A 57,671-nucleotide genomic window follows, 5' to 3' on the forward strand; every position below is an offset into this window, starting at 1 on the left:
GAAGGTGTGCGATTGAATAGCAATAAACTTCATGGATGATTCTCCTGTGCCCGGCTTTACACCGGTTAACTGTTATTTTTAATGGAATAATATTATATTACATATTGAGAGAAATCGACCTATAAGAGAGTTAACTATGGTAAATACAGCCCCCCTCACCCGTTTCCGCCAAGCTACTGCCCGCGTTGGTTATACCGCTGCGCTGCTCCTCAACGCCGTCGCCCTGTTATTGGGAGCATCGGTTGCCCAAGCCAAACAAGTGGATGTGCACGACCCCGTGATGGCACGCGAAGGCGACACCTGGTATTTGTTCAGCACCGGCCCCGGCATCACTATTTACAGCTCCAAAGACAAAGTGAACTGGACTTTCTCTGACCGCGCCTTTGCCGACCAACCCACTTGGGCCAAATCGGTGTCGCCAAGCTTTGACGGTCACCTCTGGGCGCCCGATGTGATCGAACATAACAACCAGTTTTATTTGTATTACTCGGTATCCGCCTTTGGCAAAAATACCTCAGCAATTGGTGTGACAGTTAATAAAACGCTGGATCCCAAATCGCCCGACTACCGTTGGGAAGATAAAGGCATAGTGATTGAATCGGTGCCCAACCGCGACAACTGGAACGCAATCGACCCCGCAGTAATTTTTGATGAACAAGGCCAAGCCTGGATGAGTTTTGGCTCTTTCTGGAGCGGTTTAAAAATTTTTAGATTAAACAGCGACCTCACCCGCCCTGCCGAACCACAAGAGTGGCACAGCATAGCGCGCCGTGATCAGGTTCCTACCGGCACCGACGTTAACGCCGGCCCCGGTGAAATTGAAGCGCCATTTATTCTGCGCAAAGGTGACTACTACTATTTATTCGTAAGCTGGGGCCTCTGCTGTAAACGCGGTGAATCCACTTATCACCTCGCCGTAGGCCGCTCCAAAAATGTCACCGGCCCCTACCTTGACCGCGCTGGCCGCGACATGAACCAAGGCGGCGGCAGCTTGTTACTACTCGGCAATAAAAACTGGGTCGGCCTCGGCCACAACAGCGCCTATTCATGGGACGGTAAAGATTATTTGGTGCTACACGCCTATGAAACCGCGGATAAATATTTGCAGAAATTAAAAATCATGAATATCAGCTGGGACAAAGAAGGCTGGCCTATGGTTGACCCAAAAGAGTTGGATACATACCAAAGTAAACGAGTTAAATAAGAAAAAAGTAAGCTTGTGTGGTGTGGCGCGTTAAACCTTTTGTGCGAGTTTAACTAAATAGCTCATAACTTTTTGATTGGAATTCCGCGGGGTTATTAGTTTTAACTCTTTGTTTAACACTCCTGAAAGGTCTAGGCTTTAACGAGGATATAGCTGTGGCGGGTAGATAGTTGTTTACCCGCCACAACCTTGATAAAGGAACAGGATCAATTAGGAGAAGCGCCATGAAACACGACAACATCAACCACGCCAAGTGGCTGCGTGAAGAACAGGGTGAAACTGCACGTGAGTTGGCTGAAGTGATGCGCCTGGCGCAGGAAATGGGGCGCCGTCTGTGCAATGAAACCCACGGCGAAATGTACGATGAGGTGCGGCTGTTAATGTCACTGCTACACCAAACTCGCGCCCAAGCCGATTTAATTGATGCGCAATTAAACTCTGCCGATCCCATCGCCGATTTATTGCAGCGCCGCCAATCGCGCCAGTAATTTTCAGGTCAAAAATTTCGATACCCGCAAACGCGGGTATCTATTGAAAATAGTTAACCTGGAAAATACAACCACATTACCTGATACGCCCTAAGCACAAGCGGCTTGCTAAAATCCATGACCAAGGGTTTGTGATCAATCAGGTTAATCACCTCACGCGCGGGCAATAAATTGTGCAATATGTCTGCATTTATCTCGCGCTCAGCCGCACTGAAATTACATATCGCTAATAACCGCTCACCATTATCCGCTTGCCGTAAATAAGCAAAACAATGGTCATTACCGGTACGCAAAATATGGGTACTGGCGTTGCCAAATACCGCATGTTTTTTACGCGCCGCAATCATTTTGCGCAAACCCACATTAACGGTGTATTGCGGTGTGCCGGGTTTGTGCGCGAGTGCAAGCGCTGGTTCATCAATACGCGGACGATTCACCCAGCGTGCGTCGTGCAATTTGTGAGGGTCAGACTGGAAACTGTAATCATTAAGCATGGCCAATTCATCGCCCGCGTACAGCAGCGGTACGCCGCCGATACTTAAAATGACACTGTTCAATAACAAGATGCGTTTAATTGCCAGCTCAATTAATGCCGGGGAATTGCGTTCCAATGCCTGTTGCAGCCCAGCGAGTGATGCCAGTGAACCGCACACACGACAATCACCGTTTTCCGGATTTTCTTGAAAACCCAAGCCCACCGCAAACGAATTTTCAAAACGACCCGTGTAAAACTGATTCAAAAACAGCCGGTGATTGTAACCATTAATGCCCAAATGCGCCGCATCGCCATCGTCAAACGTCCAGCCGATATCGTCGTGGCAGCGCACATAATTGACCCAACTGCAGTGTGGATTTATTTCAAAGCGGTGACTTAAACTTTGGGTGATTAACCGCGTTTTTTGCGTGGCTAAACTATTCCACAATAGCGCCATTAGCAGCGGGTTGTAGGAGAGCTGGCATTCCGTGGGCGCGATATATTTCACCACCTCATCCGGGTGCACAATCGCTTCAGATTTAAATACCACCGCCGGTGCGACAATTTGCAAACAGCAGTTAAAGGCTTTGATTAGCGCATGGGCCTTGGGACGATTCTCACACACTGTACCCATGTCTTTCCAAATAAACGCCAAAGCATCCAGCCGCAGGGAATCGCAGCCGAGGTTGGCGAGGAATAACATTTCATCCACAATCGCGCGGAACACGGCAGGATTGCCGTAATTTAAATCCCACTGAAAATTGTTAAAAGTCGTCCACACCCATTTATCAATATCCGGCAAATAACTGAAACTGCCACGGCGCACACTGGGGAAAATTTCGCGCAGGGTCGCATCGTATTGATCGGGAATACGCCGATCATCAAACATTAAATAATAATCCTGAAATTCAGCATCGCCAGCGCGCGCCGCTTTGGCCCAGGCATGATCATCCGCCGTGTGATTAAACACAAAATCCAATACCAGGCTGATGCCTTCGTCGCTTAAGGCATCCGCAAATCGTTGCAGATCTTTGGTAGTGCCCAAGGCAGGATTCACACAGCGATAATCGGATACCGCATAGCCACCATCGCTATCACCTTCCGGCGATTTATACAGCGGCATTAAATGCAAATAGGTCAGCCCTAACTCGGTGAAATAGGGGATTTTTGCCAGCAGTCCGTTTAAATCACCGGCCATTAAATCCACGTAACAGGCCATGCCCAGCATCTGTTCCGATTTATGCCAAAGCGGATCAGCAAGGCGCTGTTTATCTTTCTTTTTCAGGCGCGCTTTGCGCTGGGCAAAATTACTGGCGAGGGTTTGCACCAATTGCTGCAGGTGATAGTGCAAGTCGTAGTGTTTGTCATACACCTGCAACAACAATTCAAACAAAGTGGGAAAATGTTGCTCAAGGCGGGATAAAAATACTTTGTGATCAGTTTTAGTGAGCGACGATAAATCGATAGCACCAAGAACACGGGTTAAACATTTTTTGCTTTCGCTTGCTGGATTTATTTCTTTAACAGGATTCATAGTGTCTTCCCGACTATAAATTTATACATTAGCGACCACTGGGTTTTACACCAACTGGCAGGATATGAATAAAAAGAGTATAGACAGGACAGCAGCGATTGCTGCCGAAAACAGCGGGAGATTCGCCACAAATAAAAACGCCAGCGCAGGTTTATCCGGCTGGCGTTTTTAAGAAACTAAAATTTATAACTTCTTAATTAACACTGAAAAAGTTAATCGACCAATTATGCGCGGCGGCGCAACACACCTACGCCCAAAACCCCCATTAGCAGCAATACCAAGCCCGATGCCTCAGGCACACTGGCAGGGCGATGGATTTCTACGGTGAAATCATCCATACCCCAACTAACTCCCCAGTCAGCCAGACTGTTGTAAATCATCAGCTGATCTATACCCGCCCAATCCAATTGAATCCAACTTGCGCTCTCGGGCGTGATTACAAAAGTGTCCAAGGTGCTGTACACCAACACACCATCCAACCAACCTTCAAACGCGAGTTCCTGTTCAAATAAATAAGACCCAAACCAGGCGCCGATAAAATCAAAACTGCCCGCGCCTGCCAAATCGATAGACGACCAGGCACCAAATGCATTAAACGCAACATTAGTACCGGAGACGACCGCCGTATCCAAACCGGTGCCGGGGTAATCACTGCCGCTCAGGGCGCCGATTACATTCCAATTAAAGCCGCCGTAACCATCACCAATTTGCGCGAAGGATTCATCGCCCAGATCATCAAAATCAATTACCGCTGCGCTGGCAAATTGCGCCGCAAACATTAACAACACACTTCCAATAAATACTTTCATTTTTTCACTCACTTTTTATAACAAGAATGTTTATGGATACCCGCGTGCGCGGGTATGACTGAAATATTTTCAGCAAAAACCTAGAATGCCAGGCTTTGAATTTGGCTTTCAGTTAATGCCGTTTCATAAATACGCAGCTCATCCATCGCGCCTTTGTAGGGCACATCCCACCAGTTCACACCAAGTGAAAAAATGCCATTGGTGGTGGTAAAAATATTCGGGAAGTTGGTGCCGCTGAATCTTTTCACGCCATTTACATACACATTGAGTGCGCCGTTATTCACCGTGAACGCCAAGTGCGACCACTGGCCTGCGGGAATATTCATACCCAAACCAGCGTCGTACCACGCGGTGCCTGACCAGAGCATGGTATTGCCATTAACCCAGCCATGCCCCATTGGCAATAAACTCACCCAGGAATCGGTAGTGCGTGCGGCAAAAAAGCTGGTGGTAAACGCATTCAGTTCCACGGGGTTCAACCAGAGCGAAACGGTGTAATTGTTGGAGCTGATAATACCGTTGGGCAAACGCACGCCGGTATTGCCGTCAAACACCGCTGCTGCGCCCTGCACACCACTGGTGTAACTCAGGTTACCGCCGAGCCAATCGATACGCGCACCACTTACATTACCTGCCGCCAATACACCGGTGGCATCATTCAAATTATTATCAAACGCATAGTGTGCAATCAGGCCGCCAATCGATTTCTCACGCACCACTACCACAAAATTTTTCGTCGCCGTGGTAGTGCCTTTTTTGATGCTCGCGGTGAGTGTCACCATGGCATCACCCGCACCATTTTCCGGGCGAGTCACCACACCCGTGGTGCTAACTGCTGACGGGTTCGATGATGTCCAGGTAATAGTGGCATTGCGTGCGCCGCTGGTTGGCAGGGTGAGGTTGCTGGTGATGGCCGAAGTATCACCGAGGTTTAATTCCGCTTTAATGGCATTCACGATTTGCAAATCAGTGCGTTTTAATAATTTACTGCCGTAAATCGCCACGCCTTGATTGGATAACGCGGAGAAAGTCAGGGTGTAAGTTTTTGCCGTTTCATCCCACTGGTTCACCACCACACCTTTGTAAGTAGGTGCACCGGCCAGATTAATTTCCACCTGATTATTACCCACCAATAACCAACTACCGGTTGCCGCGCCAGTGACTGTGCCATTGCTATTCAAGCTGATATGTTGGGATTTTTTAATGGTCGCGGAAATATCTTTACCGTGATTCACCAACAAATAATCGCCCACCACAAAATCGCGACGTACGGTGCCCAGCGTTTCATTGGCGTAGCGATAAGGCGCAACTACCGGCCATGCATCGGCATTCATAAACATCTGATGCACACGAATTTCATGCGCTTCGCCGCGCTCGGGGAAACGGCTGTGGAAAATTAAAAAATATTTTCCGCTCGCGGCATCGTAGTACGCCGAGTTGTGACCGGGCGATACATAACCCGTGCCTATGCCGGTGCCCACTTCGCCGAGTTTGCGCTCAAACAAAAAGTTGCCCATCAGTTTCACACCAAAGGGCGCGATGCTTGCGTCATCAAAAATAGGCAGCGCGGGATTCGCTTTCACGCTCGCCATATTGTTGCCCTGCGCATCGTAATAAGGGCCGTCCGGCGCAGTCGCACGCGCAACACGCATGTTGTAACCACCCACCGCATCCAAACCGCCGAAGGAGCTGAACATATAGTAATAATTGGTTTGCGGACTGTAGAGCACATACACGCCTTCAATACGGCTGTGATTACCGCCCATCAAGTGTTTACCGTAACCCTGATTGGGCAGCGGCTTACCGGTTTGCGGATCAAGTTTGAGAATAAAAATCCCGCCGGAATAAGAGCCGTAAATCATCCACAAATTATTCTGCGCATCAAAAAAAGTATGCGGGTCGACCGCATTAGGGTGTTTGCGTGCGTCGTAAATGGTGCCGTCTTCACTGGGCAACCCCCACATGCCGGACTTGAGGAAAATCCCCTTGTCCACATAAGGCCCCTCCACCGAATCAGCCACCGCGACCCCCATCGCCGAACGCGGCGCATCGCCCCGGCAGGCGTTGTAGTACATATAAAATTTGCCATCGGCGAGCCGAACAACATCCGCTGCCCATAAGGTATTCGTCTCCGCCCAACTGAAGGTCTCTGCCAGCTCGGTCACTACATTGGTAAACAGCGGGTTTTGTGGACTAACGCCATCGGCGATGGAAGTCCACTGCAACAAATCCGGCGACTTGGCCGCTGCCAAATGGGAGCCAAACACGTAGTAATTGTTATCCACGCGGATAACCGAAGGGTCGTGCACCGAAGCATTAAGAAAGGTGGGCGCGCTCACCGGCGCCAACTGCGCCTGCGCACTCATACTGGTCACTAAACCGCCCAGCGCTAAGGCCGAAGCCAACAAAGCCGCCAAACGTCGGGATTGGGGTTGGGTTATGAACTTCATCGATTCTCTCCAGAAGTAGCAATAATTATGATTATTTCGCCTTAATGTCTGACAATTAAAAAACTAACAGGTACAGAAACTCACCCAGCGATAAGCTCGCCAAGAAAAACTGCAGATAATCTGTACAAAAACAGGAGTTTTTAGCTGAAACGATATAAAAGCGTTATTTTTATAGCCGGATTAGTGTGTCACGCGCCAAAACATATCTCAATCATAATTTATTATTATCTTATAATTTGTAGTTGTTAGTATCAGGGGTTTTTAGAGCGTTGTGGAAATCAGGATGCATACCCGGTTACGAAGGGGAAGCCAAGCAGAAGCAGGGTTACGGTATTAACTTTTAGCCGCAACGCTTGTTAGCGGATTACTATTCAGGTTTATTTGTTCCTAACAATTCAAACTCATTTAAAAAACCCGCTATAAACTTTTGAGTTTTCACATTTAAAGCACCAACAACTTGTTGCCCGTTAGCCTCTTCGGCCTGGATAATTACCACATTAGCTCTCATGCCAGTCTCACCATCCAAGTGAATAGCATATTGGGGGATTTCAATGTCTATTGGCGTTCCGATATTTATTCCATTTGATTTCAGAAGGAATACCGCAGCACCGCTGTTAATGTCTGACTCTACAGCGTGTCTTTTAGATACATATTTAATGGCTGACAAGTCAGGCCAAGCTACTTTTAATTGGCCTAGAACAACCTCGGAAAAAAATAGTGTTAATAGCAAGATAGAAGTTTTCATAAATTTATAGTGATTTCTGTGATGGTGATGGCGATGGTTTTTAAGTGATCCTTTACAGCACAATAAAAATAGCTAATGGCGAAACAGCCAATTAAAAAATGTATTAAAAATAAAAAAATATTTCATGGATTTTCTTCTGTAAACCTATTAAACGGCCAAACGGTAAATAGTTTTTTTGATTGACGAATTTTCAAAAAACCACAAAAAGTCTAATGATATCGCGTGCTTTACTTTCTTTGATATTCCTTGGAGAGAAAATCACCAGAAACCGTAATCAAAGTTAGCAGGCACACACAGTTAACGCGCCATTTTTATCATGTCCGTCTGCAACGGAAAATTCAGCGCGCAGCCTTCCACAAATTTTTTCACTTCGCATTCGCGATATAAATCTCCCTTGCCCTGCCCCGGTTGATTAGCGGCGAGTGGTGGAAAGGCGCCGTAACCGGCGAGTAGGCAATGCCAGGAGGCAGTGTTGAAAGCGGGTTTGATTTTCCGCTGTGCCAGCTCTGCCGCCAAATCACCGCAGCGATACCAGACATCCAGAATTTGCAGTAGCGATTCGGGGAGTTGTTTGTTGTCGCGGTTCGCGCGCCAGTAATCGCTGCCGAGCGAATTATTTACGCCACGGGTATTTAATTTGTAGTGCGCAATTATGTAATCGCGCACACCGTCAAAATGATTGGCGACGGTGCGATTAAAATTATCGCGCCCATTACTCGTAAAATTGTGTTCATCCAGCGCGTCCATTAAGGCTTCTATGGTGAGCTGCACCAGATGCAATGCCGTGGCTTCCAGCGGTTCAATAAAACCTTGCGATAATCCGAGCCCCACACAATTGTGCGACCAGTGTTGCGCTAATTGCCCGACGCGCATGGTTAAATGGCGACACTCCTGCGCACTTTCACTCATGCCGATGTGCGCGCGAAATTCTGCTTCGGCTTGATCGCGGCTGATAAATTGGCTGCTATACACATAGCCATTACCGGTGCGATGGGTAAGCGGAATTTGCCAACACCAACCTGCGCTTAACGCAGTGGAGCGCGTTTCTACCGGAGGTTTTTCCAGTGCAGCTGTGGGCATTACCACCGCACTGTCATTAAATAATTGCTGTTGATATGAATGAAATTGCACCGCCAATGCCTGTTGCATTAACAGCGACGCAAAACCAGTGCAGTCGATAAAAAAATCACCCGCGATAAAATCACCGGCATCGGTTTGCAGGGCGGTAATTTCACCGCGATCATTGCGCAACACCTCGGCCAATTTCGCTTGGTAATGAATCACTCCCCGCGCCGTAGCTACACCGGCCAAATAGCGGCCCAGCAACTGCGAATCAAAGTGATAACCGTATTCCATTTGAAAGGGAAAATTAGCCGACGCGATGGGCACCTTGCCCTGCCGAGCCAATTCACCATTGATAAAAAACTTTTCCGGGTCGGTGACTACATCCAACCCCAAACGGCGGGTGCGGCAGTTGGTAAAAAATGCGCGCTCATTAAATACGTCAGGCTGGGAATAAAAGGGATGTGAATATTCCTGCATGCTCGACGCGGGGCTCCAGCCCACAAAACGAATATTGGTTTTGTAAGTGGCGTGGCACGCGGGCATCCATTCCTGTTCGGGTAAATCCAACTGTTTAAAAAAACGTTTTAACGAGGGCGTTGAACCTTCACCTACACCAATAATAGGAATCTCAGGGGATTCCATCAGTGTGATTTGCACTTGTTCGCGCGGCCAGCGTTTGGCAAATAAATTGGCAGCCATCCACCCGGCGGTACCGCCGCCTAAAATAACGATGCGCAACAGTTTATCCACGGTTTATACCTGCGCGTGTTACGCCAGCGTATTGATGCAAAAATTCATCGTGGCTGGGCAATTGTGTGAGTGGCTGGCGTTTCGCGCTGGCGATACGCGCAAGCATGGACTGCAATTGTTCCGCGCCGGGAATATCCGCCGTGGGATGATAATCGCGCGGCATAATGCCCTGCCCCATCATCACTTGCAGCCAGGAAGAATCCAGAAAAATATCACCGGGATCATTCATGACTGCGCCGGTTTCTTGGAACAGCGCAATTTTATGCGCAAGGCGTTCAGGTATCCGCATATTGCGCAGGTAGCGCCAAAACTCGCTATCGTCGCGCTCATTCAAGTGATAGTGAAGAATAATAAAATCGCGCACGGTTTCGTATTCGTGTTTGGAGTCCCGATTGTATTCATCCACTTGCGTTTGGCTGATGCCAGCATTGGGAAAATGTTTTAACAACCGCACAATCGCCGATTGAATTAAATGAATACTGGTAGATTCCAGCGGCTCCAAAAATCCACTCGACAAGCCCACTGCAATCACATTTTTGTTCCATTGTTGTAAAGTGCGGCCGGTTTTAAATTTGATCGGTTTAGGTTCGGCGAGCGCAGTTGAATCCAAATTACTTAATAAAATAGTGGTCGCTTCATCGTCACTTAAATGGTGTGAGCTATAGACCAAACCATTGCCATTGCGATGGGTAAGCGGAATGCGCCACTGCCAACCAGCTTTGTGTGCAATGGAGCGCGTATAGGGCAAGGTTTTTTCAAAGCGTTCCGAGGGCACTGCCAGCGCGCGATTGCAAGGCAGCCAGTGACTCCAATCTTCATAACCGGTTTGTAATGCACCTTGAATTAGCAGGCCACGCATTCCGCTGCAGTCGATAAATAAATCGCCTTGAATTTCACTGCCATTTTCCATAAGCAGCGTTTCTACAAAACCGCTATCTGTATTTAACCGCACCTCACGGATTTTTCCTTCGGTGCGCACAACACCCGCCTGCTCGCTGATTTTGCGCAAATAGCGGCCGTAAAGTGCGGAGTCAAAATGGTAAGCGTAAGGCACTTGATAGAGCGGATCTTTGCCGTCGAATTTGCCGAATACACCGGCCTCGCAGCAGAGATAATTTAAATCGTAATCCCAAATTGATGTGTTCAAGCCTTGTTTTTGTGCGCGCAGCCAATAGTGTTGAAAGGCGCTAAAACCGATGGTAGTGCCGGGGGCGCCAAAGGTGTGGTAGTAGCTATCGCCCTGCTGTTTCCAGTTATCAAAACGGATGGCCATTTTGATGGTGGCTTTGGTCTCGCGCAAAAATTCCGGTTCATGTAAACCGAGCACAGAATTAAAGGTTTGGATGGGCGGAATAGTCGCTTCACCCACACCGATGATGCCGATCTCTTCCGATTCCACCAGTTGAATCTCTACCCGCTGCTGCAACACTTTTTTTAATAGCGCTGCCGTCATCCAGCCAGCGGTACCGCCACCGGCAATCACAATTTTTTTAATGATGTTGTTCATTCAGATTCCGTATTGCTGCCTATTATTTTTGTTGCACTGTTACGTAGATACACGCATTCGCGGCCATGACGATAGGTATATTTATCAACATACCTACAGGTTACTTATGTTTCTAACAATAGTTGGTATTTCAGCGCGAGCCTAATTATTCAGCCCGCGCCATAAAAAAACCTCACAGATTGCGCTGTGAGGTTTTCCAAAACAACTTGCTCGTACCTACAACAATAAACTTAGAACGAGTAGTTCACGTTCACCATGTAGGTTGGGCCAAACTCGCGGCGAGCAGTCACTATACCTTGATCACCTACATCTTCCTCATCCTCGTCGGTCAGGTTGGTACCTTGTAACGAGATACGCAAGCCGTCCAGCGCGGTGAAGTTGGACTCGGAGAAGTCGTAACTGATTTGGGCGTCGATCAACTGCACACCATTGCGATTGGCGTTTTCAATTTTGTTACTACCACCGCGTTGATAGGTTGCAAAATCACTACGATCGGTACCCGCCACACGCACTTCAAAACCGTTCATGGAGTAGTAAACGGTCAGCGAGTGAACCTCATCCGATTGACCGGGAATGGCAGAGCCATCATCCAGTTTGGCATCGATAAACGCGCTGGATGCTGCAAAACCGAAACCGTCCAATGCATCGCTCAACAGGTTCAGCGGTACGTTAGCCGTCAGCTCCCAACCGTCCACATTACCTTTCAAGCCATCTTCAAACGATGATGAGTAACCTTGGAACTGTGCAGGTGCCACTACAGTACCGGCAGTCAGGAATACATCGTTCGGGCCGTAGGTACCATCGGTTTGTACAGTTTTGTTGTGGAACGCCGGGATGTAGTAGTTGGCGCCGTCATTGGTCGCATCGTTAGTGAAATCGATAACGGTTTGGCCTTCACGGGTCCAGTTAACCAGGTCTTTGTAGAAATAGGTTACGGATACATAACCGTCTTCCGCAAAGTATTTTTCATAAGCCAGATCCAGGTTGTTGGATTCCAACGGACGCAGTGTAGGCGCGCCCTGGAACTTGGACCATGGCGTTTCCGCTTCGTAATCCTCGGACAAGAGGATGTCGATGTTTTGGTCGTATTTCACGAAACCGGAGGCTTTCATTTGGTCGATACGCGCGCGGCTGATGGTTTTGGATGCACCAAAACGCACAAACTGCGACTCGGCTACTTCAGCGCTGACGTTCAAGCTAGGCAGCACTTTGGTGTAGCTAGCGCCACCTTCAGCCACGATGGGATCAACGCGGAACTCTTCATTCACCAAGCCGATGAAACCGGTCGATGCCTGGTCGGTATCCACGACTTGTAAACCGGCGTTACCAAATACGTTGATGCCACTGACATCGGTATTGAAATCACCTTGAACATAGAAAGTAGTGACTTCTTCAGTGACTACATAGGTATCGCCCAAGCGATCCGGCTCCAGCGTTGCCGCTGAGGTTTGGTAGTAATAGCCATCTTTGTAGGGCGCATAACCGTCATAGGCGACAACCATGCCCAAACCAGCCCAGGTCAAGTCAGCCAGACCGTAGCGGTATTTCTCGGGGATCACTTCATCCACTACACCGGTGCCATTGCCATAGGGGTATGTGGGTGAGGTGGCAAAGAAGCCGTCGTTCACTTTGGATTTTTCGCGATCGCTGTAGTAAGCGCCCACCGTTACGCCGGTGAGGAAGCTGGTATCCAACTCTGCAGCCACTTCGAATTTGATGGTGGTTAAGCTCTCATCAAATACGCCGGAGTTGAGGAAGCCGTCCTGTGCGTTTTCGTAAGTGTAAACACCACCGCCCGCCGCTTTTTCCACATTGGATTCAAACACGTCGGCCTCAGCCGCCAAAGAACCACCCCAACCTTGTGGGCCGGTCAGTTTGATGGCGTCGAAATCGCTGAAATCCATACCGGAAATGCCGGTAAAGAACACGCCACCCTGGCTCATTTCAAAGGTGCGTGAACCTAATTGCGCATTGGTCAATGAACCTGAACGGCCCAGACCGGCATAACTTTCACCGCGGGTATCGGTTTTGCTGGATTCGCTGTCAGCCACATCCAAATGAACAGACCAAACATCGTTCAGTTTGTATTTGAGGTTTAAGCCCACGGTTTGCAGTTCACCGAGGATCTCTTTAGGGTCGGTACGCAATACCGGGTTGGCGTTAACCTGAGTGCCAGTTGCATCAAAAGCGCCTGAACCTGCAGTGAGAGAGCCCACGGAGAAGGGTTCGATAAAGCCGCGAATCACACCGTAATCGCTGTAGTCGATATCCAATGCATCGATGACTATATCCAGATCATCGTTGGGGCGGTATTGGAAAATCGCCGACACAGTGTCGCGCTCCAACACGGAAGAGATCGCCATGATGTCCAAACCGCTCGGCACAAAACGACCGGTGTCTTCATCTTCGTTGTAACCCCAAACGCCGTATTTGCGTTGGTTGGTAGGCGATTCGGTAGAGGCGTAGGCCATGGCCAAACCGATGGTGTCATCGGCAAAGCGTTGTGAGAAACCAATAGCGTAACGGTTGCCATCGTCGTCGAACTCGGGGTTATCTGAACCCTGCGACGCCATTTCGTAAGAACCGTTAAAAGTCACGGTGGGGGATACATCCAGTGGGCGCGCAGTGCGCAGATCCACGGTGCCACCAATACCGGTGGTGGTTAATTTGGCTTCGGATGATTTGTAAATCACCGCGCCAGACATAATTTCAGAAGGGTACAAGTCGTACTCGGCACCGCGGTTGTCACCAATACCCAGCAGCTCACGGCCATTCAGGGTGGTGCCCACGAAGTCTTCTTTAAAACCGCGCACAGAGATACCGCTTACACGGCCGCCTTTACGCTCACCGGCCAAACCTGGCAGACGTGCCAGCGATTCGGCAATGGATGAGTCGGGCAATTTACCAATATCTTCCGCCGCCAGGGCTTCAGAAATGGAGGTGTTTTCCATTTTCATCGACTGGGCGCGCATCAAGCTCGCACGGATACCGGTCACCATCACCTCTTCTACGTTTGAGGCGTCCTGACTGGTAGTGTCTTGTGCGAATACCAAGCCGGAACCACTGGTCGCTGCCGCGACAGCCAGTGACAAAATGGCAGGCTTGAATAGTGTGTTGTGTTTCATGTCTCTCTCCCGATGTGTTTTTATGTGCCGCAAAAATTCTTTGCAACCGGTTGTAATGTAGAACAACTGAGGCCGAAAGCAAAAAAAGTTCCGCGAATATTTAGCATTGCTACGGAAGGTTACAATTTGACCATCAATTAGCGAAAAACCAGTGCTACCCAAAGAAACAACCGGTTGCATTAAGCGACAAAAACAACAGTGGTTACATTAGTTAGCATTTGAGAGTAATTATTGAACAGCAGTTGAGCGCTATTTTGGGTGCAACAATGACTGCTTTAGGGAAGAAAACGGGTGGAAATAGGAGTTTGCGGGCAGGTGCTGCCGTTGCGAGCGCGGAGATCACTGGCGGGGATTGTTATCGCAAACCAGAACACTCGCTTATGCGAGTGTGCCGGTTGCCTTTGTTGGAGAGTATCTAGCGGAGGCTGCTATTACGCAGCACTATGTCGGTGGGTAAGTAGGCAGATTCAACCAGATCGCCATCAATCATTTTCAGCAGTTTTTCTACCAACCAACGGCCGCCGAGTTCACGATCCTGATACACCGTGGTGATGGAGGGTGTGTAGTAGCGCGCCAGGGAGATATCGTCGTACCCCACCACGGCCACGTCGCCCGGTACTGCCACGCCGTGTTCATTGAGTGCATTAATCGCCGCCATGGCGATGGCATCACTCAGGCAGAACAGCCCATCAAACTCATGGCCGCTCGACAACAGGCGCAAAGCGGCTTGGCGATGGCTGTCTCGGGCGCTGTCCAGAATAATTTCCAGCGCCGGTTCAGGTGCAATATTGGCCTCTGCCAATACCGCGCGATAGCCCTCGTAACGGAGCAATCCCTCCGGTGTACCCCAATCGCCAATAATTGCAATGCGTTTGCAGCCGCGCGCCAACAGGTGCTGGGTTGCCAATTCACCACCGCGCCGGTTGTCACCACCGACGGTGCAATAGCGCTGATCCGGCAACTTGGCGCCCCAGGCCACCATAGGGGTATGACCATCGGCAATACGATTCAAATCCTCGTGGCAATCGGCCTGCCCCACCACAATTAAACCGTCACAGTTGATGCGGCGCAAACCATCATCACCGCTGGCAACTGCATGCAGGCTTAGCCCCGAGAACAACATCTCGTGCCCCTGTTCGATCAAATTGAAAGAAATTGCACCGAGCAACTCCAGAAAGAAAGGGTCAGTAATTTGCCAGCTAGCGCTCTCCGCGGAGGGAATCACAACCCCGATGGTGAGCGACTCTTTCAAGCGAAAATTGCGCGCCTGGGTATTCAGCCGGTAGTTGTGCTCTTTGGCCAACGCCTGAATTTTTTCCCGTGTTTCCAGATTCACCAGTTCGCTGTTTTGCAACGCACGCGACACAGTGGATTTAGATACCCCCGCCATACGGGCAAGGTCGGTCATTTTCAGGGCGGATTTTTTGACGCCGGGTTCTGCTATTGCCATAACACACCAATTACCAGTCACGAATTAATGAAGCAATTTCAAAGGGATAAAACGCAGATCTCAATTGGCATCATAATTTGTTTTATTGACAATAACCATACAACCGGTTGCAAGCTGGCCTGCAACCGACACGGATTGACTTGCCACAATTTAATAACATTGGTTTAATTAGTAAATTAAAAATAGCGTCTAGTATAAAAACAACTCTTATCAACTATCCCCCGGCCGCGAGGATGCCCCATGCACAAGTGTTCTTTATTCGTCTTTTTAGCGGGCACCATTGCCTTGCTGGCAGGTTTGAGCCATGCCGAAACAGTTGTCAGCACACCTCATTACTCTCTCAGCTCACCGGATCAACAGATCCAATTACAAGTGGAAGTGAAACCGGAGGGGGTGTTTTACGCCGTGTCTTATGCCGGCAGGCCGGTGGTGAATCGCTCCCGCCTCGGGCTAAAAATCAAAGGCCAACAAGCCTTGGGCGAGCAGATGGTGCTGCGCAAACAGAGCGAGCGCGAATACAACCAGGATTGGCAACAACCCTGGGGCGAACAACAAACCATCAACGAACACTACCGTGAATTACGGCTGGAGTTGATTGAAACCAGCGCCAGCCCACGGCAATTAACCCTGGTACTGCGCGCCTTTAACGACGGCATTGGCCTGCGCTACGAAATTCCCGCCCAAGCGAAGCTGAAAGAATTTGTGATTGAGGATGAACTCACCGAGTTTGTACTGGCGGAAAATAGCCATGCATGGTGGCTACCCGCCTATCGCAACTGGGGGCCGGAATACCAATATTTAAAATCAGCGCTCAGCTCGGTAGATGTCGCCTTCACTCCCATCACCCTGGAAGCGCGCCACTATGCGCTGGCTATTCACGAGGCGGCGCTGGTGAACTACGCCAGCATGACCCTGCGCATGGTGAGCGATAACACCAAAACCCTGAAAGTGGATCTGGTGCCCTGGCCCAATGGCGACAAGGTGCGCACCGCAGCGCCCATGCAATCCCCTTGGCGCACGATTCAAATCGCGCCCAAAGCCATCGACCTGCTCAACTCCTACTTAACCTTAAACCTGAATGAACCGCCCAAACCTGAAACACTCAAGAGCGACAACAGCTACATCAAACCAGGCACCTATATCAAACCGGGAAAATATATGGGCATTTGGTGGGAGATGCACATCGGCGAAAAAGACTGGAGCCCCGGCCCCAAACAGGGTGCAACTACTGCGCGCGCCAAGGAATATATCGACTTTGCGGCCCAGCACGACATTAGCGGCGTGCTGATTGAAGGTTGGAACAAAGGCTGGGAGGGTGAATGGTGGAAGCGCACGCCGACCTTTATTTTTGATGAGCCTGTCGTCGGCCTGGATTTGGAAGAAGTTACCCGTTACGCCCGCGAAAAAGGTGTGGACATTATCGGCCACCACGAGACCGCCGCCGGTGTGACTTACTACGAACAACAGATGGATGCCGCCTTTGGCTACTATGAAAAACTCGGCATCCACAGCGTGAAAATGGGCTACGTGGGCACCCGTATTGATGGCGACCAATGGCACCACGGCCAATACATGGTCAACCACTTCCAGCGGGTGGTGGATACCGCAGCGCGCCATAAAGTGATGGTTAATGCCCACGAAACCGTGACCGATACCGGCCTGCGCCGCACCTATCCCAACCTGATGACCCGCGAATGTGTACGCGGTATGGAGTACAACGGCGGCAGCCCTGACACTGGCAATATGCCCGACCACACCACCATCATCCCGTTCACGCGCGGCCTATCCGGCCCGATTGATTTCACCCCCGGCATATTCAACTTCGATTACAAAAAACATCGCCCCCACAACCGCGTCCCGTCCACCCTCGCCAACCAACTAGCGCTCTACGTGGTGCTCTACAGCCCACTGCAAATGGTGGCCGATTTACCCGAGAACTACGCCGGCCACCCCGCCTTCCAGTTTATCGATGACGTACCCACCGATTGGAAACAGAGCCGCGCATTACAAGGTGAAGTGGGAGAGTATTTGGTAGTCGCCCGCCAAGATAAACAGAGCCCCGACTGGTATCTAGGCGCCATCACCAATCAGGACGCACGCCAACTTGAAGTAAAACTGGACTTCCTCGACCCCAAAGTGCGCTATGAAGCCCAGATATACCGCGACGCCAAAGACGCCGACTGGGAAACCAACCCTGAAGCCTATGAAATCAAACGGATAAAGGTGACTGCAAAAAGCACCTTGGAGCTGGATTTAAAACCGGGTGGGGGAACGGCGATTCGGTTTAAGCGGCGTTAGGCCGAGTAAACCGAATGACACTTGTAGGGTGACACTGCCAAGGGTCTTACTGGAATGACCCACTGGTGCCACGATCAAGTTTCAGATTGATATTTTCTATTTTTAGACCTTGGCACTTCCGGTTGAAGCGGTTAATTAAATCATTCACTTGAAACAGCGATATAAGTGCAGCGTGCAATGGCAGTAGATAACCTTTTTTATTGAGAGCCATGAGCAAGTCGTCTGCGAGCGAGTTAAGTTTTTCTTCCGCCACGGTGCAGAGGCCATTAATGATTTCAACTGCGCCGCCCTCGAAGTGAAGCTCGATTACGATAGGGGAAATTAGGCCGAGCCTATCAATTTCTTGCAAAAATTGACGAGTGAGGGCTTCATTTTTAATCTCCGCCTCAAGGGTCGCTTTAATTTTGGATAAATAAAGCGATTCCGTTTTGTTAGCTTCGTATAGGGGTTCGCCAGATTCCGTTTGTAGAGCGAGACTATTAAGGTCTGCGGCAAGCGCATAACCTTTTTCAGCGTTTGCTGATGGCACCAGTGAAAAGGGATAGATTTTCATTTCAACGGGTGTATAAGTTGCGCGCCATTTCTGATTTTCTATAAAAAGGTTTTCACCTGCGCGAAAGCTGGTTAGCGCAGTAAGCGATAACGTACCTGTTTGCGCGCTGCGCACAAAAAACACTGGAAAACTGCTCACTGCCTTGTCAATTTCCGTTACCCGCACCCCCATTAAATGTTGTGCCTGAGCAAAAAGGATGGGGGCTGCGCAAGATAGTTTTAAATCGCCATGAATGTTCGGATCAAGCTCCACCAATTGCGTCATTATTTATTACCTGGCACTTAATGTTGGGACAGCCACTTCGCAATATATTCGCGATGCGGCGGTAGGTTTTGTAACAACTGCGTTGTTAATTGTTGAGTTCGCCTCAGTATGCTTTCCACTTCATTTTTTCGCTGATAAAGATACTCCTGCTTTTCAAACTCAGGTTTGAATCCCATACCGTAGATTACATACTGATAGCTGGCAGCCGGAAAAAGTTCATAGGCACTTTTAAAATCCTCTACCCTAGGGCCACGGCAATGCCAAATAGCTAAATCATCTTTAAGCGAGTCGGGAATTGTTTCAGGGTTGGTGTGATCCTTCCAATATTGCTCCTGCCTTTTTGTCAACATGTAATGTAATTTAAGAAAATCAATAATTCGCTGCCAGCGATAATGCATTTGCTCGTTAAACCGTTTAGCTATCACTCGGGTAGCCGCACTATCGGGTATAAGATTATCGGCTATGTAACGCGCGGATAATTCCACGAGCATAATGGCTGTTGCTTCAAGTGGTTCAACAAATCCCGCCGCCATGCCTACAGCAACACAATTATTTTTCCAAAATTCAGCACGATAACCTGAATTAAATTCAATTTTTCGAGGAGTTAAAGTATTCATAGCGTCACCAATATAGCGGCGCAGATTTGACTCAGCCTCATCATCGGACAAATAGCGACTTGAATAAACATGACCGACACCACGGCGGGATGTTAAACCTATATCCCAAATCCACCCGGCATTTTGCGCTGTCGCAATAGTATGCGAGGCAAGCGGCGCGGCGTCACTGGGGTACGGCACTTGTACTGCCAAAGCCCTATCGTTAAATAACACTGCACTGACATCAACCATAGGTACATTGAGCGCCTTTCCAAGCAAAATTGAATGCATTCCACTGCAGTCTATATAAAGCTCGCCCGATATCTCACCCTGGTTTTCCAGAGTTAAACCCATAATCTCGCCATTTGGAGAAACAGCAACACGCTTCACGTCATCAACAATGTGCGTCACGCCAAAATCATTGATGCATTTTTCTTTCAGAAGCACACCGAAAGCGGCGGCATCAAGGTGGTAGCCATAATTACAGGAACCTTGGTACTCCTGCTCCGCCAACGTGCGCGGCGCCAGTCCTGCCTCACAAACATCTTGCTGGAAGTTGGTCAGCGTAGCGAAGTTAGTAATATCAGAAAGATAGGGAGCGAGATCAATGCGACCGTAACCGGTAGGAACAGTAAATGGGTGATAGTAGTAATCATTATTTCCATTTACCCAGTTTACAAATTTTCCGCCCTGTTTAAAGGCAGCGTTGCAGCGTTTAAATACATCACACTCTTTTAAGCCGATGCTACTAAGAGTGTTTCTCATGGTTGGCCAAGTACCTTCACCGACACCGATGGTAGGTACATTTTCGGATTCGATAAGAACAAGCTCAGGGGCCCCAGGCAAGTGGCCATTGTGTTGTGCTGCAATAATTGCAGCAGTTAACCAACCTGCGGTCCCTCCGCCTACAATAATTATTTTCATAATATTAGCGGCCCTGTAAATGCGCGATAAACGCGCGTTAATTATTGTGTGGACTGATAGTCTGCTTTTTTAACCTGCTTAACATTTTTAAGTGAACTCCTGCGTGCATTAACTACACGCAGGAGCCCAAGTAACCCTGAATAATAATGCGCCAGAGTCGGTACTAATCACATCCGATTTTAGAACTTGGCTCTAACGCCAAGTGCATAGCGTGAACCATTATCTTCCACGGAGAAGACTTGATTTCTGGAGCGTCCATATTGATACAGCTCCTCTTCAGTGACGTTAATTGCTTCTACAAACACAGTGACATTGTCATTAAGATCATAACTTGCACTCAAATCAAGCTGCCCATAACTTCCACCATTGACTGGTTCGCCATTGCCATTATCGACATAACGCAAGAAGGGTTCACGGTTGTTAAATGCAGCACGAGCTTGCCAGTTATCAGCCTCGTAGAACACTACCAGGTTTTGAGAATCGCCTAGCCCTTCCAGTGCAAATGTTGTTGCTGTATCGCCACCCAAGCTTGCATTACTATCAACCACAGTCGCGTTCACGATAAAACCAAAACCGCTGTCGAATGTATGAGTGACACCAAATTCAAACCCCGTTACATCCGCAACTTCACCATTTTGCGGTCTGGAAACAAGATACTGCTCAGTTGAACCTGAAAGTTCTGCAGATGTCTCCGTTCCATCGCAAGTAGCACAAATGTTATTGGGTGTATTGAGGCGGTTCGCCATGGTGATAGTTTCAAGGCCAGAGAGATTTACGATGAAGTCCTCAATCTCCTTGCTGAAAAATGCAACGCTAAGCGCGCTGGACTCGCCGTAATACCACTCATAGGAAACATCCCAGTTAGCGGATTTGAATGGTTTGAGCGCTGGGTTGCCACCCGATGCAAACAATGCCTGATTTCTTGGTACAGAATAACTTGTGGCGGGAGAAAGCTCGCTCATAGTAGGTCTGGTAATAGAATCATATTTGGCAAAACGCAGCACCATGTCTTCAGTCAGTTCCATTTTGACGTTTAGGCTTGGAAGAAGATTGGCGTAACTACCGCCATCACTCAGCGCAGTAGGCTCACTGAATACATGATCAAAAAATGTCGGATCAGCGGTTGGTACTATATCCAGAACATTTGACTGAATTGCAGCAACAGTGATGTCAGTTTTCGAATAACGTGCACCGAAGTTTGCGTAAACAGGCATATCAGCAATTTCGGCCTCGAAATCGAAATTAACATAGACGCTAGAGACATCTTCATTGATGGTGTAACGATCATCGCGCAAATTAGCGGTGGTCGCAGTTAAATTTCCATTTTCATCGTAGAACTCGGATCGAATATCTTCAATTGATCTGCCCAAGGTATTTGCAGCAGTAGCCATACCCTCTTCAGAAACCATCCAATCGATATAGGCGTCACCATCGTATGTCCAATATTCTTTAGGAGCACCCGCAAAAAAATTATCGGCAGTGAATGACTCTAATAAGGCTTCAGGCACTGGAATATTGTAGCCACAATAAATATTGCATAAGGCTCCATTGGTTTTTTGGAAATATTCTTTCTCACGCTCTTGGCGATAAACGCCATAACTGAGTTTTTGGAATACACCTGCATCTGCCTCATAGACAAAATCAACTTTGTATTCATTGATTGCATCTTTGTTGGTTGCGCCATTGATCTCCGAGTAGTGCGCTTTTGCTTCTGATGCAGGGAGATTATTTCCACCCACCAAACGCTCAAACTGAACAACAGGTACACTCGTCGTGGAATCAAAAGAATTGCTATCTTTGATTCCCATTACATTGAAGCGGTTTTTACCAGCGCGATCGTTTTCCGCTGTTGACCGGGAAATATCAAAGGATGACTGTAATTTTTCAGTGATTTGCCACTCGATATTTAAACCAGTTTGAATATTGGTGACATCGCGACTGGCTGTTGTACTACTTACCAGATCAACAAACGGATCACCCACACCATCAGTAAATATCCCTGTTTGTTGCTCGAAGAAAAGCGCAGTGCGAGTCGTTGGATCTACCGTTGCTTGTGAAATACGCGAAGGCTCGAACCAAGCAGATAAATCAGTTACCAGTGAATCTACCTCAAACTTCGACATAGATCCGTCAAGGGTAATGGCAAGGTCTTCGCTTGGCGCAAATTGGAAAACCAGATTAGCATTGTCTCGGGTGCGACTTTGGGCATCCACTACCTGAGCCCAGTTGCGGGGGATGCTGACATTGCTGGCTATCACTTCATCCGCATTTTTCAAATCCAATCCCGGACGCCAGGTCGCCGTTCTAACGCTATTGATATTGACATCGCGCTCTTCGTGACTGAACGCGGCGAGAACACCAAAAGTATCATCCATGAATGTTTGGCTGATCATGCCGGTAAAACCAGGCGATGTTTTTTCAGAAAGGGTTTCATAGGTTCCCTTAATAGAACCCAGAAGTTGTAAACCGGGGTTATCCAATGGCTTGGCAGTAGAGATATTGATCGTGGCGCCAATACCGCCATCTTGCATGGTGGCGTTGGTGCTTTTGTACACGTCAGCACCACTGATTAAATCGGTAGAGAGCACATCAAAATTAAATTCACGGCCACCACTGTCATTGGCAACTTGGCGACCATTTACGAGGACATTGTTAAATTGGGGACCAAGACCGCGAACGGTTACAGCCTGCCCTTCACCGCCACTGCGATCAATCGATACACCAGTGATACGCTGCAACGATTCGGCAACGTTTAAATCGGGAAACTTACCCGCATCCTCCGCCGAAATAGAATCAACAACCGTATTTGCCTCCCGCTTGATATCCAGGGAGCGCGTCAAACTGGCACGAATACCTGTGACAGTAATCTCCTCCATTGCGCCAGGTGAATTTTCCTGCGCAACCACTACTTGCGCAGTGCTGGCAACTACAGCCGATGCCGCAATTACGCTACGTACGGCAAAAGCAACTTTATTGAATGTAAACATGTGTTTTTCCTCGAATATTATCATTAGTTATATACCCGCCAATAAACCAAGACACACTCGCCAATTGAACTGATTTTTATGCCGAGAACACTGTGCTGAATTATTGTTGGGTGGCCGCTGGACACCCCCGGACAAACGCAATCCGGAACCGACAAACATAATTAAATCACACTGAATTAATTAATCAATAATTATATATATAATATTTATAGTAATTAAGAGAGTTAACTTGGCATTAATTTTTATATGAAGTGCGCAGCTAATTATTGCTCTACCGCGCACTGAGTGAACCACCACAGATAGGCTCCAGACCCCATGAAATAAGGGATCTGGGTTGTGGAAAATATTATTTCAGGGGCGTCAACCGTGCAGTCCAACCACCGGCAGGAGCCAGTTTGATGGTGAAGCGGTCACTGCGACTAACCTGACGCTCACTACGCTGGTAGTCCTCAGCCCAAAAATCGGCATTGATACCATCGGCAAAACTCTCCATAGCAAAGCTTCCGGCCGGTAGGAATGACAGATCCACGGTAAGTTCATGGGCAAATTCATCCCCCATGGCACCGATAAACCAATTGCTACCACTACGGCGTGCTACCACCAGGTAATCGCCTACTGCTGCGTGTAACACGCGGGTTTCATCCCACACCGCTGGCACCTTGGCAATAAACCCTGCTGACTCAGCCTCTTTGCGATAGTTGGACGGCGTGTCTGCCATCATTTGCATCGGGCTTTCAAAAACGCTGAACATCGCCATTTGATGCACACGTGTCGTCTGACTCATGGGGCGAGTGAAACGAATGCTGAAATCCTGATGATCCGGCGCCTTGCCATCAAACTTCACATTTTTAAACGCTGCCGGGCCAATACCGTTTGACATAGCACCGGGGGTGTAATCCATAGCGCCCGCCACCATACGAATAAAAGGCAGGGTCACATTGTGTTCGGGAGTGCTTTCATAGCTCCATTTATTCCACTCCAGACCTTTTACGCCCTCGCGGGTGATGGCATTGGGAAAGGTGCGCTGCAAACCGGCAGGTTTATAGGCTCCGTGTAAGTTGACCAGCAATTTGCGTTTTGCCGCCTCCTCGGTGACTTTCCAATAATAGTTGACCATGCCCTGATCATCGCGCTGCATAAAGTCGACCTTGATACCGGCCACACCCAGCTTTTCAAAGCGATCAAAAGCCGCCTCAAATTGCAGATCGAGAGTTTTCCAAATTACCCAGAGCACGATTTTGACGTTCTTTTGTTTGCCATAAGCCACCAGTTCCTCGATATTCATATTCGGCGCGGTGGACAGCAAATCGCCCAGGTTGTACCAACCCTCATCAAGGATCACGTACTCCAAACCGTATTCGGCGGCAAAATCGATATAGTGCTTGTAAGTTTGGGTATTCACACCCGCCTTAAAATCCACACCAAATAGATTGTTAGTGTTGTACCAATCCCATGCGACCTTACCGGGCTTGATCCAACTGGTATCGGCAATACGGCTAGGCTCAGCAAGTTGGTAAACCAATTGGTTGGTCAGTAACTCTGCATCATTTTTAGCTACCGCTAAAATCCGCCAGGGAAAAGCACGCTCGCCCTTGGTGATGGCCAAGTATTTGGCACGGGCTTTCACCGGCTCATTACGGTCTGAATTGGGTTCCATTTCTACCTTGGTGGGGAAGCGCGCAAAGGTGCCTGCAAGTGCATTTTTACCCGTGCCCTTTAACCACAAACCAGGGTAGTCCTGCAGGTCGGATTCAGTAATCAATATCTTGGCGTTGGCCGTTGCCACCAATGCGGGCAAGCTGCTCAGGGTATCGCGCTTGAATTGCACCAAGGGTTTTTGAATATAACTGCGCTCGTTATGGGAATAAAAACCCTCCTCCACCGGCAGCCAAGCGCTGTCGCCCTGACTGAAGTTGTACTCCACCAGTTCGTCGTCCACCTGCACCTGGCCGGGAATCCGAGTTACAAAACGGTAGGCAATACCGTTGTTATAAGCGCGGAATACGATTGATACCGGCTGCGCCAGCTCAATTGTCATTTCATTAAAGTGATCGCGAATCTCCTTGGATTTAGTCGGTAAAGTCGGAGCAATAACCTCATCGACACTACGGCGAGAAACCTTCGCCAGCTGGGGCTTATCCAGCAATTTCTTTACCTCGGCCACTTCCAGCGACAAACGCGAGGGCAACAACAGCAACTTATCCCCTTGGGTCAGGGTGTAACTAATATGCTTATCAATGCTTACCTCAGCGACCAATTGACCGTTGGGTGATGCCAGTATCAGCGATTCTTTGGCAGTCGCGTGAAGCGCTCCTCCACAACCCAGTACCAGCCCGACCAACAACCATAGTGACGCAGTACCCCACGACACGATCTTGTGAACGTTTTTCATAGTGACATTTCCTCGTAAAACCACCGACCACAACAGGCTGCACCCGGGGTGAATTTATGATTATCGTTATAGCAACTAACCAAAAAACAACGGTTAAAAAAGAGCCGGTGAATAATTCACCGGCCCATACAAAGTCGCATTCGCGACAGGAGATGAACGTGAAACCGAGCAGCTTAAAAATCAAACAATACGGCACACCCGCTTTATTAAAGCACTTTGTTTTAATAAGTCAATAGTATTATTTGTATTATATATTTGCTTGGCGTTGTGTTGGTGCCAAACCAAACCAGCACCCCAGGTTTGTGGGGAGGGCATAGTTTTCACCTTGCAACAGCCAAAGCCAGCTACCGGTTTAGTTACCCCGCGACCACTTTTTTATCGCTGGACAGAAGCTCGCAGGACTCAGTGACACTGTTCCTAAGACTACGAAGGGTGGGGTTAAAGATAAGGATTAACGATTGGGATTTAACGATTGGGGAGTGCAATGATGGATTTCACTTCACAAATCTGAAAAGCAGTGACAACAGAAAATAAAACCACAAACAATTCGAACTATTATTTTTATGGATACCCGCGTGCGCGGGTATGACAAAAGTATATTTTTAGAAGTTCACTCGCTAAAAAGCTATTCCCGCAACAACCTCACCCCATAAATACCACCCGCAATTGAACCCGGTGTCGCGACAAATTTCAGGGTGTATTTATCTTTGGCTTTTTTTACTAATTCCGCAGGTATCGCATAATCAACGGTGAAAAACTCCTGCGTATTGCCGGTGGATTCGACCTTGGCAATCACCACATCGTTCAACTGAATTTCAAATTTTCTGCCGGAATCAATTCCTGCGTAGGTAATGCGCAAAGTTTTGGCTTCCTGTTTTTTATCATTTAATTCATAACTGAACCACGCGCGAGTGTGGCGCCAGTGACGATTATTATATAAACCCGCTTCCGCTTGTTCGCCTTTATAAAAATGGTCTGACTCTGGCTGTTGTTCACCAGGGGCAACCTGATCGATAGTTTTGGCTTGCAACTCCAAGCGCGCTTTTTCCTCAGCAGCAGCTTTGGCGCGAGACGTTTCTAAATCCTCCGCGGTGCTATAGGGCAAGTACAATGCGTAACGCGATTCATGCACACGAAAAAACGGGACTAATTCGATCTGCTGAAGATTCTGGCCATTGATTAAACCGCTGGCGTTAAAGGTTAGCGGCTTACCGGCGACGGGTTTTAATTGCTGGATAAACTCATCGCTATTACCCAACAAAAATGGCGCCGCTTCCAGCGGGCATACCTGACCGGAGGCGATATGCCCCATGCGTGAATCATCCGCAAAATAGCTGATTTTTTCGGTCACAAATGGCTGGGCTTTCAGCGCAAGTACAATGGGACCATGGAGCACCGCATAATAGTTTGAACCGTCGGGTAATTTTTCCAGGCGGGGTTTCATGGGCAATACCAATTGCACTTTATCGCCCTTTTTCCAACGGCGTTCCAGCGCAATGTAATCGCCCGGTTGTTGTTTTACCTCCACCGCTTTTCCGTTTATCCGTAATTGCAGCTGACCGGCCTCAACCCAGTGTGGGTAGCGCAATTGCAAACGAAAACGCTTGCTGGTTTCCATTACCAGTTCGGTAGTTTCTGCATCAGGAAATTGGGTATTTTGGGTAAGGCTTATGCCCTGCTCTGCCCAAGTCATGCGCGAGGGAATAAATAAATTCACAAACACTTCGGGTATTTTTTTGTTTAAGTCACGCGCATAAATAAATTCGGCATATTTGGAATGGTTTTCTATACCAGAACCCACACAGCACCACATGCCGTCATGCACTTGCGAATACATACGGTAATGATTGGGGCGCATAGAGGTGAAGTACACCAAGCCGCCAGTTTGTGGATGCTGGGAGGACAAAATATGGTTGTACAAGGCGCGTTCGTAATAATCCACGTATTTCATCGCCGGATTGTTTTTACTTTTTTTCATATCCGCTGCTGAGTTATCCCTTGAAGATAAAAACAACAACTGGGTGAGTTTGAGCATATTGTAGGTATTGCAGGTTTCCGGGCCTTCTACATCCTCAATCATCGCGGTGAAATCATGGCTATCGTGAAAGTGTTCTTTCACACTGTTGCCACCAATCGCCACGGTGCGTTTGTCTACTACGGTTTGCCAAAAAAACTCTGCGGCTTTATTCCAGCTTTCGTTGTGCGTCGCATCGGCTACTTTTTTAAAGCCAATAATTTTGGGGATTTGGGTATTAGCGTGCAGGCCGGTTAATTGATCCTGCTGTTTTTCCAGCGGCTGTAATATCGCTTGGTGGGAAAAAGCCTCCGCCAGTTTCAAATATTTTTTATCGCCCGTGATTTCTGCCACATCCACAAATACTTCATTCATACCACCGTGTTCGGTGCGCAGCATGGTTTGCATTTGCTCAGGTGATAATTTTTTGGTGAGTTCAATAGTCCAATCAGACAAACGCACCAACATTTTTTTGGCGTCTTCGTTGCCTGCATATAAATAAGCATCGCGCAGACCCGCATAGATTTTATGCAGGTTGTACCAGGGCACCCAGCGCTCGTTAGTGGAGAAGTTGTCGGCGCGAATATCACCGCGCGCAATTTCACTCCACATTTTATTGCTGTCAGGAATACCGCCAATGTAACCACTGCCTAGCTTGTCCTGGCATTTTTTTAATTCCGCAATTACATAGTTCAACCGATGCAGCACCACCTCGTCTTTGGTCGCGGCATAGAGCAAGGCCAGCGCCGTCACATAATGCCCGCCCATGTGGCCATCCAGCCCGGTGGATTCCCAATTGCCGTAAGTCTCTTTAAACGGCAAGCCCGCCTCACGGCGAAATGGTGCTAATAATTTCTCTGCGTCCAACGCCATTAAATATTCTTTGTTGGTGTGTTGCGCTTGCAAGAAGGGGCTATCGAGCAATTGCACATCGCGGGTGGGAGCTAGCTCAAGGGCATGCGCTGACGCCATAAACAAGCTAAAACCAAGAGTGACTAAACGCAGAGAGCTAACCAAATTCATCATAAAACCTCCAAAAAAATATTCCCGCCAATGGCGGGAATATAAAATTTATTACTGACTAATAGCGGGATTTAACTTAACTTTTCATAGAGTTAAGCATGCCCTTAGATATTCACCATTCGTCACACCCGCGAACGCATCCATCCATGAAAATTATTATTGCGCTTGCAGCGTAAACATTTGATTGGTGCTATTGGCAACACATTGCCATTGATTGAGATTGGCGCCATCCGCACTGGAGGCTCCTGCAATATCTAAACATTTTTCGCTGTTGCGATTCACTATGCGATAACGCCCTGAGCCTGCCGCTTGAAAACGAAATAGTTGGTTGTGAGTGGCTGTGTAATTCCACAGCATAAGGTTGGCGCCATCAGCAGTTGAAAAAGAATTTATATCAAAAGCCAAGCCAATTGCATTGGCTGGCGAGATGCGATGCCAAACATCATCAACACGTGAAACCATAAACTTCTGGCAATTATTATTTAACCAGCCCCACTGACGCAGGTTAGTACCTGCTGCCACACCACAATTTTCTACATCCAAGGATTTCCCCGAGTGCGCAGGAGTAATGCGATAAGTACCACTGATACGCGCATTGTTATCGCTTTTCACTGTAAAACTGCGACTGAATACCGGCCAACCATTAGAAAAAGTCATCTGCAATAAATCCAAACGCGCAGGCCAACCAGTGGAGGTGGTGCCATCGTAATAGTGGATAGACGCAAGGTGCTGGCCATTATTGTAGAAATAACCAAAATGACCAGGGCCAATATAATTCCCATCAGACATCAATACAGTGCTGCCACCATAATTCCACAGGCTTACACCGTTCTTATCCAGAAATGGCCCGGTGGGGCTAGTGGAGCGGCCAGTTACCAAGTAGTAATCACTGTTATTGCCTTGGCAACATTCGCCCAAGTTAACAAACATGTAGTAATAACCATTGATGTATTTTACTTGCGCCGCTTCAAATTCACTCCATGCATAATTATTTCCCACCACCGGGTAACGAGTGGAATTCATCAGCAACCCGGTATTGGGATTAATTTGCCGCACAAAAATACCTGCATAGTGCGAACCATAAATCATCCACACATTATTTTGCGCATCGCGATATAAACCTGCATCAATAGTATTAACTGGCTGGCCGCTTAACGTGCCTTCGTCCACGGTAGAAACTACCATGCCCAAATCCTGCCAATTGGGATTATTGAGCGAGTTGGTAACCATCACTCCAATAGCTGAGCGCATACCAGATGTTGCGGAGAAAGCTGAATAGTACAAATAAAATTTGCCATTCATTTCAATTAAATCCGGCGCCCAAAAATTGCCGTCAAACCCCGGCACTTTGTTGCCAATCCAGCTCGGGTAGGTATTGGCAGGCACGGGGGATGGGCCACGCTGCCAATTAATCAAATCGGTGGAATAAAGTGCATTGATTGGAAAATTACTGGCCCCACCACCGGTGCCAAAAGTCCAATAAGTATTTCCATCTTTCACAATGGTAGAGGGATCGTGAATATCGGTTGTGCCATTAAGCGTTAATGCAATCGAATTAATACTCGATAATGACACCAGGATAAAAAAAATATTTCTGAATAGCTGGATAGCTTTGCACATAGAAAAACCCTTAGTTATTAATTATTGTGGGAGAGCTGTTACTGCAAAAAGCCACGACGACACAGAACCAACTAGGAAAATGCTCGTTCTTGGCTTTATGCTACTTTGTATTACAATACTACCATTATACAAATCACATATCAGCCGTATAGCACAGCTTTTACCAAAATAAATAACCCCTGAAGAACAGGCCTATCTATGCAAAATCAAGTTCCTAAACAAATTGTGATTGTTGGCGGCGGCACTGCCGGCTGGATGGCGGCTTCAATATTGTTGCACGCGTGGAAAACACACCAAGTGGAAATCACGCTCGTTGAGTCTGAGGACATTGGCATTATTGGCGTAGGTGAAGGTTCAACACCTGCGCTGCGAAAATTTTTTAGCTATCTGCACATTGCCGAAAAAGAATGGATGCCCGCCTGCAACGCCACCTATAAAGCTGGAATCTATTTTGATAATTGGGGCGAAATCCCCGAATACGAAAGTTATTTCCACCCTTTTTATACCGCTTGGGATCAGGAAGGTGCCCACGCTTTTGTCGCAGCAGCAAACAAACAGCGACAAGGATTAACTACGAGCCCACACCCAAATTCATATTTTTTAGCCTATCACTTGGCGGAAGCAAATAAAGCACCACTACCAACCGACCCTCAGTTAGGCAATCAAGTTAATTATGGCTATCACTTTGATTCAGCGTTGCTGGGAAAGTTTTTGCGTGACCGCGCCAAACAACTGGGACTGACCCACCTCATCGACAATGTAGAACAAGTAACACTTACCGCTGAGGGTGACATAAGCAGTATCCAAACCCGACAACACGGCAGCATAGGTGCTGATTTTTTTATCGATTGCACTGGCTTTGCCAGTTTGTTGATGGGTAAAACCCTGCTGGAACCTTTTTTATCGTTCAAAGAAAATTTATTTAATGATGCAGCGGTAACACTACCAACAGCGATTGATGAAGAGATCGTACCAGCCACACGGTCAACTGCTTTAGGTTATGGTTGGGCATGGAAAATCCCACTCACTAACCGCTACGGTAATGGCTATGTTTACAGCCGGGATTTCATCTCCCCCGAACAGGCCGAGCAGGAATTGCGCAATCATTTGGGCGATGCCGCTAAAGATTCACCGGCACGTCACTTAACCATGCGCGTTGGTCGCATTCATAATCACTGGAAAAAGAATTGTTTGGCGGTTGGGCTATCCCAAGGCTTTATCGAACCACTTGAGGCTACAGCTCTGGCAATCGTGCAATCCACGTTGGAAAATTTTGTAGATTGTTTTGACCAGCCAGTTAGCGAAACAACCAAAGAAAACTACAACAATTACATTAACGAATTAATTGACGGAATTCGCGATTACATTGTTACCCATTATCTGCTCAACACCCGAACCGATACCACCTACTGGCGCGCTTGCCGCGAACAAGCCAAACCATCGACCAAGCTGGAAGCCTTAATTTCCTGCTGGGATAACCAAGGTGATTTTATGGATTTGTTGTTCAAGCAGCAACGCGCAAAAGTGTATAAACCTGAATCTTGGTTTTGCATTTTCGCGGGCATGGGGCGTTTTACCCATTTACGCACAACCAAAGCAAACATAACGCCAACCAACATAGAGTTAACCTTGCAGGAAAAATTAAACAACATCGGCAATTTATATTTTATTGATCACAAAAAACGTTTGAACATCCATTACTAATATTTACAATGGCTTTTCTATTACTTCGTTTTTATTTTTAAATTTTCAATTCATTAATTATAAAAAAGGCCGCTCAAATTGAGCGGCCTTTTCATTTCCAACAGTTATTCGGCTAACCTAGAAAGAAGCGCGAATACCAGCAGAAACAGTTTTAGCAAAACGAACGGTATCACGGTTAAACAAAGTGGCATCGCCGAAATAATCCTGGAAGTTGTCACCAAAGATATTGGTAGCATCCAAGGTCAGGATAATATCGTCGGTCACGTTGTAGCTCATGCTCACGTCAGTTGAACCGTAGTCTTGCGCCATAATTTCGATTGGCATACTGCAACAGAAGTTTTCACCGCCCTTAAATGCATCGCGATAGACGTAGGAAATACGTGCACCGAATTTTTCTTTTTCATAGGCTAATGCCACCGAATAAGATTTTTTGGATACATTAAACAGCTCGGTCTTCGCAGCACCTGACTCAGGCTTCAACTCACCATCAATATAAGTGTAGCTGGATTGGACACCCAAACCTTGCAATACCGCCGGTAAGTTATCCGGGAAATATTGGAAGCCCACTTCATAACCGGTGTAGTCACTTTCACCAGAGTTTTCAGGGCGATCCAATCGGTAAGGCACACCACCGATATCAACGATGGTAGTTTTACGCACGATAGTGTCGGTGAAATTGCGATTGAAAATAGTTCCGGTCAGGGCGCTGTCTTCTGCAAAATACCATTCCAAAGCAACATCAAAGTTAGTTGCCACAATGGGCTCAAGATTCGGGTTGCCGCCGCTACCAGTGCCTTGATTGATTTGACCAGCGATAGGTGCACGCAAGGTCAATGCAGGGTTCAAATCACCGAAAGCAGGACGAGTCAGTGTTTGTGAGGCGTTAATACGACCAGTAAGCGTATCGGTCAAACTGATGCGGAAAGACGCGTTTGGCAATACCACTGTGTCGTCAGCATTCAAGGTTACCTGGGTGGCAACATTGGTGTCGCCATCAATTTGGAAACCTGTCAAATCAGAAGAGGTGTTTACAACACGGCTTCCCACCACACCATCAACTGCTTTGCCAGCCACATCGAATGCGTAGTGGAATTGTCCATAGATCGCCGTAGTATCTTCAGTAATATCGAAGTAGCGAGTAGGGTCATACGCCGGTCTGCCGGTGTAGTTGAAACCCACAAGGTTGCGCAATGTATCCTGATTTTCTGCATCCAACATCCAGTCAACTGATGGTGTCAGCCACTGGCGAGGAAATGTCACTACACCACTCATGAAATCGCCCGGCGTCTTATCAACAATGCCATTCAGACGTGGATCGGACAGCAATGGGCCGCAGCAACGCACATTTTGCACGTCCTGATTTTCCGCATTGCGCGAACTATAACGCACACCAAATTCAAATTTTTCAATCGGCCCAAAGTCAACAAGATAATCGGCATCCACTTTCGCAGCGTAAGCTGTGCCCTTGGAATGAGTCCAACCATCAAAGAAGGTCGCAACACCCACACCGTCAGTGCTGGTTAAATCGAGATCACCGTAATCCAACGCCACTGCACCATTTTGGTTGAAGTCAACATTCAGGGTAGGCGCATTTCTGGTGAAATCGAGAATCAAACCGGTGTTATCAAAGGTAGATGTTTGATAATTCAAGTCAGCTTTGACATTCAGCTTGTCATTCGCATCCCAGTTCAAACCCGTGGTGTACTGCATACTTTCAGTTTCAGCTTCATATGCTTGCGTACTGGTCAGCAAAAATGCATTAACGGTTTGGGCAGTTTTAACAACATTAGTGCCTTCATGATAGGTGTAACTTGTGCCAGGTTTTTGTTGCGCATCGGTACGAGTAAACAGGAAGGACATATTGCCTTTGCCTTCGTAGCCTTGGTATGACATATCCAGATAGGTTTCCAGGCTGTCACTCGGCGCCCACTGTAATGACACATTCACTGCAGGGCGCTTGTTCAAGCCGTAACGATCCCATGCACCTGCGGCATCGCGCATCAATACATAATCATTGTCGGGTGAAGTGTCCAGCGCTACGCCAGGTGTGGAGCCAGCAATAGGCACACCAGTTTCTGTGTAGGGGAAAAAGCCGCCGCCCCATACTGCCTCTTCACGATAATTACTTTCCATGTAAGCAACGTTCAGTAATGCACCGAATTCACCCGCACTGGTATCCCAGCGATTACTAACCAATGCACTCAGGTTTGGATCGGTTTCTTCAGACTGATCGTTGTAAGTTCCTTTCAAAGAAACTGCAGTTTTGAAACCATCAAAATCAAATGCACGACGCATGCGCACGTTAACAACACCGCCTACGCCGCCTTCAATCATATCGGCAGAGGTGGACTTATAAACTTCGATACCTGCTACTAGAGTTGCAGGAATATCCTGCAGTGCCATACCGCGGCCGACACCGGTAAATACTTGCTGACCATTAATAGTTGTAACAATGTCGCCAGAACCACGAATTACTACGCTACTGCCTTCGCCTTTAACATCCACACCCACCTGCACACCAGTGATGTGTGACATAGCTTCAATTACGTTGTTGTCAGGGAATTTACCAATGTCTTCAGCAACAATTGCGTCAACAATTTGGGTGTTCTCGCGTTTGATATCCAACGCTTTGGACATACTGCCGCGAATACCGGTAACAACAACCTCTTCAAGGCCGTCGTCTTCCTGCGCTACAGCCACGTAGGACGAACCCAAGGCTGCAACCATTGCAATCGATAAACTGAGTGTTTTTTTCTTGAACATGACTATCTCCCGTGGTCAATCGCCCTTTTTATTCGGAGTGTCCGATGGAGCGATTGTTATTATTAAAACCGGTGTTCTTGCAGCACTGTCTTAGTCTGGCGCGGTATTTCTGCCTGCTCCGCACAAAACGATCAGGCTCGTTTTTGTTAGCCAGCGCCTAATAATTAGGCATATTGTAAGACAATTAAAATACTAGTCTTCACGGCATTTTCCGTCAACAAATGAAAAGTATTTTTTATGTAAAAACACCGGAGCATTACCAAAAGTAGCACTTTCACCCGAGAGCTAGCGCCAAGTGTGCAGAAAACAAGGTTTTATCGCGATGGAGGGTTATTCATTTGGAAACAGCAAGAAAGGCTTGCAAATCGCTATTTGATACAATTTTTATATTACAATAATACCTTGCTTTACGTATGATTATGCCGGGCTTACCCTGGCGCAGGGCGTCACAATAGCCCCAACAATAACTACAGACTGAGAATAAAAGGTAACCCGCATGATTCACTTTTCCACGCTCGATTGGGCTGTGCTAGCTGGCTTTATGCTGTTGCTAGTCGCGGTAGTGGTCTGGTCGCTATTTGAAAAAGAAAAAGACACCTCTGACTATTTTCTGGCAGGCCGCAATGCCGGCTGGCTGGTAATTGGTTCATCCATTTTTGCCTCCAATATCGGTTCGGAACATTTGGTCGGGCTGTCGGGCGCAGGCATGCAAACGGGCATGGCGATGGCGCACTGGGAGTTACAGTCCTGGATTATTTTGTTGCTCGGTTGGATGTTCGCGCCGTTTTACTGGAGCAGCAAGGTGTACACCATGCCCGAGTATATGGAGCGCCGTTACTCGTCCAACTCACGCACTTTTTTGTCGTTTATTTCGCTGGTGAGTTATGTGCTCACCAAAGTATCGGTCACTGTGTATGCCGGTGGTGTGGTACTGAAAACAGTACTCGGTATCGACAGTATGTGGGGTATCGATTTCTTTTGGATCGCTGCTGTTGGTTTGGTGGTAGTGACAGGTATATACACCGTGCTGGGCGGCATGAAAGCCATTATGTGGACCTCGGTATTGCAAACACCGGTGTTGATTATCGGTTCACTGGTCATTCTGGTCGTAGGCTTGGAGAAGGTGGGCGGTTTTGCTGAACTGGAACGTATCAATGGCGAAAAAATGCATTTGATTCGCGCCGCCAGTGACCCGGATTTTCCTTGGCCGGGTGTTATTTTTGGCTCGTTTATTATCGGCTTTTGGTATTGGTGTACGGATCAATACATTGTGCAGCGTGTGCTTTCCGCCAAAGGGATTCAAGCGGCGCGGCGCGGGACTATTTTTGCGGGCTACTTAAAATTGTTGCCGGTATTTATTTTCCTGTTTCCCGGCATGATCGCTTATGCGCTGCATCAACAAGGGCAAATAAATATTGAGAGTGCAGACCAAGCCTTTGCGGCACTGGTATCGGAACTATTGCCTTCAGGTATTAAGGGTATTGTGATTGCCGGCTTACTCGCTGCGTTGATGAGCTCCCTGGCCTCGCTGTTTAATTCCTCCGCCACCTTATTCACCATCGATTTTTATAAAAAATTCAAACCACACGCAAGCGAAACAAAACTTTTGAGCGTGGGCCGCACCGCCACTGTAGTGGTGGTTTTACTCGGCATAGTGTGGATTCCGGTAATGCAAATGGTGTCCGATGTGCTCTACGAATATTTACAGCTAGTGCAAGCGTTGATTGCACCGGGCATTGCTGTCGTATTTTTGCTGGGTGTATTTTCCAAACGCATTACACCTGCTGCCGGTTTTATCGGGTTGGTAAGCGGATTTGTATTGGGCATTTTGCGTTTAGTGCTAACCATTTTTAAAGATCAACTTGATCCCGATGGCTTCCTGTACAGCTTGGTGGCCATGAATTGGCTCTACTACTGCTCATTATTATTTGTTGTGATTTGTGTATTGGTGATTGGTGTAAGCCTGTTCACCAAAGTGGCGAGCGATGAGCAGTTACAAGGGTTAACCTATGGTTCAATTTCTGCGGCACAGCGCGCTGAAATTCGTGCCGGTATTGATAAGTGGGATGTGATTCATACCCTGATAATTGTGGGGATTACAGCAGCGATTTATGTGCGGTTTTGGTAGCGATATTTAAATCTTTTTTTACAAGCCAATCCCCCTCCCCTTTTTTCAAAGGGGGAGGAGAGGGAGGGATTTAACCAGCCTTCGCTTTATAAGCACGAATAATTACGTTAAAACTCTCTGCATAGGCTTTCAAGTCATCCAATTCTTTTTTCTCGGCTGAACGGCTTAACCCAGCGCAACCTAAATAATCCTGCATTGCTTTTACGTAAGCTTTTACATCGTTGTTTGCTTTGACCATCTGTGCACTTACTGCCGTTGCCGGGTCCGGAAATTCCGGTTTGGTGGCCGGTTTACTGCAAGCATAAGCACCGCTGGATAAGGCGGCGGTTAGTGTCAACGCAATTACATATTTTTTCATTGTCTCTCTCCTCTGCTTTATACGCGGAAGCGGCTCACCAACTCGGAAAGCTGGTCGGCTGCGGCTGCCAGATGTTCAGTATTGGTACAAATGCGACTGGAGCTTTGTGCCGACTCCACGGCCACATTGGAAATGCGCTGCACATTTTTTTCGATTTGGCGTGTTGCAGCACTTTGCTGTTCGGACGCGGCAGCAATTTGGTTGGTGCGATCGCGAATCACACTCACGATAGAGGTAATATTTTCCAGCGACACGCTCGCTTGACCCGCTTGCTCCACCGAAGCACCCGCTTGTGCGTTGCCCGCCGACATCATTTCTACCGCTTTGTGCGAACCGGATTGCAAGCGCTCGATCATTTCGCGAATTTCGGTGGTGGATGTTTGCGTGCGCGAAGCCAGGGTGCGCACTTCATCGGCCACTACCGCAAAACCACGCCCCTGTTCACCGGCGCGCGCCGCTTCAATTGCCGCGTTCAGTGCAAGTAAGTTGGTTTGCTCGGCAATACCGCGAATGACATCCAACACCGAACCAATGCTTTGGGTTTCCTGTTGTAACTGATCAATCACACCCGCAGCCGTTTTAATATCGTTAGAGAGGGATTGGATTTGCCCCATAGTGAGCGCCACTGTTTGTTTGCCAGAAGCGGCAGCACTATCGGCTTGCTGTGATTGGTTGGCGGTTTCACTCACACTTTGGCTAACGTTATCTACCACCGCCGCCATCTCGCGAATCGCCGTAACAATTTGCTGGATTTCGTTTTGTTGATGTTGGATTGCCAATTCATTTTCACGCGCGGTGGCGGACAATACCTGTGCATCTTTGCGCACACTTGCGGCAGTTTGAATCACGTTGCCGATAATGCCCTGCAAGCGCTCAACAAAGCGATTAAAACAGCTGGCCAATTCTGCCACTTCATCGCGACCAGAAACTGGCAAGCGACGAGTCAGGTCGCCCTCACCTTCCGAAATATTGCGCAGTGCTTCCACTATGTTATTGATTGGCCCAACAATACTTTTTTGCACGGCATATGACACCGCCAAGGCCAGCAAGCTGAGCACAATCACCACTACCAGCGAGCGATTAAACGCCTGAGCCACAATGGTTTGCACCTCGGCCATATCAATCACCATGGAGATGTACGCCAGGGTTTGGCCGTCGGACTGAATTGCCTCGGTAATAGTTAACTGCCCTTTGGCTTCCGTCATGCCGACGGAAGGCGCTTGTGTAGATATGCGGCTTTTGGCATCGGCCTCGCTCACACCCTGCACATACCAAGCGAAGGGTTTACCGCCGCTGTAAATGGCCGCCGATTGCACACGGGGGCTGAGCTTCAAAGCATTGAGTGACGCCGCTACCGTTGCCGCATCATCAAACGTGATTGCACCTACACTGGCCTCACCCAATACCTGGGCCAGGGTTTGGGTATCCTTAATAATGGTATCGCGCGCCGTCTCGATACCCGATTGTGCCGTTACTATTGCCGTAGCCACCACTGCTGCCACGCAGCTAAGCGTGACGCTTAGGAGGATTTTCATTTTGAGCGATAAATTATTCACACCAACCTCTCAGATAATTTTTCTTATGTCGCTATGATCCAGCACTACCGCACCAGCGGATAAATTGTCAGTCAAATAAAGCACCCAACTAAGCGCCCTACCCCGATTTATCTTTTAGTTACGATAAAAACACTGAATGTTAAGTATAGGTCAATATTGGCAATTGCTATTTGTAGAATTCTTGTTAGTCAAAAAAGCAATAAAAGACGAAGATAAGCCGGTTATTTGCGAAAAGCATCACAAAAAAATCACATATCTGATAAATCCGTCCTTTTACTTATAGCTAAGGCTCACCGAACAGGCAAAAAAAAGCCGCTAACACAAGTACTAGCGGCGCAAAAAGTGGTGTCATCAACAAAACTAACACCATCCAACGACAAAGGGATAAGACTCGGGACACATACAACAATCGATGACGGTGGGCACTGTATCGATATTGCTATCTTTTGTGCACCACCATTTGTATTATTATATATAAATATTAAAAGTAATCCAGCAATTTTTAACCCAAGGTATCCACAATGAAGCCTTTACTAAAACACAGCGCAAAACTCCTCCCCTTTTCACTGGCGCTGGCACTTGCTGCCTGCGGTGGCGGTGGAGGTGGTTCACCCAGTGCAAACAACCCCACCCCCGCCAGCAGTGTGGCAACCATAAGCAGCAGCGAAATGGCCACTAGTAGCAGCGCGACCAGCATGGCCAGTAGCAGTGCAGTCGCCGGTGAAACCGTGAATATCAATTTTACCAACGCGGCGGTACACGACCCCTCAGTGGTAAAAGTAGGCAGTGAGTACTATGTGTTTGGCTCACATTTAGCTGCCGCCAAAAGTAGCGACTTGATGAACTGGACCAAGGTGGCCGATGGCGTGAATAACCAAAACCCCTTGTTCGGCAATAAGGTCACTACCGAATTGGCAGACACCTTTACCTGGTCAGAGGTAACCGGCTTGTGGGCCGCGGATGTTATCCAGCTGGACGATGGCAAATTCTACTTCTACTACAACTCCTGCAAGGGCGATTCACCCCGCTCAGCGCTGGGTGTAGCGGTAGCCGACAACATTGAAGGCCCTTATGTGAACAAACAAATCATGCTCAAGTCCGGCATGTGGGGTCAGGCCAGTGAAGACGGCACGGTATACGACGCCCAAGTCCACCCCAACGCAGTAGACCCGGATGTATTTTTTGATAAAAACGGCAAGCTGTGGATGATGTATGGCTCCTACTCCGGCGGCATTTTTATTCTGGAGCTGGATGAAGCCACCGGCCTAGCCAAACCCGGCCAAGGCTACGGCAAACACCTGTTAGGCGGCCATCACGCGCGCATCGAGGGCGCTTATGTGCTCTATAACGCGCAAACCGGTTACTACTATATGTTCACCTCTTTTGGCGGGCTGGATGCAATTGGTGCCTACAACATGCGCGTCGCGCGCTCGGTGAACCCTGATGGCCCTTATTTGGATGCCGCGGGCACCGATATGTCCACGGTAAAAGGCAACCCCAACAAACTGTTTGACGACGTGCTCTACGCACCTCACGGGCAAAAGTTGATGGGCAATTTCCAGTTCGCGTTAGCCGCTGGCGAGACAGGCACACAACACGGTTATGTTTCTGCGGGGCACAACTCGGCCTATTACGAGGAAGAGTCGGATCAATATTTCCTGATTTTCCACACCCGTTTCCCCGGCCGTGGTGAGCAACATGAAATTCGCACCCATGAACTGTTTTTTAATGCCGATGGCTGGCCGGTCGCGGCGCCCTATCGCTATGTACCACTCAGCAGCAATCCGACCACATTGGATAAAACCATTGCTGGCAGCGAAGTAGCGGGTAGTTACAAATACATCAACCACGGTAAAGACATCAGCGCCACGCTGAAAACCTCATCCACTATTACCCTTAATAGTGATGGCAGTGTGACTGGTGCAGTGAGCGGAAGCTGGAGCGCGCAGGGCAATAATTTAATTGACCTGACACTTGGCAATGAGAGTTTTAAAGGTGTTTTATCGCGCCAGTGGAACCCCAACAGCAAAACCTTCGTGGTGACATTCAGTGCACAATCAACTGCTGGTATTTCTGTGTGGGGCAGCCGGAATAATTAAACCTCCTTCATCATGCCCGCGAACGCGGGTATCCATAAAAAACCGGGCGCAACGCCCGGTTATTAAGTACAAAGAGGCACTTCCACCCCGTTAGTTTTTCAACTTCACGAGTTTTTAACTTACAACGCGGTTACATCGCCCGTAGAAACATCACAGCTGGCGGTATTCCAGTATTCGCCGTACTTGGTGGATGAACTGCCACTTTGCACGCCCTGGAACTCTTCACACACCGGCGGTTTACCGCGCACGTAATTTTTAATCTTCAAGCGACGGATAGTCGCTTTATCGCCAAAGTTGCGGTTCGCACCGGCGATGCTGCCTATCGCCCCGTTGATATTCACATCGTAAACCAACAGATTGCGCGGGCCGCCATTGCTTGAGCAATTACCGCAGGAGCGCCACAACTTGCCGTTGGTGCCGGTGGCGGTAAAGCCGCCAGCTACAATGGTGGTGCTGTTTTTGGAGTTGTGCTGGAAGATTTTATCGGGTGTACCGCCGTACCCACTGCCCGAGGCGTTATAAGCTGAACCGCCCACAATAGTCATGGTGCCGCCTTCGGATTTGTTAGTCGCCGCGTCTTCACAGATATCATTCCATACCACGTCCGCCAGGGTGCAGTTGCCGCTGTTGCAGTGAATACCGTCCGAACCACCATTGGCCGCAAGCTTCACATTGCGGATGGATGAGTTCCTCAGGGTTAACACCGCCGGCTGGGTTTCACTGTTACTGGCACAGCTCAAGCCAATGGTTTTGCCACCGCAATTAACAAAACGATTAGTTAGCGTGGCGCCCGCAACACATTCACTGGCACTGCCCACTTTTTGGAAAGCCCATAACTGCCCAGCTCCCCCCCAGTAGCTGAACATATTCACCTCCGCACCGGCATACATATTCATTTGCCACACATCCATTGCGCGACCGCCGAGTTTGGCGGTGATGGAGTAATAATTATTGCCGGTGTCGTTAATGTACCAGCGCTGGTTATCGGCACCGGTGTAAGTCCACTGGCGAACTTCTGCACCGTCGTTAGTATTCCAACCGTATAAATCCAGCGCTTTACCGCTGTGTACAGCACGAATGGAATAGGTGCCATCGCTCAGGGCGGTCACATCAAACTGCTGGTTATTGCCACCCAACACGAACCATTGCATCACATCCGCACCATCGGCCGTGCTGAAGTTGGCGACATCCAAGGCATTACCGTTGAGCTTGGATACTATGACGTAGCGCCCGGAAGACAGCGCCGCATGGCTGGTGGCACTCAGCAGCATGCTGAACGCCAATACAAAAAATAACGAAATACGTTTCATTGATTCGATCTCCACTTTTATCTTTATTAGGGAATCCACTTATCAGGATTGATAAGCAGCAGGGCGGGAATGCCTCTTTGGATCGACCGGTCTATTGCCTTATTTAATTACGCCTTATTAGTATTATTATATTTTTAAGTGACGATAGAGCTTGGGGGATGGCTTGTAAATAGCAGCCACTCTGCTGAGCAAAATTTAGTCACACAAAACCACATGCAACAAAAAGGCACCCGAAGGTGCCTTTTTGTACCGATTTATGAACTTATCAAGACGACTTACTCCGCAGAGTCCCGTGCGTTAATAATTGCTACGTCATCTGCAGTTAACACTTCGTCATAGATTTTCAGCTCGTCAACTTGACCGTTATAGGGGATATCCCAATAGTTCACACCCAATGCAAAGTGAGTATCACCTGCAGGGGTAAATACGTCGGGGAATCCCGCCATAGTGCTGGTTTGTGCACCGTTGATGTAGGTAGTCAACCTGCCGTTTTCCACTACCATCACCAAATGACTCCAGCTGCCGGTTGGGATCTTGGCGTTGAATGTCCCGTCATACCAGGCAGTACCTGACCAGAGCATAGTGTTTTGCGCATCACCCGGGCCACGCGGTACCACGCTAATCCAACTAGAGTCAGTCGCCCAACCAAAGAACGCCGGTGTGTACTGGGTTCCCGCAGTCAAGTTCAGCCAGATCGAGATACTATAAGAGTGATCGTTGATCAGGTTGTCAGGCAAGAGCACACCCGAGTTACCATCCAGCACCAGTGCCTTGCCCTTGGCGCCGTCCACATAGCTGACTGAACCGCCAGCGACATTGACGCGATTGCCTACCACTGTGCCGTCTGCATACACACCGCTGGTTTCGCTCAAATCATCTTCAAATGAGAAAGTAGCCAGCGGCACTGGAGGCGCCTTGGATTTCACCACCACTTCAAACGCTTTCGTTTCGGTGAGGCCGCCGTAGCTCAGGGTTGCCATAAGTGTTGCGGTTGCATCCGGCTCGGTAGCACTGGGCTGGGTAATGGTTCCAACAGCATCTATTGCGCTTTGATTGCTGGAAGACCAGCTGATGGCCACACCATAAGCACCCGCCAATGGCAGATCTATGTCGCTCTTCAAGCCCGAGAGATCGCCCAGCTCCAAGCCCGCTTTGGCGGCAGCAAGTACATCGGCAGCGGGCATATTGCCGGGTTCACGCAAACCAACCTCTTCGGGAGTCAGCACGGTATTGTAGACTTTGAAGTCGTCAATCAGACCGTTGTAGGGAGTATCCCAGTAGTTCACACCTAAACCAAAGATGCCAACATTGTTGCTAAATAAATCGACTACACCATTAGCCGTACATTTCTTCACACCATCCAAATAAACCGTGGCCAGGCCCTGATCTACTGAAAGCGTAACCTGAGTCCACTCATTTAATGGCAGTGCCACACCAGAAGCACACCAGGTATCACCTACTCCAACGGCAGTGGATATATGCCATACCTTGAAGGTTTGATCCCACCAGGTTTCCAATGGCAGACTGATCCAATCAAAACCAACAGCACCAAAGAAACTGGCGGTAAACCAGGTTTTGGCAGCAGGTTTCAACCAGTAAGAGATGGTGTATTGGTAGTTATTGATAATGCCATCGGGCAGGCGCACGCCGTAGTTATTGAGGCTGATGGCCTGACCATCGCGCCCTTCAACATAAGCCGCCACTCCACCGGTATTGTCGATGCGGTCGCCCGTTGTGGTAGCGCTGGCGAAAGTGCCGGTAGCATCGACCAAATCACCATCAAACTTGAACTGCGCGGTCGCTGGAGCCAAACGCAACGCCAATACTTTTACCACCATGCTCTTGGTTTGGGTTTGACCATTCAAGGTGATAGTGGCAGTCAGGGTTACATCCTGATCACCGGCAGTTGCACTGGGGCGATTGACGTGAGCGACACCAGTTAACTCACCGGTTTTTTTGTCCCGCTTGAGGTTAATCACCGCCGGATTACTCGATACCCAGGTAATCTCGGCTGCACGGGTGCCGCGCAATGGCACAGTCATGGTTGGATCTACGTATTCCGCAGGCAAGGACAAATCATCTGCAATTGCCGTCAGGTTTTCGCCGGTAGTACGCGCCTCCAACTGGGAACCCCACACCGAAACACCTTTAGTCGATATCGCGGAGAAAGTTGGTACCAAACGCGCTGCTGCTGCATCCCACTGCCACGCCATTACACCTTCATAGGTATCGCTACCCAACACCAGGGTAATGCGCTTGTTGTCAGTGTCCGACAGACGATAGTAACCACTCACTTCACCAGTGATGGTGCGGTCGTCGTTCAGGCGGATATAAACCGAGTTATGAGCGACAGAATTAGTATCCAGGCCGTGATTGATGAAACGGTAATCGCCCACCAGATCATTAGCATCCACTACGTTGGTACCCTCGATAGGCGCATAACGCTGCGGCGAAGAAACTAACCAACCGTCTTTATTGACCCACATTTCATGCACACGCACCGAGTGCTCTTCACCGCGATTCGGGAACCGCGTATGGGTGACTAACAAAGTCTTTTTGGTGGCTGCATCGTAGTAAGCAGAGTTATGACCTGGCGCCAAATAACCCCAGCTGTCGGTAACATCGCCCACTTCAGAGACAAAGTTAAAGCCGCCCATTAACTTCACACCGTATTTGCTAAGCGTTTCGGTATTGGTCTTGGCGAGTAACATGTCATTACCTGCCGCATCCAAATAGGGGCCATCGGGATTTTTGGAGCGGGAAACACGGATGTTGTAGCCACCGGTTGCGTTATAACCACCGATTGAGGTGAACATGTAGTAGTAGTCGGCGTCCGGGTTGTAGACGATAAAAGACCCTTCAACCGCAGCAAGGCCGCCTCCGGTCAAAGGCTTACCGTAACCTTGACCAGCCTCAGGTTTGCCAGTGGTTTCATCCATTCTCAGGATGAAAATGCCCCCGGAATAGGAACCGTAGACCATCCACATTTGATTGTTTTTGTCATAGAAGGCTGTAGGGTCAATCACGTTCGGATCCTTGAAACGATCATAGGTGGTTTGACCGTTGTCCAGCGGAAAACTGGCGAACTCCTCTGGCGAACGATAATCAGAGCGTAAAAATATGCCCTTATCGACATAAGGCCCTTCAATGGAGTCTGACTCCGCCAAGCCTAAATACGAACGATGGAAACACACCTCTGTGGGTACAACTTCCCGTGGGTCGTTTTGGCCGCAGTGGTTGTAATAAAACCAATATTTGCCGTTGGGCGCCTGAATCACATTGGCAGCCCAGTTACCGACATAGCCATCGGTCCAGGCAATACCTTCGGCGATCTCAGATGAATAGGTATTGAATAGCGGGTTTTGGTCGTTTACACCGTCAGCCACACGTGTCCAAGACATCAAATCAGTGGATTTTGCCACTGATAAATGCGAGCCAAACACGTAAAAAGTGCCATCAGCTGCTTTAATAACAGAAGGGTCATGCACCGCCATGTCGTTGTAAACAATGGCTTCGGCATTGACGGTAGGGTTAGGTAGGCTCACGTTTTCAGGTACAACATTGGCAGGGATTTCACTACCTTTGTTGTCCGATCCACCACCGCAGGCGGTGACCAGCACGGCGCCACCTATGAGGAGCGCTAGTTTATGAAGTTTCATCGGGTAACCTCTCACTGTAGTTATTACTTATTAGTTGGGTCAGATATTAGGTAGTAACTGATGAGCCACATCATTAGTCATACAATAATACTAACAATTATGGTGTCACAAAGTTTTCAGCGAGTAAACACCTATGAAAGCAATTTCATCAGTTGACACCAAAATAGTCATACAATAGTATTATATTTGAAAGATAAATATAACTAGGCTCTTTTTGTCTGTGGCCACGCACAGACAGCCCTCAGGCCAAACTTTCCCCCTTCTGCCGGCACCTGCCTGCAGGATCGACAAGCTGGTACTGAGAAAGAGCCGCAAAACTCAACTACACGTGAGGTCACCCCATGTTCAAGCGTTCCGCGCTCAGCAGCGCTATTACTTTTGTCGTAGCTTTGGCCAGCCAGCCGCTCTATGCACAAGACAGCGCACCCACTAACAACGAAGCCGATTTGGAAGAAGTTGTTGTTACCGGTATTCGTGGCAGCTTAACCAAAGCACTTGATATCAAGCGCAATGAAATTCAAATCGTCGATGCCATCATTGCAGAAGACATCGGCAAATTTCCCGATAACAACGTCGTTGAAGCACTGCAACGTGTCACCGGTGTACAGGTCACCGGCCGCGGCGGCGGTGAAGTAGACGGCGTGACTATTCGCGGTCTGGGCGACGTATCCACTACCGTTAATGGTCGCCAGATTTTTACCTCTACCGGCCGTTCGGTGGCACTTGCGGATATCCCTGCAAGCCTGCTTAACCGTGTTGATGTGTATAAAACCCGTTCCGCCGATCAACTCGAAGGCGGCATTGCCGGCAATATCGATATCAAAACCCACCGCCCTTTCAATTTTGACGACACCAAAGTCGTGATGGCGGCGCGAGGCATCCACCAATCCACATCGGAAGAAATCGATCCCAATGTCAGCATGCTGGCCAGTGATAGATGGGAAACCAGTGTTGGTGAGTTCGGCGCACTGATTAACCTCTCTTATGCCGAAACCAACTACCGCGATGAAAATATCTGGATCGGTTCGCTCGACCCCTACAATGCCGACACCTATGGTGTGATTCGCAGTACCGAAGGCGGTTATCAAGCGGGAACTGATCAGGGACTATCATCAGCCCCCGGTTCGACCCTGAATGTCAACGGCGTTCCTACCGAATATGTATTGCTGCGCGATGCCATGGGCTTCACCGATTTCACCGGTAAACGCGAGCGTCCGGCCGCTAATATTTCGCTGCAGTACGCACCTAATGACAACTCTGAGTATCTGTTTGAAACCTTTTACAACGGTTATCGCAACCAGGCATTTAACTCGTTGGTATTCATCAATACCAACGGCGCGAGCCATTTCCGCAATCCCGATCTTTACCCCAATTCCAACGTGGTAAAAACCAACTACATTAATAACGCCAATATGTTCACCTCGGGCGATGGCTCAAGTGGCCATACCGACAGCTGGGTTTATGCACTGGGCGGTAAGTGGGAGATTAATGATCGCCTGAAAGTGGAATCTGAAATTGTCCATCAGACCAGCGACTACGAAGGCCGCTTTTTTGCCATGCGCACCGACTCAGTACGCGATCGCTTAGTGGTCGACTTTAATTACGACGATGGCTTGCCATTAGTGGCATTCCTGGATGACGAAAACACACCCAATATCGACGAAAGTGATTTAACCAATCCCGCCGAGTGGAGCATGAGCACCGCTTATGACAACGGCCCAACCGATAGCGGTGAAGCAACCACCTTTAATATCGATGCCGATTACGAGACCGATTGGGGCCCCATCAAACAGCTCAGCGCCGGCTTGCGCTATGACGATCGCGGTGCAAAATCCAAATACAAAGACCAAAGCGGTGGCTGTAAATCAGAAACGGGTTGTGATCTGACGTTGCTGCCAGGTTTGGTGAACATCAGCAAATCCGGCTTCTTTGAAGGCAAAGCCTATGTACCCAGCCAATGGTTGGCGGCAGACGGCAATTACCTGCTGGAAAACTCCGATGAAATCCGCGCGCTCTACGGTTTCCAGGCGGGCGGCTCGGATTATCAACCCGGCAGTATTTTCAATATTAATGAAGTAACCGCCTCCGCCTATTTACAAGCAGATTACGAATTCTCACTGTTTGATAAACCATTGGACGGCCAAGTCGGCGTGCGTTTTGTGCAAGTTGATACCGACATGGACTTCTTTGAAAACGCAAACGGTGACGGCGTAACCTGGGCTCCGATTAATGACGAAGCCAGTGAAAGCCGTGCACTGAAAAATCTGGTTATTCGCTACTCATTTACCGATGACCTGATCACTCGCTTTACCTACGGCGAAACTATCCGTCGCCCCGGTTATGGTGATCTCAACCCGGCACGCACCTACCGCCCAACCACCACTGGCCTGGAATTTGGCACTGCCAGCGGCGGCAACCCAGACTTGAAACCTGCAGAATCAGTGAACTATGACTGGTCGCTGGAATACTACTTCGCCGAATCCAGCTCGCTCTATGCGGTACTGTTCCGTCGCGATGTAGAAGGTTTTGTCGCCAGTGCAGTCACCAACATTGAAGTAACCGGCAACGCCAACCCGGACCTAAACGGCAAATACCGCTTAACCCTCCCCTCCAATACCTCTAATGGTCAGTTGAATGGTGTGGAAGTAGGCTTGGTGTATTTCCCTGACAACCTGCCAGAACTACTGGACGGTTTGGGTGTGCAGGCCAGCTTCACCCTGCTTGACGGCGAAACCTACGACCCGGTATTTGATGAAAACAACAACATAGTCGAGCGCACCACCAATGATATGTACGGTGTGTCTGACACCTCTTACAGTGTGGTGCTCGCCTATGAAAAAGAACGTTTTGACGCCCGCCTGTCCTATGTATGGCGCGACGATTTCAAAACCGGCTTTAACGGTTGCTGCGCTATGCCCGGCGGTGTTTGGTCGGCCTCAGAAGCGAGCATGGATTTCCAGCTTAGCTATGACATAACCGATAATCTGGTAGTCACCTTCGATGCCACCAACATTACCGATGAAATTTATCAGGGCTACTACACCGACGATTATTTGTATAACAACGGCGCCTCCATTTTTGCCCGTACTTATGCTTTAGGTGCGCGTTACTCGTTCTAAAATCTGGCGAGTAACGCAAACAAAAAGGCCGCTGTTTCCAGCGGCCTTTTTGTTTTATGTCCGATCCAGCAGATTAACTTAACTGGCTGATCTTGCTTTGAAATCGCGGATAACCTGGTTGAAGTCATCGGCAAATTTTTTCAAATCATCCAACTCTTTTTTCTCTTCGCTGCGCGCCAAACCGGCACAGCCCAAGTAGTCCTGCACGCCTTGCACATAGGCTTTTACATCGTTGTTTGCTTTAACCATCTGTGCGGTAACCACTGTGGCAGCATCGGGAATTTCTGGTTTGGCAGCGGGCTTGGCGCACGCCGAGGCCAGTGAAGACACCATACAAGAAGCAACAAAACCAACAGCAACAACCAACGATTTCATAAACCTTCCTCTAGAAAAGTAGATCGACAATTAAAAACACGCTCAACCACAACCGTGACCAAGGTCACAAACCTGAGAGTAAGATTAGCAGAGCTGGCATAAAAATCATTATTTTTTATTCCATTTTTATAATAAATAAGCATTTATTTTTGATTTTTTTATTTAATTGGAATAAAAACACCAAAAACGACGTGGTATTGTCTTTTTAAGAAGACGCACCAGCAATGATGAAAAATGCGACAAAATACCGGCGCAGATCCAGGCAAAAAAACCTTATGCCTCAATTGATTCGGCAGGCAACAAAAAGCCCCGCTGCAGCTCACCGCAGCGGGGCTTTTCTCATTGCAATCGGGCAGAGCCGCTTAATCAATCATCGATGGCTTACCAAATACCGGCATGCCTTTGTCGTTCCACTTGAGGGGTTTTACAAAGGTGTGGCGATCCGGATTCCACAGTGGGTCGCCTTCGATTTCGGTGTAGGTGCGCGCATGGTAGACAAGCATTACTGTGTCGCCGTCTTCGCCGTAGGTGAAGCTGTTGTGGCCGGGGCCGAAGATTTTATTAGGAATATCCGAACAGAGCACTGGCTCTTTGGATTTCTCCCAGGACGCGGGATTTAATAAATCCGCATTCTCATCGGCCCACAACAGACCCATTGCATAGTTTTCGTCGGTGGCACTGGCGGAGTAGCTGATAAAAATTTTGCCGTTGCGTTTTAAAATCGATGGGCCTTCGTTTACCCAAAAGCCGCGAATTTCCCATTCGAATTCCGGTTTGCTTAATAGCACTGGCTCACCCGCCAACTGCCAAGGCGTTTTCATGGGGGCGATATACAAATTGGAATTGCCGCGAATGTTCACGTCTTTTTGCGCCCACAAATAATAGAGCACACCCTTGTGGGTAAAGGTGGTAGCGTCCAAACAGAATGTGTCTATACCGCTGTCAATCTGGCCCATAAATTCCCACTCGCCTTCAAGCGGGTTAGCATTTTTGTTGCGCACGCAATACATGCGATGCTGAAACAAATCGAATTTAATTTCGCGGCTGGGTGCTGCAGCAAAATACACGTACCAGGCTGATTCGCCGGATTCCGGGTCTTTGTTGAAATGAATTTCCGGTGCCCACAACAATTCGCTGTAAGGGCCAGTGTCAGGTTTGTGCCAAGCATCCACAGTGGGTGCTGTAGCTAATTCGGCAATGGTTTTGGCGCGGCGCAATTCAATGCGATCATACGCCGGCACTGATGCAGTAAAATAATAATAGCCGTCAGTATGTTTATAAATAAACGGATCAGCGCGCTGTGGGATCAGGGGTTTTAATAATTCACTCACAAAAAATCTCCAAACATTTTTTTGATTCATGCACACGCATTAATGTTGTGCGATATAGCCTTTAACAATCATGGTGCGTTTTAATTCGGCGTAATAGCGGTCGTTGATACGATACATAAACATCAGCAACCCCATTAAGCCGTGGAAAACACCGGGAATAATCGACAGCATCAAAGCAATACCCATCATTGAGGTCTCGGATTGCTCCTGGTTGGGCACGTATTGGAAATAGGTTAACAGCCAACCCACCATCAAACCGGCAATACCCATACCTGCTTTTTGCCCAACCGAAATACCGCCGTAGGCAAAACCGGAAACGCGTTTGCCATTTTTTACCTGACCGTAGTCAATGGTTTCCGAAATAATTGACCAGAATACCGGGGCATGTAAGTCCACTACAAACGACAACAGGAAATACAAAATAAACGCCAGCAATACATCTTGCGGGCCAACAAATACATAAATCGCCACACTTAAACCGGCAACAATCAATTGGGTGTAGCGGAATAAATTGATTTTGCAGTAGAACTTGGTGATCCAGGTGGAGGCGATCATCGCCAGAATAGCTGCTGCCACCCCGGTGGATAAAAATGCTGACACTGTGGCATCGTCGCCACCCAAATAATATTTAGCGTAATAAATTGCCACTGAACCGCGAATCACGTAACCAATGGTGCCGGTAATACACACACCCACCAGAATTAACCACTGGTCATTTTTTAATAATTGCAAAAACTGGCTAAGCAGCGGTTGTGGCTCCACTACGTGCACTACACGCTCGGTTGTTTTGAAGTAGCAGAATAAAAACATCGCCGCACCAATAGCCGACATAATCGCCATAGCCACTTGATAACCTACCGCTTTATCTGTCCACATTCCCGCTACCAGCGGCACCACAATGGCCACCATGAAGGCACCAATTTTGGCGAGGAATAAACGGTAGCCGTTGGCTGAGAGTTTTTCTTTGGGGTCACTGGTGAGTGCACTGGGCAATGAAATATAAGGAATGCCAACACCGGAAGTCATGAAGGTCATCATGATATAAGTGGAGTAGGCCCAAATTAATTTCGCGTCGTATTCCCAATTGGGTGTGGTGAATACAAAAAACACACTGACTGCGTAGGGAATGGCCAACCACAACAACCAGGGGCGATAGCGGCCCTGTAAAAAGGTAAAGCGGTCGGTAATTTGGCCCATCACCAAATCAGAAATAGCGCCCACTACTTTTACGGTGAAAAACAGTATGCCCATATCCATGGGGGTTAATCCAAAAATATCGGTGTAATAAAAAGTGATGATCAACATCATCGAGGAGATAACCACATTTAACGCCATATCGCCCGCGCCAAAGCCGATTTTCTCGGTGATAGATAACTTCTCGCTATTCGCGCTAGTTGCTGGGGTTGATTGCATTATTATTTTCGCCTCGTGAATTTTTACTACAAGTGTAAAAAAAGCGGCAATACGCTTGGGAGTAATTGCCGCTTCCTTTAATTTCTCTCACCATTCCGGATTAGCTACGCTGGTCTACGACTCCTGCAATCGCAGGAGTGATGGATTATTTTTTTGTTACAAAAAATAATCATTTTCCACCGCGTGTACCAACAACACATCGATACCCGCCATACCAGCACTGGCTGCCGCCTGCAGCCCGAGCTTTGAATCTTCAAATACCACACATTTTTTCGGATCAACGCCCAACAATTCTGCGCAGCGTAAAAATGTATCCGGTGCGGGTTTGGGGTTTTGTACTTGATCGGCCCCGACTACAGCATCTATGTATTTATCCAAGCCACACAGCGCCAAAATTTTCCGGGCTTCTTCGGTGTAGGCACCGGTGCCAATCGCCATGGGTTTGTTGCCGTGATAGCGCTGGGCAACGTCGATCAATGCCGTTGGTTTTACATAGAGGTGCATAGAGTCGTGCACCACCTGCTCTTTAAAATCGTTCATTTCATCCAAACTGGCGCTGGCGGTAATGCCAAATTTTTCCAGCAGGATTTCAATAGTTCCCTTGGTGGGCACACCAGCCAGTGAACGCATAAAGGGGCGATCAATGGGAATGCCATATTTATTCAGTGTTGCAGTCCATGCATGCTCATGGAGTTGGCCGCTGTCTACCAGGGTGCCGTCCATATCAAAAATCAACGCATCGTAATGGTCGTACATCATTTGCTCTCTTGTTTGCCGGTTGGACGGAAATTAGAGCACAGATCCAGACTTAACTCGAAATGAAATTAAAATCTTCTCGTTGCGCAGACCGGTGCGGGTATTGCGCAGAGGTTTGTGAGACACGCCGTAAACCCTTCCCTGGGGGCTTGTCGCCGACATCCATGTCGGCCACAGTCTCAAAAACCTCTACCCAATCCCCTCACCTATGCGTTCTTAAACACCATCTTTCAGGTGAAAGTAAGCAGCGTTGTGGCGCAATTCGGTTTTGAAATTGCGCACAGTGGTATCTGCACCAATCACAACCGCTTCGATGCCAGCCATTTCAGCGTAATCAACAATTTCATCAGCCGTTACACCCTGGGTGTAAGCACTGTGGTGTGCACCACCGGCTTGAATCCACGCAGCAGCGGAAATTTCCAGATTGGGGCGCGGTTCCCACAGGGCTTTAGCTACTGGCAATTTCGGCAGTTCTTGTGGTGGGTTTACGGTATCCACTTCGTTGATGATTACACGGAAACGAGTGCCGATATCAATCAAAGAAATACACAGCGCAGGACCTGCTTTGCCGGTGAATATCAAACGCGCGATATCATTGCGGCAACCAATGGTGTGCAAATGTACTTCCAGTTTTGGTTTTGCAGCAGCGATGGATGGACACACTTCCAACATGTGCGCGCCCAATACTTGATCCACGGCGCCAAAGTGATAGGTATAGTCTTCCATAAAGGATGAACCACCTTCGCGGCCTTTAGACATCACTTTGCAGATGTGCACCATGGCAGCGGTTTTCCAATCGCCTTCACCGCCGTAACCAAAACCGGCTGCCATTAAACGCTGGGTCGCCAAGCCTGGCAGGTTAGTTAAACCGGTCAGGTTTTCGAAGCAGTTAGTAAATGCACCGAATTCACCGTCGGTTAAAAACTTCAACATGCCCAGCTCCAAACGCGCTTCATTTTTCAGCATTTGGTATTGATGTTCATCATCAAAAATCGCGGGGTTTACATCGTAATCTTTTTTGTACACTTCAATTTGTGCAGCAACTTGTTCGTCGGTTACTGCGTCTACTACTTTTTGCAAATCGCCCAAACCGTAGGCGTGAACTTCGTAACCAAATTTAATTTGCGCAGCAACTTTATCACCGTCAGTTACGGCTACTTGACGCATGTTGTCGCCAAAGCGGGCGACTTTCAAATTCTGGCTGGCGTACCAACCCATAGCCACGCGGCACCAGCTGTCGATTTGTTTTTGCACAGAATCCGTTGCCCAGTGACCCACAACCACTTTGCGCTCTTGACGCAAACGGGTGCTCACGTGACCAAATTCGCGGTCACCGTGGGCAGATTGGTTGAGGTTCATAAAGTGCATGTTGATTTCAGCAAACGGCAGCTCAGCGTTGAACTGGGTGTGCAAGTGCATATAAGGCTTGCTCAATGCACTCAAACCGGCGATCCACATTTTTGCGGGGCTGAAGGTGTGCATCCACAAAATCAAACCCACACAATTGGGATTGCTATTCGCCGCTTGGCATACCGCCAAAATTTCTTTCGGCGATTTAACCGTGTCTTGCGCAACAATTTTGATGGAAATATTGTTGGATTCAGTCAATCCCGCTGCGATGGCTTTGCTGTTCTCGGCGACTTGTTTTAATACGCCGGGGCCGTACAAATCTTGTGAGCCAGTTACCAACCAGACTTCTTTGTCGCCGTAAATTTTCATGCTGTTTTCCTCAGGAAATATTTTCAATTTTTTGTCGATTTTCAATTTTTGGTTGTTGGACATGGCTGCCTACGCGGCCCGACCCAACCTATACAACTTAATAAAATTTTACTTCTGCCCGTAATAGGCATTTTTCCCGTGTTTGCGTAAATAATGTTTATCCACAATGCCCTGTTTTAGCGGCGGTGTGTTTTGCTGCAAGGTTTTGGTCAAATAAGCCATGCGCGCAATTTCTTCCAGAATCACCGCGTGGTACACGGCATCCGCGCCATTTTTTCCCCAAGTGAATGGCGCGTGACCGGCCACAATTACCATGGGTACTTCAATCGGGCTGCGATCTTTAAAACAATCAGTAATTTGTACGCCGGTTTCTTCTTCGTAATCGCGTTCAATTTGCGCATCGGTCATCACTGCCGTGCAGGGAATTTCACCGTAAGCGTAATCGGCATGGGTGGTTCCGTAGCAGGGAATTGCCTGCTGGGTTTGTGCCCACGCGGTCGCGTAAGTCGAGTGAGTGTGAGTCACTCCACCAATGGTTTCAAAATGGCGATACAAATGGGTGTGGGTTTTGGTATCGGAAGAAGGGCGCATCTTGCCTTCCACAATTTTATTTTCCAAATCCACGATCACTATGTCTTCCGGGGTCATCACCTCGTAAGAAACGCCACTGGGTTTAATCGCAATTACACCTTTGCTGCGATCAATTTGCGACACATTGCCCCAGGTATACACCACTAGATTGCGGCGATTTAATTCCATGTTGGCTTCAAAGACTTCGCGTTTTAATTCGGTGTAGCTCATTAAGCTTTACCTCCCACACCGCCATTGTTCTCAAAAGCAGCCAGCGTTAAATATTGTTGATACAAAGCTTCATAAGCAGCGGCAGCTTGTGCGTTGGGCTGATAGGTTTTGCACACAGTAGACGCCATCACTTTTTGCGCGGCTTCTACGGTTGGATAAACACCGCCTACTACAGCGGCAAAGATCGCTGCGCCTAAAGCACAACTTTGTTCGCTCTCTAATACTTCAATCGGGCAGTTCCATACATCAGCGCAGGTTTGCATGACAAAATCAGATTTTTTAGAGATGCCACCAATTGCCACCACGGAATTAATCGCCACACCTTCTTGTTTAAAGCGTTCGATAATTGCACGTGCACCGTAAGCGGTAGCTTCAACCAAGGCGCGGAAAATATGCGGCGCACTGCTACCCATTTTTAAACCGGCAATGGCCATGGCCACGGTTTGATCCGCATCGGGCGTGCGGCGACCATTCACCCAATCGAGTGCGGTAATGCCAGATTCACCGATTGCTAATTGGCTTGCGGCTTTACTCAGCGCAACCAAAGTGTTGTCTTCAATTTCTTGTGCGAGTTTTTGTTTGGTTGCGTCATCCAGCAACACTGAATCTTGCAACAGGTTGGCTACCGGCCAGTTCACCAAATTGCGGAACCAGGCATACAAATCGCCAAAGGCTGACTGCCCTGCTTCCAAGCCCACCAAGCCCGGTGTGACTGAACCATCAACCTGACCGCAGATACCGGCGATACATTTATCGCCAATGTCGTCGTAGGTGGCGACGGTAATATCGCAAGTGGAAGTGCCCATAATTTTGGTGAGCACGCCCGGTTTTACATTGGCGGCAACCGCGCCCATGTGGCAATCGAACGCGCTGAAGCTCACAGGAGTGCCAACCGGCAGACCCAAGCGTTCAGCCCACTCACCAATTATTTGGCCGCAGGTTTGATCAGAGGTAAACGTTTCCGCGGGCAGTTTGTCGCGCAGGCCGTCCAGCAGTGGGTCTATACCCACAAAAAAATCGTTGGGTGGATAACCGCCCCAGCTTTCGTGCCACATCAATTTGTGGCCCGTCGCGCAGCGACCCATACGTAATTTGCTCGGGTGAGTGGTGCCAGTCAGCACGGCTGACATCCAATCGCAATGTTCTACCCAGAGGTAGGCAGCTTTGGCGACGGCGGCGTCTTCCCGCAGTACATGCAGGGTTTTGGCCCAGAACCACTCGGAGGAATAAATACCACCTTCGTATTTCAAATAGTTTTCTCTTGCCTTACCGGCAGCAGCAGTAATTTCCTGTGCCTCTTTCACGGCGGTGTGATCTTTCCAGAGCACAAACATCGCATTGGGGTTTTCGGCAAATTCGGGTTTAAGCGCGAGGGCAACGCCTTCGCTATCCACCGCGACGGGGGTTGAGCCCGTGGTATCGAAACCTATACCAACAACTTGCGCAGCCGCACCGGCTGGCGCTTTGTCCCATAGGCCTTGCACTACCTGCTGCAGGCTTTCCAGATAGTCGAGCGGGTGCTGGCGGAATTGGTCTTTAGCGGGTACGCAGAACAAGCCTTTTTTCCAACGCGGGTAATAGACCACGTTGCTTGCTACTTCTTTGCCGGTCAGGGCATCTACCAACAGGGCTCTAACCGAATCAGAACCGTAATCCAGCCCCAAGGCGTAGGACGTCATAACTTCACCTATTGTTGTACTGTTTGATGAGCTATTGCCTCATCAAAGGATATTAATATTGTATGACAATATAATCTCAGCAAGACCACCCCCTGTCAATTGGTTTTAGGGGGCTGGATGCAGTGTAAATACTTATTTTTTGCTGTTTTTAACCGCTTTGTTAGCGCTAACACCCTCACTAGTCATGACAATACGTTTGATGGTGCCATCCGGGTTATAAAACAGTTCATCAATGCTTACTGAACGGCGGAATTGACCACCATCCGGGCGACCGGCGCCAGTGTGGTAAATAAAGTAGTGCTTGTCGTTAAAGGTAATGATTGCCTGATGATTGGTGGGGGTATTACCCGCCACTTCATTGAGGATGCCCTTGTACTCCCAAGGGCCATTAATGTTCTTGCTCATGGCGTAGCCGATTTTCTCGGGGAAGCCCATAGCATAGGACAAATAGAAGTTGTCCTGATGCTTGTGAATCCAGATCGCCTCGGTGAATTCAGGCAGCCCCTTGATCTCCATAATCGGGCCGTCCAGCTCAATCATGTTTTTCTTGAGTTTGGCGTAGTAGGCCTTGGTATTACCCCAGAACAAATAGGCCTGGCCGTCGTCGTCAATCCAAACCGAGGGGTCA

The 57,671-nt window shown here is 48.4% G+C and carries 35 protein-coding genes (2 of these 35 running past the window's edge); 7 read left to right on the forward strand and 28 right to left on the reverse strand.

Annotated features, from left to right (window positions below):
* Positions 1 to 33: the start of a family 43 glycosylhydrolase gene (locus tag D0B88_RS18425; RefSeq protein ID WP_007646175.1), read on the reverse strand. It extends 1,119 nt beyond the left edge of the window; 33 of the gene's 1,152 nt are visible here — the first part of the coding sequence; it begins with the start codon at positions 31 to 33; its stop codon lies beyond the left edge, outside the window.
* A 103-nt stretch (positions 34 to 136) separates the two neighbouring features.
* Between D0B88_RS18425 and D0B88_RS18430 the strand changes: the two genes are divergently transcribed.
* Positions 137 to 1,204, forward strand: a complete 1,068-nt coding sequence (locus D0B88_RS18430) for an arabinan endo-1,5-alpha-L-arabinosidase (protein ID WP_151058989.1) — start codon at positions 137 to 139, stop codon at positions 1,202 to 1,204.
* Positions 1,205 to 1,428: 224 nt separating this feature from the next.
* Positions 1,429 to 1,692, forward strand: coding sequence for a hypothetical protein (locus D0B88_RS18435; RefSeq protein WP_007646171.1), 264 nt, complete (start codon positions 1,429 to 1,431; stop codon positions 1,690 to 1,692).
* Positions 1,693 to 1,745: 53 nt separating this feature from the next.
* Here D0B88_RS18435 and D0B88_RS18440 read toward each other — a convergent pair whose 3' ends face one another.
* The 8 genes from D0B88_RS18440 to D0B88_RS18475 form a co-directional block, all read right to left on the reverse strand.
* Complete coding sequence (locus tag D0B88_RS18440; protein ID WP_225318458.1) at positions 1,746 to 3,701, reverse strand: amylosucrase; 1,956 nt, start codon at positions 3,699 to 3,701, stop codon at positions 1,746 to 1,748.
* Between the two features lie 224 nt (positions 3,702 to 3,925).
* Positions 3,926 to 4,510 (reverse strand): hypothetical protein, encoded by a 585-nt coding sequence (locus tag D0B88_RS18445; protein ID WP_151058991.1) that lies wholly within the window; start codon positions 4,508 to 4,510, stop codon positions 3,926 to 3,928.
* A gap of 80 nt (positions 4,511 to 4,590) precedes the next feature.
* The gene (locus D0B88_RS19255) at positions 4,591 to 6,960 is read right to left on the reverse strand and encodes a LamG-like jellyroll fold domain-containing protein (protein ID WP_304487081.1); all 2,370 of its coding nucleotides are present in this window, start codon (positions 6,958 to 6,960) and stop codon (positions 4,591 to 4,593) included.
* Between the two features lie 367 nt (positions 6,961 to 7,327).
* Positions 7,328 to 7,705: a hypothetical protein gene (locus D0B88_RS18455; protein ID WP_225318459.1), complete on the reverse strand. Its 378-nt coding sequence runs from the start codon at positions 7,703 to 7,705 to the stop codon at positions 7,328 to 7,330.
* Between the two features lie 297 nt (positions 7,706 to 8,002).
* Positions 8,003 to 9,520 (reverse strand): tryptophan halogenase family protein, encoded by a 1,518-nt coding sequence (locus tag D0B88_RS18460; RefSeq protein WP_151058993.1) that lies wholly within the window; start codon positions 9,518 to 9,520, stop codon positions 8,003 to 8,005.
* Positions 9,513 to 11,027, reverse strand: a complete 1,515-nt coding sequence (locus D0B88_RS18465) for a tryptophan halogenase family protein (protein WP_151058995.1) — start codon at positions 11,025 to 11,027, stop codon at positions 9,513 to 9,515. Before D0B88_RS18465 ends, D0B88_RS18460 begins: the two co-directional genes overlap by 8 nt.
* A 230-nt stretch (positions 11,028 to 11,257) precedes the next feature.
* A complete protein-coding gene (locus D0B88_RS18470) occupies positions 11,258 to 14,152 on the reverse strand; it encodes a TonB-dependent receptor (protein WP_007646158.1) in 2,895 nt (964 codons plus the stop codon).
* A 415-nt stretch (positions 14,153 to 14,567) separates the two neighbouring features.
* Positions 14,568 to 15,602, reverse strand: coding sequence for a LacI family DNA-binding transcriptional regulator (locus D0B88_RS18475; RefSeq protein ID WP_151058997.1), 1,035 nt, complete (start codon positions 15,600 to 15,602; stop codon positions 14,568 to 14,570).
* A 240-nt stretch (positions 15,603 to 15,842) separates the two neighbouring features.
* Between D0B88_RS18475 and D0B88_RS18480 the strand changes: the two genes are divergently transcribed.
* The gene (locus D0B88_RS18480; protein ID WP_151058999.1) at positions 15,843 to 17,900 is read left to right on the forward strand and encodes a glycoside hydrolase family 97 protein; all 2,058 of its coding nucleotides are present in this window, start codon (positions 15,843 to 15,845) and stop codon (positions 17,898 to 17,900) included.
* 46 nt (positions 17,901 to 17,946) lie between these two features.
* On the opposite strand, the gene D0B88_RS18485 is transcribed toward D0B88_RS18480, so the two are convergent.
* The 6 genes from D0B88_RS18485 to D0B88_RS18510 all read right to left on the reverse strand — a co-directional run bounded on the left by D0B88_RS18485 (position 17,947) and on the right by D0B88_RS18510 (position 30,273).
* The gene (locus tag D0B88_RS18485; protein WP_225318654.1) at positions 17,947 to 18,705 is read right to left on the reverse strand and encodes a SapC family protein; all 759 of its coding nucleotides are present in this window, start codon (positions 18,703 to 18,705) and stop codon (positions 17,947 to 17,949) included.
* A gap of 29 nt (positions 18,706 to 18,734) precedes the next feature.
* Positions 18,735 to 20,237 (reverse strand): tryptophan halogenase family protein, encoded by a 1,503-nt coding sequence (locus D0B88_RS18490; RefSeq protein WP_151059003.1) that lies wholly within the window; start codon positions 20,235 to 20,237, stop codon positions 18,735 to 18,737.
* Positions 20,238 to 20,416: 179 nt separating this feature from the next.
* On the reverse strand, positions 20,417 to 23,224 hold the full coding sequence (locus D0B88_RS18495) for a TonB-dependent receptor (protein ID WP_225318460.1): 2,808 nt from the start codon (positions 23,222 to 23,224) through the stop codon (positions 20,417 to 20,419).
* Between the two features lie 346 nt (positions 23,225 to 23,570).
* The gene (locus D0B88_RS18500; RefSeq protein ID WP_151059007.1) at positions 23,571 to 25,616 is read right to left on the reverse strand and encodes a glycoside hydrolase family 97 protein; all 2,046 of its coding nucleotides are present in this window, start codon (positions 25,614 to 25,616) and stop codon (positions 23,571 to 23,573) included.
* Between the two features lie 625 nt (positions 25,617 to 26,241).
* Complete coding sequence (locus D0B88_RS18505) at positions 26,242 to 28,656, reverse strand: glycoside hydrolase family 127 protein (protein ID WP_225318461.1); 2,415 nt, start codon at positions 28,654 to 28,656, stop codon at positions 26,242 to 26,244.
* Between the two features lie 153 nt (positions 28,657 to 28,809).
* The gene (locus tag D0B88_RS18510; protein ID WP_151059009.1) at positions 28,810 to 30,273 is read right to left on the reverse strand and encodes a family 43 glycosylhydrolase; all 1,464 of its coding nucleotides are present in this window, start codon (positions 30,271 to 30,273) and stop codon (positions 28,810 to 28,812) included.
* 198 nt (positions 30,274 to 30,471) lie between these two features.
* Here D0B88_RS18510 and D0B88_RS18515 point away from each other — a divergent pair, with 198 nt between their 5' ends.
* Positions 30,472 to 31,977 carry a tryptophan halogenase family protein gene (locus D0B88_RS18515; RefSeq protein ID WP_151059011.1) on the forward strand — a complete coding sequence of 502 codons (1,506 nt, stop codon included), beginning with the start codon at positions 30,472 to 30,474 and terminating at the stop codon, positions 31,975 to 31,977.
* 117 nt (positions 31,978 to 32,094) lie between these two features.
* On the opposite strand, the gene D0B88_RS18520 is transcribed toward D0B88_RS18515, so the two are convergent.
* Positions 32,095 to 34,740, reverse strand: coding sequence for a TonB-dependent receptor (locus D0B88_RS18520; RefSeq protein ID WP_151059013.1), 2,646 nt, complete (start codon positions 34,738 to 34,740; stop codon positions 32,095 to 32,097).
* 496 nt (positions 34,741 to 35,236) lie between these two features.
* On the opposite strand from D0B88_RS18520, the gene D0B88_RS18525 reads away from it, so the two are divergent.
* On the forward strand, positions 35,237 to 36,868 hold the full coding sequence (locus tag D0B88_RS18525) for a sodium:solute symporter (protein ID WP_007646146.1): 1,632 nt from the start codon (positions 35,237 to 35,239) through the stop codon (positions 36,866 to 36,868).
* Positions 36,869 to 36,938: 70 nt separating this feature from the next.
* Here the strand turns inward: D0B88_RS18525 and D0B88_RS18530 are convergent, their stop codons facing one another.
* Positions 36,939 to 37,226, reverse strand: coding sequence for a hypothetical protein (locus D0B88_RS18530; RefSeq protein WP_007646143.1), 288 nt, complete (start codon positions 37,224 to 37,226; stop codon positions 36,939 to 36,941).
* 17 nt (positions 37,227 to 37,243) lie between these two features.
* Complete coding sequence (locus tag D0B88_RS18535) at positions 37,244 to 38,782, reverse strand: methyl-accepting chemotaxis protein (RefSeq protein WP_007646141.1); 1,539 nt, start codon at positions 38,780 to 38,782, stop codon at positions 37,244 to 37,246.
* 521 nt (positions 38,783 to 39,303) lie between these two features.
* Here D0B88_RS18535 and D0B88_RS18540 point away from each other — a divergent pair.
* Positions 39,304 to 40,881, forward strand: coding sequence for a glycoside hydrolase family 43 protein (locus D0B88_RS18540; RefSeq protein ID WP_225318462.1), 1,578 nt, complete (start codon positions 39,304 to 39,306; stop codon positions 40,879 to 40,881).
* A gap of 119 nt (positions 40,882 to 41,000) precedes the next feature.
* Here the strand turns inward: D0B88_RS18540 and D0B88_RS18545 are convergent, their stop codons facing one another.
* Together D0B88_RS18545 and D0B88_RS18550 are read right to left on the reverse strand one after the other, a co-directional pair.
* Positions 41,001 to 42,191: an RICIN domain-containing protein gene (locus D0B88_RS18545; protein WP_151059015.1), complete on the reverse strand. Its 1,191-nt coding sequence runs from the start codon at positions 42,189 to 42,191 to the stop codon at positions 41,001 to 41,003.
* A 275-nt stretch (positions 42,192 to 42,466) separates the two neighbouring features.
* Entirely contained in the window at positions 42,467 to 45,850 is a 3,384-nt protein-coding gene (locus D0B88_RS18550) for a LamG-like jellyroll fold domain-containing protein (RefSeq protein WP_151059017.1), read from the reverse strand.
* A 341-nt stretch (positions 45,851 to 46,191) separates the two neighbouring features.
* Here D0B88_RS18550 and D0B88_RS18555 point away from each other — a divergent pair, with 341 nt between their 5' ends.
* Complete coding sequence (locus tag D0B88_RS18555; protein ID WP_151059019.1) at positions 46,192 to 48,969, forward strand: TonB-dependent receptor; 2,778 nt, start codon at positions 46,192 to 46,194, stop codon at positions 48,967 to 48,969.
* Between the two features lie 78 nt (positions 48,970 to 49,047).
* Here the strand turns inward: D0B88_RS18555 and D0B88_RS18560 are convergent, their stop codons facing one another.
* The 8 genes from D0B88_RS18560 to D0B88_RS18595 all read right to left on the reverse strand — a co-directional run.
* Entirely contained in the window at positions 49,048 to 49,344 is a 297-nt protein-coding gene (locus D0B88_RS18560; RefSeq protein ID WP_007646130.1) for a hypothetical protein, read from the reverse strand.
* A gap of 362 nt (positions 49,345 to 49,706) precedes the next feature.
* Entirely contained in the window at positions 49,707 to 50,675 is a 969-nt protein-coding gene (locus D0B88_RS18565; protein ID WP_040393842.1) for a family 43 glycosylhydrolase, read from the reverse strand.
* 39 nt (positions 50,676 to 50,714) lie between these two features.
* Complete coding sequence (locus D0B88_RS18570; RefSeq protein WP_007646125.1) at positions 50,715 to 52,088, reverse strand: MFS transporter; 1,374 nt, start codon at positions 52,086 to 52,088, stop codon at positions 50,715 to 50,717.
* Between the two features lie 156 nt (positions 52,089 to 52,244).
* Positions 52,245 to 52,847: a beta-phosphoglucomutase family hydrolase gene (locus D0B88_RS18575; protein WP_007646124.1), complete on the reverse strand. Its 603-nt coding sequence runs from the start codon at positions 52,845 to 52,847 to the stop codon at positions 52,245 to 52,247.
* A gap of 213 nt (positions 52,848 to 53,060) precedes the next feature.
* Positions 53,061 to 54,563 carry an L-arabinose isomerase gene (gene araA, locus D0B88_RS18580; RefSeq protein ID WP_040393840.1) on the reverse strand — a complete coding sequence of 501 codons (1,503 nt, stop codon included), beginning with the start codon at positions 54,561 to 54,563 and terminating at the stop codon, positions 53,061 to 53,063.
* 108 nt (positions 54,564 to 54,671) lie between these two features.
* Entirely contained in the window at positions 54,672 to 55,364 is a 693-nt protein-coding gene (locus D0B88_RS18585) for an L-ribulose-5-phosphate 4-epimerase (protein ID WP_151059021.1), read from the reverse strand.
* Positions 55,364 to 57,043, reverse strand: a complete 1,680-nt coding sequence (locus D0B88_RS18590; RefSeq protein WP_225318463.1) for a ribulokinase — start codon at positions 57,041 to 57,043, stop codon at positions 55,364 to 55,366. Before D0B88_RS18590 ends, D0B88_RS18585 begins: the two co-directional genes overlap by 1 nt.
* A gap of 132 nt (positions 57,044 to 57,175) precedes the next feature.
* Positions 57,176 to 57,671 carry the 3' portion of a glycoside hydrolase family 43 protein gene (locus D0B88_RS18595; RefSeq protein ID WP_040393811.1) on the reverse strand. The gene runs 479 nt beyond the window's last position, so only the last 496 of its 975 coding nucleotides appear in the window; its start codon lies beyond the right edge, outside the window; it ends in the stop codon at positions 57,176 to 57,178.

It is taken from the genome of Cellvibrio sp. KY-YJ-3 (genome assembly GCF_008806955.1).
Lineage (GTDB): Bacteria > Pseudomonadota > Gammaproteobacteria > Pseudomonadales > Cellvibrionaceae > Cellvibrio.

What these genes read in the sequence shown, in the direction of transcription:
- D0B88_RS18430 (WP_151058989.1), top strand. Translation starts at nt 137, where the DNA reads ATGGTAAATACAGCCCCCCTCACCCGTTTCCGCCAAGCTACTGCCCGC.
- D0B88_RS18435 (WP_007646171.1), top strand. Translation starts at nt 1,429, where the DNA reads ATGAAACACGACAACATCAACCACGCCAAGTGGCTGCGTGAAGAACAG.
- D0B88_RS18440 (WP_225318458.1), bottom strand. Translation starts at nt 3,701, where the DNA reads ATGAATCCTGTTAAAGAAATAAATCCAGCAAGCGAAAGCAAAAAATGT.
- D0B88_RS18445 (WP_151058991.1), bottom strand. Translation starts at nt 4,510, where the DNA reads ATGAAAGTATTTATTGGAAGTGTGTTGTTAATGTTTGCGGCGCAATTT.
- D0B88_RS19255 (WP_304487081.1), bottom strand. Translation starts at nt 6,960, where the DNA reads ATGAAGTTCATAACCCAACCCCAATCCCGACGTTTGGCGGCTTTGTTG.
- D0B88_RS18455 (WP_225318459.1), bottom strand. Translation starts at nt 7,705, where the DNA reads ATGAAAACTTCTATCTTGCTATTAACACTATTTTTTTCCGAGGTTGTT.
- D0B88_RS18465 (WP_151058995.1), bottom strand. Translation starts at nt 11,027, where the DNA reads ATGAACAACATCATTAAAAAAATTGTGATTGCCGGTGGCGGTACCGCT.
- D0B88_RS18470 (WP_007646158.1), bottom strand. Translation starts at nt 14,152, where the DNA reads ATGAAACACAACACACTATTCAAGCCTGCCATTTTGTCACTGGCTGTC.
- D0B88_RS18475 (WP_151058997.1), bottom strand. Translation starts at nt 15,602, where the DNA reads ATGGCAATAGCAGAACCCGGCGTCAAAAAATCCGCCCTGAAAATGACC.
- D0B88_RS18480 (WP_151058999.1), top strand. Translation starts at nt 15,843, where the DNA reads ATGCACAAGTGTTCTTTATTCGTCTTTTTAGCGGGCACCATTGCCTTG.
- D0B88_RS18490 (WP_151059003.1), bottom strand. Translation starts at nt 20,237, where the DNA reads ATGAAAATAATTATTGTAGGCGGAGGGACCGCAGGTTGGTTAACTGCT.
- D0B88_RS18495 (WP_225318460.1), bottom strand. Translation starts at nt 23,224, where the DNA reads ATGTTTACATTCAATAAAGTTGCTTTTGCCGTACGTAGCGTAATTGCG.
- D0B88_RS18500 (WP_151059007.1), bottom strand. Translation starts at nt 25,616, where the DNA reads ATGAAAAACGTTCACAAGATCGTGTCGTGGGGTACTGCGTCACTATGG.
- D0B88_RS18505 (WP_225318461.1), bottom strand. Translation starts at nt 28,656, where the DNA reads ATGATGAATTTGGTTAGCTCTCTGCGTTTAGTCACTCTTGGTTTTAGC.
- D0B88_RS18510 (WP_151059009.1), bottom strand. Translation starts at nt 30,273, where the DNA reads ATGTGCAAAGCTATCCAGCTATTCAGAAATATTTTTTTTATCCTGGTG.
- D0B88_RS18515 (WP_151059011.1), top strand. Translation starts at nt 30,472, where the DNA reads ATGCAAAATCAAGTTCCTAAACAAATTGTGATTGTTGGCGGCGGCACT.
- D0B88_RS18520 (WP_151059013.1), bottom strand. Translation starts at nt 34,740, where the DNA reads ATGTTCAAGAAAAAAACACTCAGTTTATCGATTGCAATGGTTGCAGCC.
- D0B88_RS18525 (WP_007646146.1), top strand. Translation starts at nt 35,237, where the DNA reads ATGATTCACTTTTCCACGCTCGATTGGGCTGTGCTAGCTGGCTTTATG.
- D0B88_RS18530 (WP_007646143.1), bottom strand. Translation starts at nt 37,226, where the DNA reads ATGAAAAAATATGTAATTGCGTTGACACTAACCGCCGCCTTATCCAGC.
- D0B88_RS18540 (WP_225318462.1), top strand. Translation starts at nt 39,304, where the DNA reads ATGAAGCCTTTACTAAAACACAGCGCAAAACTCCTCCCCTTTTCACTG.
- D0B88_RS18545 (WP_151059015.1), bottom strand. Translation starts at nt 42,191, where the DNA reads ATGAAACGTATTTCGTTATTTTTTGTATTGGCGTTCAGCATGCTGCTG.
- D0B88_RS18550 (WP_151059017.1), bottom strand. Translation starts at nt 45,850, where the DNA reads ATGAAACTTCATAAACTAGCGCTCCTCATAGGTGGCGCCGTGCTGGTC.
- D0B88_RS18555 (WP_151059019.1), top strand. Translation starts at nt 46,192, where the DNA reads ATGTTCAAGCGTTCCGCGCTCAGCAGCGCTATTACTTTTGTCGTAGCT.
- D0B88_RS18560 (WP_007646130.1), bottom strand. Translation starts at nt 49,344, where the DNA reads ATGAAATCGTTGGTTGTTGCTGTTGGTTTTGTTGCTTCTTGTATGGTG.
- D0B88_RS18570 (WP_007646125.1), bottom strand. Translation starts at nt 52,088, where the DNA reads ATGCAATCAACCCCAGCAACTAGCGCGAATAGCGAGAAGTTATCTATC.
- D0B88_RS18575 (WP_007646124.1), bottom strand. Translation starts at nt 52,847, where the DNA reads ATGATGTACGACCATTACGATGCGTTGATTTTTGATATGGACGGCACC.
- araA (WP_040393840.1), bottom strand. Translation starts at nt 54,563, where the DNA reads ATGAAAATTTACGGCGACAAAGAAGTCTGGTTGGTAACTGGCTCACAA.
- D0B88_RS18585 (WP_151059021.1), bottom strand. Translation starts at nt 55,364, where the DNA reads ATGAGCTACACCGAATTAAAACGCGAAGTCTTTGAAGCCAACATGGAA.
- D0B88_RS18590 (WP_225318463.1), bottom strand. Translation starts at nt 57,043, where the DNA reads ATGACGTCCTACGCCTTGGGGCTGGATTACGGTTCTGATTCGGTTAGA.